At 68.4% G+C, this 51893-nt stretch carries 66 protein-coding genes, 2 tRNA genes and 2 pseudogenes (2 of these 70 running past the window's edge); 31 read left to right on the top strand and 39 right to left on the bottom strand.

All coding sequences use genetic code 11. The features are described 5' to 3' along the window. A protein-coding gene (locus tag LPA46_RS01250) for an NAD(P)/FAD-dependent oxidoreductase (RefSeq protein WP_230891023.1) crosses the window boundary here: on the bottom strand, positions 1-1002 show its 5' portion. The gene continues 132 nt to the left of window position 1, outside the view; only the first 1002 of its 1134 coding nucleotides appear in the window; its start codon is at positions 1000-1002; the stop codon falls past the left edge of the window. Between the two features lie 121 nt (positions 1003-1123). Between LPA46_RS01250 and LPA46_RS01245 the strand changes: the two genes are divergently transcribed. After that, complete coding sequence (locus tag LPA46_RS01245) at positions 1124-1291, top strand: hypothetical protein (RefSeq protein ID WP_230887786.1); 168 nt, start codon at positions 1124-1126, stop codon at positions 1289-1291. A gap of 8 nt (positions 1292-1299) precedes the next feature. Here LPA46_RS01245 and LPA46_RS01240 read toward each other — a convergent pair whose 3' ends face one another. Genes LPA46_RS01240 through LPA46_RS01205 form a run of 8 tightly spaced genes read right to left on the bottom strand, consistent with a single transcriptional unit; the run spans position 1300 to position 7968 of the window. Beyond that, on the bottom strand, positions 1300-1893 hold the full coding sequence (locus LPA46_RS01240; RefSeq protein ID WP_230891022.1) for an NUDIX hydrolase: 594 nt from the start codon (positions 1891-1893) through the stop codon (positions 1300-1302). Positions 1894-1939: 46 nt separating this feature from the next. Continuing rightward, complete coding sequence (locus LPA46_RS01235; RefSeq protein WP_230891021.1) at positions 1940-2380, bottom strand: DUF7109 family protein; 441 nt, start codon at positions 2378-2380, stop codon at positions 1940-1942. Then, positions 2377-3513 (bottom strand): glycosyl transferase family 2, encoded by a 1137-nt coding sequence (locus LPA46_RS01230; protein ID WP_230891020.1) that lies wholly within the window; start codon positions 3511-3513, stop codon positions 2377-2379. The genes LPA46_RS01235 and LPA46_RS01230 overlap by 4 nt, the downstream gene beginning before the upstream one ends. Positions 3514-3539: 26 nt before the next feature. Beyond that, positions 3540-4739, bottom strand: coding sequence for an MFS transporter (locus LPA46_RS01225; RefSeq protein WP_230891019.1), 1200 nt, complete (start codon positions 4737-4739; stop codon positions 3540-3542). Between the two features lie 39 nt (positions 4740-4778). Then, the gene (locus LPA46_RS01220) at positions 4779-5867 is read right to left on the bottom strand and encodes an aldo/keto reductase (protein WP_230891018.1); all 1089 of its coding nucleotides are present in this window, start codon (positions 5865-5867) and stop codon (positions 4779-4781) included. A 20-nt stretch (positions 5868-5887) separates the two neighbouring features. Next, complete coding sequence (locus LPA46_RS01215) at positions 5888-6790, bottom strand: SDR family oxidoreductase (RefSeq protein WP_230891017.1); 903 nt, start codon at positions 6788-6790, stop codon at positions 5888-5890. Then, complete coding sequence (locus tag LPA46_RS01210) at positions 6790-7221, bottom strand: DUF5791 family protein (RefSeq protein WP_230891016.1); 432 nt, start codon at positions 7219-7221, stop codon at positions 6790-6792. The genes LPA46_RS01215 and LPA46_RS01210 overlap by 1 nt, the downstream gene beginning before the upstream one ends. A gap of 51 nt (positions 7222-7272) precedes the next feature. Further along, positions 7273-7968, bottom strand: coding sequence for a DUF7286 family protein (locus tag LPA46_RS01205; protein ID WP_230891015.1), 696 nt, complete (start codon positions 7966-7968; stop codon positions 7273-7275). 2 nt (positions 7969-7970) lie between these two features. Between LPA46_RS01205 and LPA46_RS01200 the strand changes: the two genes are divergently transcribed. Continuing rightward, positions 7971-8120, top strand: coding sequence for a hypothetical protein (locus LPA46_RS01200; protein ID WP_230891014.1), 150 nt, complete (start codon positions 7971-7973; stop codon positions 8118-8120). On the opposite strand, the gene LPA46_RS01195 is transcribed toward LPA46_RS01200, so the two are convergent. Beyond that, entirely contained in the window at positions 8117-8296 is a 180-nt protein-coding gene (locus LPA46_RS01195; RefSeq protein WP_230891013.1) for a hypothetical protein, read from the bottom strand. The two genes, LPA46_RS01200 and LPA46_RS01195, sit on opposite strands and share 4 nt — an antisense overlap. Positions 8297-8379: 83 nt before the next feature. Here LPA46_RS01195 and LPA46_RS01190 point away from each other — a divergent pair, with 83 nt between their 5' ends. Beyond that, positions 8380-8643, top strand: coding sequence for a hypothetical protein (locus LPA46_RS01190; RefSeq protein ID WP_230891012.1), 264 nt, complete (start codon positions 8380-8382; stop codon positions 8641-8643). A 63-nt stretch (positions 8644-8706) separates the two neighbouring features. On the opposite strand, the pseudogene LPA46_RS19065 reads toward LPA46_RS01190, so the two are convergent. Further along, positions 8707-8904, bottom strand: a pseudogene (locus LPA46_RS19065) (hypothetical protein); the annotation flags it as partial. Here LPA46_RS19065 and LPA46_RS01185 point away from each other — a divergent pair. Then, positions 8888-9961 (top strand): tubulin/FtsZ family protein, encoded by a 1074-nt coding sequence (locus LPA46_RS01185; protein ID WP_230891011.1) that lies wholly within the window; start codon positions 8888-8890, stop codon positions 9959-9961. The pseudogene LPA46_RS19065 and the gene LPA46_RS01185 sit on opposite strands and share 17 nt — an antisense overlap. A 36-nt stretch (positions 9962-9997) precedes the next feature. Here LPA46_RS01185 and LPA46_RS01180 read toward each other — a convergent pair whose 3' ends face one another. The 5 genes from LPA46_RS01180 to LPA46_RS01165 form a co-directional block, all read right to left on the bottom strand. Then, positions 9998-10720, bottom strand: coding sequence for a universal stress protein (locus LPA46_RS01180; RefSeq protein ID WP_230891010.1), 723 nt, complete (start codon positions 10718-10720; stop codon positions 9998-10000). A gap of 114 nt (positions 10721-10834) precedes the next feature. Further along, complete coding sequence (locus tag LPA46_RS01175) at positions 10835-12181, bottom strand: alkaline phosphatase family protein (RefSeq protein ID WP_230887799.1); 1347 nt, start codon at positions 12179-12181, stop codon at positions 10835-10837. Between the two features lie 87 nt (positions 12182-12268). Then, positions 12269-13378, bottom strand: a complete 1110-nt coding sequence (locus tag LPA46_RS01170) for a DHH family phosphoesterase (RefSeq protein ID WP_230887800.1) — start codon at positions 13376-13378, stop codon at positions 12269-12271. A gap of 60 nt (positions 13379-13438) precedes the next feature. Continuing rightward, positions 13439-13567, bottom strand: a complete 129-nt coding sequence (locus tag LPA46_RS18740) for a hypothetical protein (protein WP_269073536.1) — start codon at positions 13565-13567, stop codon at positions 13439-13441. A 135-nt stretch (positions 13568-13702) separates the two neighbouring features. Next, a complete protein-coding gene (locus LPA46_RS01165; RefSeq protein WP_230891009.1) occupies positions 13703-14236 on the bottom strand; it encodes an inorganic diphosphatase in 534 nt (177 codons plus the stop codon). 222 nt (positions 14237-14458) lie between these two features. Here LPA46_RS01165 and LPA46_RS01160 point away from each other — a divergent pair, with 222 nt between their 5' ends. After that, a complete protein-coding gene (locus LPA46_RS01160; RefSeq protein WP_059055725.1) occupies positions 14459-14809 on the top strand; it encodes a PadR family transcriptional regulator in 351 nt (116 codons plus the stop codon). A 55-nt stretch (positions 14810-14864) separates the two neighbouring features. On the opposite strand, the gene LPA46_RS01155 is transcribed toward LPA46_RS01160, so the two are convergent. Then, positions 14865-15449 (bottom strand): DUF7108 domain-containing protein, encoded by a 585-nt coding sequence (locus LPA46_RS01155; RefSeq protein ID WP_230887802.1) that lies wholly within the window; start codon positions 15447-15449, stop codon positions 14865-14867. Then, complete coding sequence (gene rnhA / locus LPA46_RS01150) at positions 15442-16038, bottom strand: ribonuclease HI (protein ID WP_230887803.1); 597 nt, start codon at positions 16036-16038, stop codon at positions 15442-15444. The genes LPA46_RS01155 and rnhA overlap by 8 nt, the downstream gene beginning before the upstream one ends. A 179-nt stretch (positions 16039-16217) precedes the next feature. Here rnhA and LPA46_RS01145 point away from each other — a divergent pair, with 179 nt between their 5' ends. The 6 genes from LPA46_RS01145 (at position 16218) to LPA46_RS01120 (ending at position 22058) form a co-directional block, all read left to right on the top strand. Further along, on the top strand, positions 16218-17180 hold the full coding sequence (locus LPA46_RS01145) for a transcription initiation factor IIB (protein ID WP_058981163.1): 963 nt from the start codon (positions 16218-16220) through the stop codon (positions 17178-17180). 103 nt (positions 17181-17283) lie between these two features. Beyond that, entirely contained in the window at positions 17284-17988 is a 705-nt protein-coding gene (locus tag LPA46_RS01140; protein ID WP_230887804.1) for a phosphoglycerol geranylgeranyltransferase, read from the top strand. 82 nt (positions 17989-18070) lie between these two features. Beyond that, on the top strand, positions 18071-19375 hold the full coding sequence (gene aspS, locus LPA46_RS01135) for an aspartate--tRNA(Asn) ligase (protein ID WP_230891008.1): 1305 nt from the start codon (positions 18071-18073) through the stop codon (positions 19373-19375). A 130-nt stretch (positions 19376-19505) separates the two neighbouring features. Further along, the gene (locus tag LPA46_RS01130) at positions 19506-20342 is read left to right on the top strand and encodes a pantoate kinase (RefSeq protein ID WP_230891007.1); all 837 of its coding nucleotides are present in this window, start codon (positions 19506-19508) and stop codon (positions 20340-20342) included. Positions 20343-20453: 111 nt separating this feature from the next. Then, entirely contained in the window at positions 20454-21197 is a 744-nt protein-coding gene (locus LPA46_RS01125) for a 4-phosphopantoate--beta-alanine ligase (protein ID WP_230891006.1), read from the top strand. A 54-nt stretch (positions 21198-21251) separates the two neighbouring features. Beyond that, a complete protein-coding gene (locus LPA46_RS01120; protein WP_230891005.1) occupies positions 21252-22058 on the top strand; it encodes a DUF7551 domain-containing protein in 807 nt (268 codons plus the stop codon). On the opposite strand, the gene LPA46_RS01115 is transcribed toward LPA46_RS01120, so the two are convergent. Genes LPA46_RS01115 through LPA46_RS01105 form a run of 3 tightly spaced genes read right to left on the bottom strand, consistent with a single transcriptional unit; the run spans position 22050 to position 24184 of the window. Continuing rightward, positions 22050-22952, bottom strand: a complete 903-nt coding sequence (locus LPA46_RS01115; protein WP_230891004.1) for a thiamine-phosphate synthase family protein — start codon at positions 22950-22952, stop codon at positions 22050-22052. The two genes, LPA46_RS01120 and LPA46_RS01115, sit on opposite strands and share 9 nt — an antisense overlap. Then, complete coding sequence (gene dcd / locus LPA46_RS01110; protein WP_230887812.1) at positions 22949-23536, bottom strand: dCTP deaminase; 588 nt, start codon at positions 23534-23536, stop codon at positions 22949-22951. The genes LPA46_RS01115 and dcd overlap by 4 nt, the downstream gene beginning before the upstream one ends. Before the next feature lie 33 nt (positions 23537-23569). After that, positions 23570-24184, bottom strand: a complete 615-nt coding sequence (locus LPA46_RS01105) for a Yip1 family protein (RefSeq protein WP_230891003.1) — start codon at positions 24182-24184, stop codon at positions 23570-23572. 85 nt (positions 24185-24269) lie between these two features. Here LPA46_RS01105 and pth2 point away from each other — a divergent pair, with 85 nt between their 5' ends. After that, positions 24270-24608, top strand: a complete 339-nt coding sequence (gene pth2, locus LPA46_RS01100; RefSeq protein WP_230891002.1) for a peptidyl-tRNA hydrolase Pth2 — start codon at positions 24270-24272, stop codon at positions 24606-24608. A gap of 2 nt (positions 24609-24610) precedes the next feature. Continuing rightward, positions 24611-25915 carry a tRNA pseudouridine(13) synthase TruD gene (gene truD / locus LPA46_RS01095; protein WP_230891001.1) on the top strand — a complete coding sequence of 435 codons (1305 nt, stop codon included), beginning with the start codon at positions 24611-24613 and terminating at the stop codon, positions 25913-25915. A 14-nt stretch (positions 25916-25929) separates the two neighbouring features. Here the strand turns inward: truD and LPA46_RS01090 are convergent, their stop codons facing one another. After that, positions 25930-26256: a hypothetical protein gene (locus LPA46_RS01090; RefSeq protein ID WP_230891000.1), complete on the bottom strand. Its 327-nt coding sequence runs from the start codon at positions 26254-26256 to the stop codon at positions 25930-25932. A 110-nt stretch (positions 26257-26366) separates the two neighbouring features. On the opposite strand from LPA46_RS01090, the gene LPA46_RS01085 reads away from it, so the two are divergent. From LPA46_RS01085 to LPA46_RS01060, 6 genes are all read left to right on the top strand, one after another. Next, on the top strand, positions 26367-27089 hold the full coding sequence (locus tag LPA46_RS01085) for a DUF2103 domain-containing protein (protein ID WP_230887817.1): 723 nt from the start codon (positions 26367-26369) through the stop codon (positions 27087-27089). A 126-nt stretch (positions 27090-27215) separates the two neighbouring features. Then, a complete protein-coding gene (locus LPA46_RS01080) occupies positions 27216-27530 on the top strand; it encodes a 50S ribosomal protein L37ae (RefSeq protein WP_230890999.1) in 315 nt (104 codons plus the stop codon). A gap of 2 nt (positions 27531-27532) precedes the next feature. Next, positions 27533-27667, top strand: a complete 135-nt coding sequence (locus LPA46_RS01075) for a DNA-directed RNA polymerase subunit P (protein WP_230887819.1) — start codon at positions 27533-27535, stop codon at positions 27665-27667. Positions 27668-27673: 6 nt separating this feature from the next. Further along, positions 27674-27931, top strand: a complete 258-nt coding sequence (locus tag LPA46_RS01070; protein ID WP_230890998.1) for a KEOPS complex subunit Pcc1 — start codon at positions 27674-27676, stop codon at positions 27929-27931. Between the two features lie 86 nt (positions 27932-28017). Continuing rightward, complete coding sequence (locus LPA46_RS01065; protein ID WP_230887821.1) at positions 28018-28398, top strand: prefoldin subunit beta; 381 nt, start codon at positions 28018-28020, stop codon at positions 28396-28398. A gap of 3 nt (positions 28399-28401) precedes the next feature. Next, entirely contained in the window at positions 28402-28653 is a 252-nt protein-coding gene (locus tag LPA46_RS01060) for a DUF3194 domain-containing protein (protein WP_230887822.1), read from the top strand. A 66-nt stretch (positions 28654-28719) separates the two neighbouring features. Here the strand turns inward: LPA46_RS01060 and LPA46_RS01055 are convergent, their stop codons facing one another. From LPA46_RS01055 to LPA46_RS01040, 4 genes are read right to left on the bottom strand one after another with little or no spacing between them, the layout of a single operon-like run. Continuing rightward, complete coding sequence (locus LPA46_RS01055; RefSeq protein WP_230890997.1) at positions 28720-30585, bottom strand: DUF2070 family protein; 1866 nt, start codon at positions 30583-30585, stop codon at positions 28720-28722. A 4-nt stretch (positions 30586-30589) separates the two neighbouring features. After that, positions 30590-31141: a GMP synthase subunit A gene (locus LPA46_RS01050; RefSeq protein WP_230887824.1), complete on the bottom strand. Its 552-nt coding sequence runs from the start codon at positions 31139-31141 to the stop codon at positions 30590-30592. Positions 31142-31187: 46 nt separating this feature from the next. Further along, positions 31188-31625, bottom strand: coding sequence for a VOC family protein (locus LPA46_RS01045; protein WP_230890996.1), 438 nt, complete (start codon positions 31623-31625; stop codon positions 31188-31190). A 49-nt stretch (positions 31626-31674) separates the two neighbouring features. Then, a complete protein-coding gene (locus LPA46_RS01040; protein ID WP_230890995.1) occupies positions 31675-32190 on the bottom strand; it encodes a DUF7097 family protein in 516 nt (171 codons plus the stop codon). Between the two features lie 59 nt (positions 32191-32249). On the opposite strand from LPA46_RS01040, the gene LPA46_RS01035 reads away from it, so the two are divergent. Together LPA46_RS01035 and LPA46_RS01030 are read left to right on the top strand one after the other, a co-directional pair. Next, the gene (locus LPA46_RS01035; protein ID WP_230890994.1) at positions 32250-32597 is read left to right on the top strand and encodes a DUF192 domain-containing protein; all 348 of its coding nucleotides are present in this window, start codon (positions 32250-32252) and stop codon (positions 32595-32597) included. Positions 32598-32708: 111 nt separating this feature from the next. Next, positions 32709-34244: a 2-isopropylmalate synthase gene (locus tag LPA46_RS01030; protein ID WP_230891625.1), complete on the top strand. Its 1536-nt coding sequence runs from the start codon at positions 32709-32711 to the stop codon at positions 34242-34244. A gap of 339 nt (positions 34245-34583) precedes the next feature. Here LPA46_RS01030 and LPA46_RS01025 read toward each other — a convergent pair. Further along, positions 34584-34668: transfer RNA gene (locus tag LPA46_RS01025), tRNA-Ser, on the bottom strand. Between the two features lie 101 nt (positions 34669-34769). On the opposite strand from LPA46_RS01025, the pseudogene LPA46_RS01020 reads away from it, so the two are divergent. Continuing rightward, positions 34770-35737, top strand: a pseudogene (locus LPA46_RS01020) (AAA family ATPase). Here the strand turns inward: LPA46_RS01020 and LPA46_RS01015 are convergent. The 3 genes from LPA46_RS01015 to LPA46_RS01005 all read right to left on the bottom strand — a co-directional run bounded on the left by LPA46_RS01015 (position 35719) and on the right by LPA46_RS01005 (position 37403). Continuing rightward, positions 35719-36216, bottom strand: coding sequence for a DUF7519 family protein (locus LPA46_RS01015; RefSeq protein ID WP_230890993.1), 498 nt, complete (start codon positions 36214-36216; stop codon positions 35719-35721). The pseudogene LPA46_RS01020 and the gene LPA46_RS01015 overlap by 19 nt on opposite strands. Beyond that, the gene (locus LPA46_RS01010) at positions 36213-36749 is read right to left on the bottom strand and encodes a hypothetical protein (RefSeq protein ID WP_230890992.1); all 537 of its coding nucleotides are present in this window, start codon (positions 36747-36749) and stop codon (positions 36213-36215) included. Before LPA46_RS01010 ends, LPA46_RS01015 begins: the two co-directional genes overlap by 4 nt. A 183-nt stretch (positions 36750-36932) precedes the next feature. Further along, positions 36933-37403, bottom strand: coding sequence for a hypothetical protein (locus tag LPA46_RS01005; RefSeq protein ID WP_230890991.1), 471 nt, complete (start codon positions 37401-37403; stop codon positions 36933-36935). Positions 37404-37584: 181 nt separating this feature from the next. On the opposite strand from LPA46_RS01005, the gene LPA46_RS01000 reads away from it, so the two are divergent. Beyond that, positions 37585-37773, top strand: a complete 189-nt coding sequence (locus LPA46_RS01000) for a hypothetical protein (RefSeq protein ID WP_230887832.1) — start codon at positions 37585-37587, stop codon at positions 37771-37773. A 55-nt stretch (positions 37774-37828) separates the two neighbouring features. Here LPA46_RS01000 and LPA46_RS00995 read toward each other — a convergent pair. Beyond that, positions 37829-37902 (bottom strand) — tRNA-Tyr (locus LPA46_RS00995). Positions 37903-38022: 120 nt separating this feature from the next. Here LPA46_RS00995 and LPA46_RS00990 point away from each other — a divergent pair. From LPA46_RS00990 to ftsZ, 3 genes are all read left to right on the top strand, one after another. Next, positions 38023-38541 (top strand): zinc ribbon domain-containing protein, encoded by a 519-nt coding sequence (locus LPA46_RS00990; protein WP_230891624.1) that lies wholly within the window; start codon positions 38023-38025, stop codon positions 38539-38541. A gap of 175 nt (positions 38542-38716) precedes the next feature. Then, positions 38717-38884: a ribbon-helix-helix domain-containing protein gene (locus tag LPA46_RS00985; protein WP_058981067.1), complete on the top strand. Its 168-nt coding sequence runs from the start codon at positions 38717-38719 to the stop codon at positions 38882-38884. Between the two features lie 2 nt (positions 38885-38886). Further along, on the top strand, positions 38887-40077 hold the full coding sequence (ftsZ, locus tag LPA46_RS00980; RefSeq protein ID WP_230887833.1) for a cell division protein FtsZ: 1191 nt from the start codon (positions 38887-38889) through the stop codon (positions 40075-40077). A 54-nt stretch (positions 40078-40131) separates the two neighbouring features. Here ftsZ and ncsA read toward each other — a convergent pair whose 3' ends face one another. The 3 genes from ncsA to LPA46_RS00965 all read right to left on the bottom strand — a co-directional run bounded on the left by ncsA (position 40132) and on the right by LPA46_RS00965 (position 43186). Next, complete coding sequence (gene ncsA / locus LPA46_RS00975; RefSeq protein WP_230890990.1) at positions 40132-41094, bottom strand: tRNA 2-thiolation protein NcsA; 963 nt, start codon at positions 41092-41094, stop codon at positions 40132-40134. 145 nt (positions 41095-41239) lie between these two features. Further along, positions 41240-41617, bottom strand: coding sequence for a hypothetical protein (locus tag LPA46_RS00970; protein WP_230890989.1), 378 nt, complete (start codon positions 41615-41617; stop codon positions 41240-41242). Between the two features lie 183 nt (positions 41618-41800). Then, the gene (locus LPA46_RS00965; RefSeq protein ID WP_230890988.1) at positions 41801-43186 is read right to left on the bottom strand and encodes an HD domain-containing protein; all 1386 of its coding nucleotides are present in this window, start codon (positions 43184-43186) and stop codon (positions 41801-41803) included. A 133-nt stretch (positions 43187-43319) separates the two neighbouring features. On the opposite strand from LPA46_RS00965, the gene LPA46_RS00960 reads away from it, so the two are divergent. Then, positions 43320-43967, top strand: a complete 648-nt coding sequence (locus tag LPA46_RS00960) for a DUF7095 family protein (RefSeq protein ID WP_230890987.1) — start codon at positions 43320-43322, stop codon at positions 43965-43967. 132 nt (positions 43968-44099) lie between these two features. On the opposite strand, the gene LPA46_RS00955 is transcribed toward LPA46_RS00960, so the two are convergent. From LPA46_RS00955 to LPA46_RS00945, 3 genes are all read right to left on the bottom strand, one after another. Then, positions 44100-45194: an aminopeptidase gene (locus tag LPA46_RS00955; RefSeq protein WP_230890986.1), complete on the bottom strand. Its 1095-nt coding sequence runs from the start codon at positions 45192-45194 to the stop codon at positions 44100-44102. Positions 45195-45261: 67 nt separating this feature from the next. After that, positions 45262-46056, bottom strand: coding sequence for a class I SAM-dependent methyltransferase (locus LPA46_RS00950; RefSeq protein WP_230890985.1), 795 nt, complete (start codon positions 46054-46056; stop codon positions 45262-45264). A gap of 109 nt (positions 46057-46165) precedes the next feature. Next, positions 46166-46996, bottom strand: coding sequence for a deoxyribonuclease IV (locus LPA46_RS00945; protein ID WP_230890984.1), 831 nt, complete (start codon positions 46994-46996; stop codon positions 46166-46168). A 79-nt stretch (positions 46997-47075) separates the two neighbouring features. On the opposite strand from LPA46_RS00945, the gene LPA46_RS00940 reads away from it, so the two are divergent. After that, positions 47076-47609, top strand: coding sequence for a redoxin domain-containing protein (locus LPA46_RS00940; protein WP_230890983.1), 534 nt, complete (start codon positions 47076-47078; stop codon positions 47607-47609). Here LPA46_RS00940 and LPA46_RS00935 read toward each other — a convergent pair. Next, positions 47606-48406 carry a lipoate--protein ligase family protein gene (locus tag LPA46_RS00935; protein WP_230890982.1) on the bottom strand — a complete coding sequence of 267 codons (801 nt, stop codon included), beginning with the start codon at positions 48404-48406 and terminating at the stop codon, positions 47606-47608. The genes LPA46_RS00940 and LPA46_RS00935 overlap by 4 nt on opposite strands. 350 nt (positions 48407-48756) lie before the next feature. On the opposite strand from LPA46_RS00935, the gene LPA46_RS00930 reads away from it, so the two are divergent. The 3 genes from LPA46_RS00930 (at position 48757) to LPA46_RS00920 (ending at position 51750) form a co-directional block, all read left to right on the top strand. Further along, the gene (locus tag LPA46_RS00930) at positions 48757-49659 is read left to right on the top strand and encodes a serine/threonine-protein kinase RIO2 (protein ID WP_230890981.1); all 903 of its coding nucleotides are present in this window, start codon (positions 48757-48759) and stop codon (positions 49657-49659) included. A gap of 377 nt (positions 49660-50036) precedes the next feature. Continuing rightward, complete coding sequence (locus tag LPA46_RS00925) at positions 50037-51008, top strand: restriction endonuclease (RefSeq protein ID WP_230890980.1); 972 nt, start codon at positions 50037-50039, stop codon at positions 51006-51008. A gap of 151 nt (positions 51009-51159) precedes the next feature. Continuing rightward, the gene (locus tag LPA46_RS00920) at positions 51160-51750 is read left to right on the top strand and encodes a 50S ribosomal protein L15e (protein WP_230887846.1); all 591 of its coding nucleotides are present in this window, start codon (positions 51160-51162) and stop codon (positions 51748-51750) included. A 45-nt stretch (positions 51751-51795) separates the two neighbouring features. Here LPA46_RS00920 and LPA46_RS00915 read toward each other — a convergent pair whose 3' ends face one another. After that, positions 51796-51893, bottom strand: the end of a protein-coding gene (locus LPA46_RS00915; RefSeq protein ID WP_230890979.1) for a CNNM domain-containing protein. The gene runs 421 nt beyond the window's last position; 98 of the gene's 519 nt are visible here — the last part of the coding sequence; the start codon falls outside the window, past its right edge; its stop codon occupies positions 51796-51798.

The following is a 51893-nucleotide window of genomic DNA, read 5'->3' as shown; positions in this document are numbered from 1 at the left end:
GAAGCCGTGGCCCTGCCAGCCGGCCGCGACGTAGAGACCGTCGGCGAGTTCGCCGAGCAGCGGGTCGCGGTCCGGAGTGGCGGTACAGAGGCCCGCCCACGCACGGCGAACGTCGGGCTCGTAGCCCGGAATGCGGTCAGCGAGTCGCTCGCGCATCGCGTCGACGAACCAGCCGTCGCCGTCGCGGTCGTACGTCTCGGGGTCGGCTTCGACCTCCTCGGTGCCGTCGCCAGCGAGCACGCCCTCGGGGTGTGGGCGCGCGTAGTAGCCCTCAGTCGCGTCGTAGAGCGTCGGAATTTCCCCCGAAAAGTCGGCGGTGAGCGCCTGCACGCGGTACGGCTTCAGCGGAATCGAGACGCCGGCATCCGAGAGCACGCGGGCGGTGTGCGCACCTGCTGCGACGAGCACGGCGTCGTAGTCAGTCTCGTTCACGCGCGGTGGGTCGAGCGCGACGCTCGCGGCCGTGTGCTCGCGGAGGTCGACGCCTGTCTCGACCGCCAATTTTGCGAGAGTGTCGGCGTACGCGGCGGTGTCCGCGACCCCGGCGTTGTGCGAGATGGCGGCCTCGACCACGTCCTCGGTACGGAGCGCGGGGAATTCCGCAGCGAGGTCGTCTGGGTGTACGCGTTCGACGCGGCGGTCGTTGCGCTGCATCCCGTCGACTTGCTCGCGGATGGCGTCGGCTTTCCGGCCGGGTTCGGTGACGAACCAGAGGTACGGCGTCTCCCGAAACTCGAACTCGCCCGTGCCCGAGAGTGTGCGGAAGCGCTCGATGGCGCGCGCGGCGATGCGCGCGTCCACGTCCTCGGCGTAGGCGTCGTAGAGGATGCCCGCGGCGCGGCCCGTGCTCTCGCCGGCGACCTGGCCGCGCTCGTAGACGGTGACGGATGCGCCGCGCGCTGCGAGGTCGTGGGCGGCGGTCAGGCCGACCGCACCGGCACCGACGACCGCGACGGAGCGGCCCGCGCCGCGGTCGTCGTCGGCGTCGCTGAACTCGTCCATGCCGGCGGATGCACCGCGACCGGCATAACTGCCGCGAACCGGGGAGGCCGGCGCAGTCCGTCAGTTTCACTTTCACCGTGCACGGGTGGGGTTCAAGCGGGTAGCACCGAATTACGGATGTATGGCACTGCAGCACCGACGCCGCTCGCAGTCGACCGCCGATAGCCCCGAGCGCCGCATCGAAGTCTCGGAGATGACCGCCGCGGGCGTCGCCGCCTACGCCGACACCCACGAGGAGGCGTTCCTCGAGCGCCGCGGCGGGAAGACGTTCCTCGTCACCGTCGAGTAAGAGGCGCGTCAGTCGTCCGGGTCGACTTCGACGACTTCGGGCTCGCGGTCGGGTGGCGTCCACCCGCACGCGAGGTCGAGGAACTGCACGAGAATGCGGCCGGTCGCCCCCCAGACGGTGTAGCCGTCGACGTGGAAGAAGTGGACGATGGCTTCGCCGTAGGAGGGGTGGATGCGCTTCTCGACCTCGTAGTTGTCGGGGTCCGTGAGGTCCGCCAGCGAGAGCACGACGACCTCGTCGACCTCGCGCTCGTCGGGGACGAACTCGCGGTCCGGGACGCGCGCGACGAACGGCGTCACGGAGTACCCAGTGACGGTGGCGATGTCGTCGAGTTGCCCCTCGTAGGAGAGTTCTTCGGGCAGCAGGCTGATTTCCTCGTACGCCTCGCGGGCCGCCGTCTCCCGGAGGTCGTCGTCGCTCGGTTCGCGGCCGCCGCCCGGGAAACTCATCTGCCCGGGGTGCTCACCGAGGTGGTCGGCGCGCTTCGTGAACACCAGTGCCGGGCCGTCCTCGCGCTCGACGACGGGAACGAGTACCGCGGCGTCGCGGTCCTCGTCGGTGACCCGTGCCGGCTGGTGGGCGGCGACCCGCGACAGGTCCATACGCGGGGGAAGCACCGCGACACTCTTAACTCACGCGCAGTCCCGCTCACTCGGTCAGCGCGTCGCGTACGTCCGCGAGGTCGACGGGTGCCCACGCTTCCGCGTCGTAGGTCACGTCCACGAGGTAGCGTGCACGCTCGTCGTCGGCGTCAGAGACGTCCGATTCGAGGCGCGCGCGCACCGCGTCCGCGAGCGTTTCGCGGTCGAGGTCCCGGGACTCGACGTCCAGGATGTGCGGGAGGTCGACCGCGTTCTCGGGGAGTTCGGGGAACGCGACCGGGCCCGGGACGAGCACGCGGTCGCCGTCCTCGCGGTCGACGGCCACGAGGTAGTACTCGCGGAGCGCGTCCATCACGGCCTCGTCGGCGGCGTCGGCGTCGAAGTCGTCGCCGCGCTTGAACGCCAGTTCTTCGAGCGCGTCGTGGAGCTCGTCTCGGGTGAGCGCGCCGAAGAGGTCCACGACGCCCGCGAGTTCGTCGCCGTTCACGGCTCCCCGTCGGTCGCGGAGTCGCTTGAATCTCCCGCTGTCGCGGCGGCCTCCTCGGCGTCCGCGGCGGCCGCCGCGGCCACGTCGCCCGCGTCGAGGCTGGTGTCGGTCCACGCGGGCAGCCGCGTGTCCGCGCCGGGCTCGGCGATGGCGTCGGCGTACGTCCGTGTCTGCGCGCGTTCCTGTTCGCCGTCGTAGTCGAGGTCGTTGAACGCGGCGTCCGCGCCGTACGCCCGCACGAACCGGTCGGCCGCGTCGAGGTAGCGGTCGGCGAGCGCGTCGTAGTCCACGGCTACGCCCGCGTCCTCGACGGCGCGGAACAGCGCCGCGCCGACGCCCTCGCTCATCTCCGAGAGCCCCGTCGGGCCGGAGACCGCGCGGTGATCGTGCTCGTAGCGCCCCAAATCTACCTGCGCCGCGCCGTCCGTGCCGGCGAGCCGGAACGCCTCGCCGAGCGTGCCGACTTCCAGCCCCCAGCGCCGCTGGACGCGCAGGCCGCGCGCCATATCCGCGGTCATCGCGCACTCGCCAGCGAGCGCGTACCGGAACGCCCCGAGGAAGTCCAGCACCTCGTGGTCGTGGGCGTCCGCGAGCGCGTCCACGAGCGGCTCGTAGAATAGCCGGAACAGCCGGCCGTACAGCCGGTCGTTCTCGACGCGCGCGTAGTAGCCCTTCGCGAAGTCGAAGCCCTCGGCGAGCGGGAAGAGTAGTTTCCGTACGTCGCGGGCCTCGTACGTGGTCGTGTCGGCGTCGTGGACGACGACGTAGTCGTGGCGCGCGGCGACCCCGAGCGCCAGCCAGACGTCCCGGCCCTTCCCGCGCTCGCCCGCCAATCCCGCGTCGTCGAGCAAGCCTTCGACGCGCGGGCCGTCACACCAGAGCACGGTCAGGGGCACGTCGAATTCGGCGAGCCAGTCGCGGAACTCGGGGACGCGCTCGGCGGGCGCGCGTAGCGGTACGACGACCTCCGCGGGGTCGACGCGTTCGAGTTCGGAGAACACGCGCTCCGGGGCGAGACCGGCGTACTCGCGGTCGGTCATCGGGACGACGACGGCCGCCCGGCCCGTCGGCGCGTCCGGGTCGGCGTCGCCGTAGTCGTGGAGCGTCGCCACGCGCTCCTGCGTGTAGTCCATACCCTCGCTCGGCGCGCCGGCGGGAACTAACTTGCGCCAGCGGGCAGCCGGCCGCCGCGGTAGAGCACCACGAGGACGACGAGGAGCGCGGCGAGCGCGACGCCCGCGACCTGAAAGACGCCGTCGTAGGCGAAGCCGGCGCCCACCAGCGACCCGATGACGACACTCCCCATCGCCTGCACGACCATCATCACGGAACTGTAGCCGGCGTACGCGCTCGCGCGGTCGCTGTCCGGCAGACTGTCGAGGAGGAACGTGTCGATGGCGGGGAAGAGGCTGTGGACGGCGTACCCGAGCACCACGGAGACGGCCGCGACGCCGACGACACCGTCGACGAGCGTCATCGCGAGCAGCGACGCGACGAAGCCGCCGAGCACCGCGAGCATGAGCGGGACGTGGCGGAACCGGTCGGCGAGCCGGCCGGTGTACCAGAACGCTGGCACGCCCGCCGCGAACACCACCGTGAGGAGTGTCTCGGCAGTGCTGCTCGGGATGTTCTTGGTCTCGGTGAGGTACTTGATGTAGAAGTTGAAGAAGCCGTTCCAGACGAGGCCCGCGACGCCGACGATGACGACGCCGAGCACGACGATGCGGTACTGGCGGCGAATCGCACCGAGCAGGTCGCGGTCGGCGGCGCCGGCCTCCGGGAGGTCCGTGCGGCCCGCGAGCACGTAGATGACGACCGTAACGACGACTGCGGCTGCGGACAGCAGGTAGAACGGCGCGCGCCACGAGTAGAACTCGAGGAGGACGCGGCCGACGAGCACGGGCGCGAGCGCGGCCGCCAACTGCGAGGCGGTGCCGTGTACGCCGACGACGCGGCCGACGCGCTCGGGGAACAGTTCGCTGATGAGCGGGTTCGCGGCGACGAAGTACGCGCCCGACGCGAGGCCGACGAGGAACGCCCCGACCATCACGAACTCGATGGAGGGCGCGAACGTCATCCCCGCGGAGGACACTGCCAGCAGCGCGCCCGTCCCGAGGACGACGTGGTGGCGGTCGACGCGCGTCAGCAGCCAGCCGGTCGGCAGCCGCGGGAGCGCGCTCCCCAGCCACGCCAGCGTCGCCACCAGCCCGACGGCGGCGTCGGTCGCGAGGAAGTCCGCTTGCAAGGGCGCGACCAGCGGCGCGAACACGACGCGCCCGAAATTCACGAGGAACACGAGCGCGCACAGCGAGCCGAACAGCCGGACGCGGCGCGCGTCACTGGCGGACGTACTGGACACGGGCGGACTTGGCGGCCCCCGAGGTCAATTCTTGTGGTTCTACTCGAAGACCGCGTCGAAGGCGTCCGCGCCCAGCGGCTCGAACGTGGCGGCAGCGATGTTCTCGCGAACGTGCTCCGGGCTGGTTGTGCCGGCGAGCGCGGACGTGACGCCGGGCGCGCTGCGCGCGAAGTTCAGGCCCTGCTGGGCGAGCGTGTCGCCGTCGAGTCTCTCCTCGACGTCGTCGGGCATCCCCTCCAGGACTTGCCCCTGTGCGAGGCTCGCGGACGTGAACACGTTCAGGCCGGCCTCGTGAGCGTACCACAGCACGCTCTGGTCGCCCTCCGGACCTTCCTGGGATTTGACGGTGAACGCGTCCGCCATGAAGACGTTGAACGGCACCTGAATCGCGCGCAGGTGCGTCGCCGTGTTCCCGACGGTCTTGGCGGCCGACCGCGCCCGCGAGATGATTTCGCCGAGGTCGAGGAAGTGGTCGTGGGTGCGCGGCACGCGGAACGCCTCCCACGTCGCCACGCCGTAGTGCTCGATGTCGCCCGCAGCGACGCGCTCCTCCAGGCGCTCGAACGTCGCCTCCAGTTGGTCGTAGACCGCGCCGGAGAGCCGCGCGTCCAGTTGCGTCTCGGGGTTGTGGACGTAGTAGAGGTCGATCTTGTCCACGCCGAGGTTTCGGAGCGAGCGGTCCAACTGGTCCTCGATGAAGCCGGGCGCGATTGCGTGGCTGCCGTGCGCGAGGTCGTCGGCGTCCAGAATCCCGCTGTCGACGTACTCCTCGGCGACGAACTCCCCCGGATTCTCGGGCCGGGACTCGTCGAACGGCACGAACCCGCCCTTCGTCGCGAGGAACACTTCCTCGCGGTCCACGTCGGCGTCGTCGAGCGCGCGGCCGACGACGCGCTCGCTGCGCTGATGACGGTAGTTGATGGCCGTGTCGACGACGTTGCAGCCGCCCTCGACGGCCGCCCGAATCGTCTCGTAGTAGGCGTCGTCGACGGCGTCAGTCGGCTCGCCGAGGTACGTGCCGAGCCCGACGCTGGAGACCGCGCGGTCGCGCACGCTCCGGAAGTACGTCCGCGCCTTGTCCTCGCTGAAGCGCTCCTTGTACTGGAACGTCCCGTCAGCAGTAGCCATACCGGGTCTTCGCCGCCGCGTTACTTGTACTCCCCGCGACGGAACGCGTCGACGGCCGCACGGTACCCCTCGCGGAACGTCGGATAGGCGAAGTCGTAGCCCAACTCGCGGAGCCGGTCGTTCGAGCAGCGCTTGCTCGTGCGGAGGCGACGCTCGGCCGGCTCGGAGAGGTCGCCCGCCTCCAAGCGCTCCTCGACGGACTGCTTCTCGGGCTGGTCGACGCCAGCCTCGTCGGCGAGCCAGTCCGCGAATTTCCACTTCGAGACCGGTTCGTCGTCCACCGCCAGCAGCACCTCGGCGTCGTGGGCCGCGTCGTCAGTGAGCGCGAACCGCACGACGCCCGCGGCGTCCTCCTGGTGGACCATGTTCAGGTAGCCCTCCGTGACCGGGCCGTCGAGGTATCGGAGCAAGCGGTAGCGGTCCGGGCCGTAGAGGCCGGCGAACCGCACGACGGTCGCGTCCATCCCGAAGTCGGGCGCACGCTCACGGGTGACCCGCTCTGCTTCCACAAGCACCTTCGTCTTCTCGGTGGTCGGGTCGAGCGGCGTCTCCTCGTCCACCCAGTCGCCGTCGTGGTCGCCGTAGACGCCCGTACTCGACGTGTAGACGAACTGGTCGGGAGCATTCTCTCGACTGCCGAAGTGCTCGATTGCCGTCCGCAAGCCCTCGACGTACACTTCGCGAGCGGCGTCCGCGCCGCGGCCGCCCGAACTCGCCGCGAACACCGCGGCGTCCACGTCCGGCACTGCCGCCAGCGAGTCGGCGTCGGTGACGTCCGCCTGCACGGCGTCGAAACCCGCGTCCCGAATCGCCGCGAGCCCCGCGTCGGAGCGTCGGATGCCCACCGGACTGTGGCCGGCGGTTGCGAGTTGGCGGCCGAGTTCGAGCCCGACGTACCCGCAGCCCAGAATCGCGATGTCCATCAGTACGGGTTCTCGCTGGCGACGTGCCGGTAGATGCGGGCGTACTCGTCGAGCGTCATCGGCTGACGGCCCTCGATTTTCTGTTGAATCTCCTTCGGGTCGAAGTCGTCGTCGAGCCCGCTGGCGAGCGACTCCACGTCCATCACGGCGGAACTCATCTGCAACATGAGGTTGTCACGGACCTCGAGCAGGAGACCTTCGGCGTCCGGCCAGTCGTCGCTGACGGCGAAGACGCCCGCGGCCTCCTCGACGGTGAGGTCGACCGAGTCACCGTCGGCGAGCGCCGCGAGTTGTTCCGCGTCGACGCCCGACGCGGCTGCGACGGCGTCGACGCCCTCCGCTTCGACGACGCGCGCCAGCGCCGCCTCGTACTCCGCGCGAACGTCCCCGGCGGTCACTGCCTCGGCGTCCTGGATTTCGTCGGCTAGCACGCTTCCCAGTACGTGCTCGGCGTTCAAGGAGGCTACGCTTGCCGCGACGACTCACCACCCCGCAGACTGTTCGTCCGCGTTCCCGTCCACGTCGCCGACGCCGCGCGGTCCCGCCGGCACGACCACGCCAATCGTCGCGTCGACCTCGAACGACACGCGCTCGTTGCGTCCCACACGCTCCGCGTCGCCGTCACCGTCCACGTCGAACGCCACGGTCGCGTTCTCCCGGACGTAGGCCGTTCCCTCACCGGGTCCGACTGGCGACCCACCGTCCGCGCGAACCGTGAACCGGGCGTATGACCCACGCACGGACACCGACCACGCGTTCGCCGTCGCGTACCAGAATCCCGGAACGGGCGCCAGCGGCAGCCCCGCAGGTACCGCTCCGACGTCCGCCGCGCCGAGGCGCTTCGCCGCTTTCTCCGCTGCTATCGACCCGGCTTCGGAGAGAGCGTTCTCCGCGATTGCGCCCCCGATACGGTGTGCGAGGTTCGCCGTGTCCTGCACGACGCTACTCTCTACGCGAACCGCCTCGCTGTCTGCGACTTTCGCGGAGGCTGCGCGGAGCCGCGTCGCCAACTGGTCGCGCTGCTGTGGCGTCGCGTCGGCGATACGAGCAGCCTCCGTTGCGACCGCTGCCGCCGCCGGCCGGACAGCCGCTGGCGTCGACTCGGAGCGCACTGCCGTCGCGGGTGGCGTCACAGCGGCAGTCCGGGTCGTACGTCCCGAAGCGTTCGAGAAGAGCACGCATGGGACGCGATGGTCGCGTTCCCCGGATAAACCCTCGCAGCGCGAGTATCACGGGCCTGTCCGCGCGCTCGACGTACACCAGCGTCGTCGGGCCGTCGAGGGCCGGGTCGTCGCTGCGCGTCGCGACGCTCACAGGGAGCGTACGCTAGTGTTCGGGGCTGTCCGGGAGTTTCGAGACGAGTCGCGGCGGGCCCTCGCGGACGGCGGGCGTCGCGTCTTCGGGGAGTTCGAGGCGGAGTGTGCGGCGCGAGGCGATGTCGACGGTATCCCCGGGGTCGTTCCGGCGGTAGAGGCTGTCCCACGGCGTCCGCGGCGCGGTCCACACTCGCGCTGACCGCCGCACTGTCCCGCGTTCGGGTCGCGTGGTCGACGGCCGGCTGGGCAGCCGCGAGGAGCGCGAGCGCGAACGTGACGGCGAGCACCACTCGGACGGCACAGCAACGGCCGCATGCGGTCGAGAAGCGAGTCGTCGTCCTCTGTGCGCTCGGCGTCGAGAGCGGGTGTGTTGTCGCTGCTCGATTGGCCGCCGTGCGCAACGTCCCCAGTTTCGTTGGCGTGTGCCCTGTCCCGGGTGGCTCGAGCCGAGCGCGACTGCTGCTCTTCGAGGCGTTCGACGGCTCGCGGGCAGCGTCCGCGCGCCGCTGGACGCGCGCGTACGACGGCCGTCGGTAGCACGAGCGCGTCCAGTCGCTCCGTGAGTTCGGCGAGGTCTGCCTCGACGCTGTCGATTCGGTCGTGGACGGCCGCCGCGTCGGAGAGGTCGCTGACGACGGTGTCGCCGTCGGTCACCGTGCGCTCTACTGCTCGCAGCCGTTCGGCGAGGTCGTCGTCGGACACGCCACGGAGTGGTCGCGCTCTCCCGGTTAAGTATCGGGGCGGCGCAACGTTGATGGCTACCCGTCGAGATGCAGGGAGTATGAAAGCCGCCCTCATCGGCGTCGGCCAGGCCGGCGGAAAGGTCACCGAAGCCCTCCTCGAAGAAGACCGCCGTGCCGGCTACGACGCCGTCCGTGGCGCACTCGCAGTCAACACCGCGAAGGCCGACCTCGAACCGCTCGACATCGACACCGTGCTAGTCGGCCAGGAGCGCGTGAAGGGCCACGGCGTCGGCGCGGACAACGAACTCGGCGCGGAAGTGATGCAGAGCGACCTCGGCGAGGTCGTCGGCGAACTCGACGGCGTCGTCGACGCACAGACGGAAGCCATCTTCGTCGTCGCCGGACTCGGCGGCGGCACCGGCTCCGGCGGCGCGCCCGTGCTCGCGAAGGAACTCCAGCGCGTACACGAAATTCCGGTGTACGCGCTCGGCATCCTCCCGGGCCGCGACGAGGGCGGCATCTACCAGGCTAACGCCGGCCGCTCGCTGAAGACGCTCGTACGGGAGGCCGACTCCACACTGCTCGTGGACAACGACGCGTGGCGGAAGACCGGCGAGAGCGTCACGGAGGCGTTCGACGCCATCAACGAGCGCATCGCGCGCCGCGTCGGCATCCTGCTCGCCGCGGGCGAGAACGTCGAGGGCGTCGGGGAGAGCGTCGTCGACGCCAGCGAGGTCATCAACACGCTCAAGTCCGGGAACATGTCCGCGGTCGGATTCGCGAGCGCGGACGCCGCCCCCGACGCCGGCGAGAACGTCAACGTCATCACGTCGACGGCGCGCAAGTCGCTGCTCACGGGGATGAGCGTCCCCGAAACGACCGAAGCGGGCGCGGCGCTGGTCGTCGTCGCGGGCGAAGCCGACCGCGTCTCCCGGAAGGGCGTCGAGAAGGCGCGCGCGTGGGTCGAAGAAGAGACCCGCAGCATGCAGGTCCGGGGCGGGGACTTCCCGCTGGACTCCGACAAAATCGCCGTGCTCGTGCTGTTGTCGGGCATCGCGCGCTCCGACCGCATCGAGCAGTTCATGGAGCGCGCGAAGGAAGCCAGCGAGTCGGTCGAGGAAGAACAGGTTACCGAAGACTTCCAGAACGACGAACTCGACGACCTGCTCTGAGCGCGGTACTCGCGAACGTAGTCTCCTCGCCGTCCGTCACTCCCGGAGGACGACGACCGGCGTGTCGGTCCGGTCGAGGACCGCCTGCGAGACGGGGCCGAGGAACTTCGCGTCGTCGGGGAGTTCCTCGGTTTCGCCCATGACGACGAGGTTGTGTCGCTGCGCGCGCTCCGCGATTGCGCGGCCGGCGTCGTCGTGGACCTCGACGGTGACGTCGACGGCGTCCGCCGCGAACCCCTGTTCGACGAGGGCTGCCTTCACGGACGCCAGTGTCTCCGTCGCGGCGTCGATTTCGCCGCGGTCGCTGGCGGCGTGGAACAGTTCGAGGGTGAACAGCGAGTCTACGTCCAGTCCGGAGAGGAACGTGACGACCTCGTCCCGCCTGCGGGCGTCCCGGAGGGGGACGAGCACGTTGGCCCACATCGTGACGTGACCGCCGACCAGCACCGCGTCGGCGTCGGTCGACTCGGCGATGCGGTCCTGGAGCGCCGCCGCCTCGGCACCGGGCCGGCCGAAGTGGAGTTGGACCGACGTCGACGCGCCGCCGCGGCTGAACTGCGCGGCCATCTCGTAGAGGACGGCCTGGGCGTCGGTCTCGTGAGCGGCGCGAGCGGTCTCCGGGGAGACGCCCTCCGGGAGTTCCCAGTACCCGAACAGGACGACGTCGAACCCGCTCAGGCCGACGATGTTGCCGTCATCGAGTGGGTAGACGCTCGGGTCCGGGAACACGACCGGCACCAGCAGCGTTTGTGCGGACATCTCGGTAGGTCGGAGTCACCGGACGGGAACCAATAGGCTGTCGGATGTTCCGGAAACATGAGAGGATCGCGACGAGAACGAGCGAATCAGTACGAGAGCGGTCGCGTCAGCCGCTCACACGAGCGTCTCGCCGTCGAACTCGCGGGCGTCGAAGTCGACGTCGAGGAGGTCCAGCAGTGTCGGCGTGATGTCGAAGAGGTCCGTTCCCTCGGGGACGGAGACGTCGGGGGCGTCGGAGAGCAGCGTGGCGTTCTCGAAGGAGTGCATGCCGTTGCGCGGGCCGACGCTGAACACGTCGTCCGCGCCGGAGAAGCCGGCCTTGAGGTCGAAGCCGTGGTTCGGGATGGCGACGAGGTCGGGCGCGATTTCGTCGTGCGCGCCGTCGAAGGCCTCCTCCTTCGGGACGACGCGGTCGACGACCGGCTCGCCGTCCGGACCCTCCAGCGCGAGGAGCTCTTCTTTCAGTTCCGCGCGCACGTCCTCGTAGTCGTCCTCGGGGACGCTTCCGCGGGGCTCGCGGTCTTCGAGGTTGATGTAGAACCGGCCGGGGATGAACGAGTACGCCTTCGTGTCGTCGCTGATGTCTTCGAGGCTGTCGTGGTCCTCGTCCTCGAAGGAGAGCCAGCCCTCGTTCTCGAGCCACTGGTTGAGGTGGACCTCGTAGTCCTCGCTGGTGAACCCGTGGTCGGAGGCGACGACGAGCGACACGTCGTCGTCGAGTTCGTCGCGGATTTCGCCGATGTACTCGTCGACCTTCTCGTAGAACTCGAGGAACTCGTCGCTGTTCTCGCCGTCCTGCTCGTAGTCCTTGAACAGGAAGTGGTTGACGCGGTCGGTCGTCATGAACACGCCGAAGAAGAGGTCCCAGTCGTCCTCCCGGATGTAGTTCAGGAACGCCTCCTGGCGGGCGTCGATGGTCTCGTGGGCGTCCTCGATGAAGTCGGTCTTGTCCTCCTGGTGGCCGAGTTTGGCGTTGGTGTCGATGCGGTAGCCGATGGAGTCGAGGTAGTCACCGACCTCCTCGGGGTGCGACCCCTTCTCGATGCCCGGGGAGAGGAACCCCGAGACCATGCGCTGGACGTTGCGCTGGGGCGGGAACGTGACGGGGACGTTGAGGACGGTGGCGTCCCGGCCGGCGTCGGTCACGCGGTCCCAGACGCGGTCGGCCTGGACGTCCCGGCCCATCGGGACGTACGTGTCGTAGCTGCCGACCTCGCGGTCCTGGAACCCGTAGACGCCGGTCTCGCCGGGGTTGACGCCGGTCGTGAGCGACGGCCAGCACGCGCTGGACTCGGGCGGAACGATACTGTCGATGGCACCGCCGCCACCCGATTCGATGACGTCGTGGAGGTTCGGGAACGTCTCGGGCTCGTCCCGGATTAGGCTGTACGGGACACCGTCGATGCCGATGAACGCGACCCGCGAACCTTCGTCGCCGCGGAGTCGGTCGAACAGACCCATACACGCCGAGTCGCCGCTGACGTACTAAAGGGTTGGTCTTACGGCGGCACCTGGCCGGTGTCCGCGACACCAGCCACGTTTGCCACCTCAGGCCTGTTCGAACGCCGAGAACAGCGCCTTCCGCGTGCTGGCGTCGATGAGTTCGTCGAGCGTCGACTGCTGGTCGGAGCTCACGCGGCTGAACAGCCCGAGCGGGACGCGCGCGGTCGCGGTGTCGGCGTCGCCGCCGAGCGCGTTCGTCTGGTCGAACGCCGACGAGAGGACGTCCATCGCGCTCGTGCGCACGTCGTCGGCGCGACACGCCGTAACGACGGTGTCCTCGTGGACGCCGAACGCGGCCGCCGAGGAGACGCCGTCGAGCCGGAGGAGGGTGTCGGCGGCTTCTTCGAGCGCGCTCGCCGAGGGGACGCTGCCGACGTTCGTGACCGCGAAACTCGCGCGGCGCTCGCGGTTCGCGATGGCGTGCCCGATGACGTCGAACGTCTCGCCGCTCATGCCCGGTGCGCGGAGTGCGTCGATGGTGCCCTGGTCGGCGAACTCCTGGAGGAAGGTCGCGGCGCGGAAGTCCTCGCGGGAGCGCACGCGCCGGAACTCCCGGGTGCCGGCGCGGATGCCGTAGAGGAGCGCCGTGGCGACGTCCTGTTCGGGAGTACGGCCGGCGCGCTCGACGAACCGAGCGACGATGGTGGACGTGGAGCCGGCTTCGTCGCCGGCAATCACGAGCGAGTGGTCGACGGCAGCGGGCCGGTGGCGGATGACGGCGACGACCGGCGGTCGGCCGGCGAACGACGGGACGGTGCCGCCGCCGCCGACGGCGACCGCGCCGTCGTAGTCGTCGACGGAGTCGCCGGCGACGTCCAGCGAGACGTTGAACAGGTTACAGAAGGCCTTCGCGTCGTCGCTGGTGACGTCGTCCTCGGCGAGAATGCGCGCGGTGACGCCCCAATCGTTGCAGAGTTCGCGGAGACCGATGGCGGCCGCGAGCGCGTCGACGCTGGGGTTCTCGGGGACGACGAGCGCGACGGATTCGAGCCCGGCGATGGTGTCGCGGAGCTGCGCGAAGTGCTGGTCGTCCGGCTCGGCGCGGCGGCGTCGGAGCGCCGCAGTGACGGCGTACCCGCCGGCACCGCCTACTGCGACGATACCGGCGACGAGCGCGAGCACGGGCGCGGAGACCGTGCCGACCTCGGGGAGCATTACGCCGAGAGTCCACGTGAATCGTTAAGTATGTTGTCCCGCCGGGTCCGTGGGAGCCGGTCAGTGGGTGGCGTCCGTCGTGCTCGTGGCGGCCGCTCGGTCGTCCTCGTCGTCGCTGTCCGCGGACTGGAAGTTCGTCGGAACGACGGTGACGTGGTGAACGCCGAAGTCGGAGTGACTGGCAGCCATTACACTCACTCGTACGGCTCACCCCCAGAAATAATTACCCATGCGCATAACACATCGGCGCAGCGGCGCGTGATTCCTCGTGGTTATGGCCGCCGCTGGTCGGCGCGAATAACGTGAGAATCGGAGGTCGCGGCGTTACGCGAAGTTCTCGTCGTAGAGGTCCTGCGCGTGCTCGATGGCGTCCTTGGCCGCCTGCGCGTCCTCGAAGCCGAGCGTCTCGACCTCCTTGCCGGCTTCCAGGTTCTTGTACGTCTCGAAGAACTCCTCGATTTCGTCGAGTTGCTGCTGGGGGATGTCCTCGAGGTCGTCGATGTGGTCGTAGCGGGGGTCCTCGTCGGGCACCGCGATGACCTTGTCGTCCTTCTCGCCGTCGTCGTCCATCCGCATCAGCGCGACCGGGCGCGCCTCGATGACGCAGCCGGGGAACGTCTGGTCCTCGACGAGCACGAGCACGTCGAAGGGGTCCTCGTCGTCGTAGTACGACTGCGGGAGGAAGCCGTAGTCCGAGGGGTAGTGGACGTTGCTGTGGAGCACGCGGTCCAGCACCACGCCCGGGATGTCCTTGTCGTACTCGTACTTGTTGCGCTCGCCTTTCAGGCACTCGACGACCGCGTAAATCACGTCGGGTGCGTCCGGTCCAGTCTCGAGGTCTTCCCAGAGGTTCGCCATGGCGCACGGTGTTTGTCGGGCGGAAATAGGCTTTTCCATCCCGGTACGAAGAGGTGTGGTATGGTAAAGCATGCCTCGAACGTACGGTCGTTCAGGGTCGATGGACCCCCCGAAAACGGCTGCTTTTCAACGTTTTCACCGAAGAAAATTGCGCGAATCACTCGTTAGGCCGGAAAATGCCACCTCGCAGAAGTTAAATAGCCAGATGCCTTTCGGTCAGCTATGTCAGAGGCACAACCTGCTGCACGTACGGACGTGCGCGACCTGACTGCGTTCCAGAAGAACATCCTCACCGTACTCGCCGAGGAGGCGCGCTACGGTCTCGCCATCAAGCGCGAACTCGAAGACTACTACGGTCAGGAAGTCAACCACGGCCGACTCTACCCGAACCTCGACGACCTCGTCAACAAGGGGCTCGTCGAGAAGTCGGAACTCGACAAGCGAACGAACCAGTACGAGCTCACCGACGACGGCTTCGACGCCGTCCTCGACGACCTCGAGTGGACGCTCTCGAAGTTCCTCACCGACGAGGACCGCAAGGAGCAGGTCCGCGACATCGTCGCCGAGAACTAACGGTTCTCCAGCGCTACAACTTTTCACACTCGACGGCCCGTAGCGGCAGCGCCGCCTACTGTTCGGGCGCAGCGTCGGACGCAGACGCCGAATCGTCGCGCTCGTCGTCGGCTGCGACCTCGAAAATCAGCGCCAGGGACTCCTCGACGCGTTCCTGCTGTTCGTCGGTCGGCCACGCGTTCCGCGGGAAGTACTCCGCGAGGAACTCCTCGCGCTCGCGGTCGTCGGCCGTGTCCATCGAGCGCGCGTAGTAGTTGTTCATGAATTCGGCGAACGCCGCGGCGTTGTCGCCGTGGACGTCGCCGTGGCGCTCGCGCACGCGCTCGACGAGTTGCTCGTTGCGCGCGGCTGCCTCCTCGTAGTCGCCCTGTTCGCCGGGGCCGGACAGCGACACCTCGGCCGCGCGGTCGGTGTCCTCGACGTCGTCCAACTGGACGCGGCCGTCGTCGCCGAGCCACTCGCCGGGGTAACAGACGAGCGTGTCGTCGCGCTCGCGCAGGCGCGGAACGAACCCGTGTTCGGCGAGCAGGCTCTCGCGGCGGTCGCGGTACGCTTCGGCCGCGGCGTCGTCGACCGCGTCGCGGGCGAGGCGAGTGAGGCGTTCGGCTTCGTCGACTACGTCGTCGGGGAGGTCAGTCATCGTCGAGGGCTTCGTTGGCTAGCTCGTCGGCGCGGTCGTTTACCTCTCTCGGAATGTGGGTCAGCGACCACTCCTCGAACCGTTCGAGGAGTTCACGGGCGCGGACGCGCTTCTCACGGAGTTCGGGGTCGTTGGTGTCCCACGCGCCCTTGACCTGTTTCTCGACGAGCTGTGAGTCCCCGCGAATCTCGATTTCGTCGAAGCCGAAGTCGGCGGCGGCTTCCAGCACGGCGAGCAGCGCCTCGTACTCGGCCTGGTTGTTGGTCGCACGGCCGATGCGTTCACTACCCTCCGCGACGATGCCGTCACCGGAGACCAACACCCAGCCGACGGCGGCGGGACCAGGGTTGCCGCGGCTCGCGCCGTCGAAGTACGCGTGGACGCGGCCGCCGCGGTCCGGTTCGACGACGGCGGTGATGTCCGTGGGGTTGCTGCCTTGGACGACGAGTTTGTCGTCGTAGGCGACGGCGTGGGCGTCCCCGAGGTCGGCGTGCCAGCGCTCGTACTCGGAGTTCCCCTCGCTGAACGACGCGCCCGCTGCGTCGAGTCGTTCGCGCGCGTCGTCGACGTCACACTCTACGACGGGCATTAAGGCGAAGTCACCCCGCCTCCCGTATATGGGTTACTATCCCGGAACGCGCGTTCGAGCGGGTCTCGGCGGCGTTAGAGTGGGTTTCACGGCGTTTCGTGCCGGGCTTGTGTCGCCTGTGAGAGGTTCCAAACCGCCAACGGATTTAAACGTTTGCGAAACGCTAATATAAAAATGCGATGACACGGTCCACTCGCCAGCGGGAGCGAGAAACGGCGACAGAGCAGGAGGAGTCCGAGGAGGGCGTACGGGAGTGCCCGGAGTGCGGCTCTGACAACCTCGTGAAGAGCTCGGACCGCGCGGAGCTGGTCTGCAACGACTGTGGTCTGGTCGTCGAGGAGGAGCAGATCGACCCCGGTCCGGAATGGCGCGCGTTCAACCACCAGGAACGACAGGAGAAGTCGCGGGTCGGTGCCCCCACCACGCAGACGATGCACGACAAGGGCCTGACCACGACCATCGACTGGAAAGACAAGGACGCCTACGGGCGTTCCATCTCGTCGAAGAAGCGCTCGCAGATGCACCGCCTGCGGAAGTGGCAGGAGCGCATCCGCACGAAGGACGCCGGCGAGCGCAACCTCCAGTTCGCGCTGTCGGAAATCGACCGCATGGCCTCCGCGCTCGGCGTGCCGCGCTCGGTGCGCGAGGTCGCGTCGGTCATCTACCGCCGCGCGCTCAAAGAGGACCTCATCCGCGGCCGCTCCATCGAGGGCGTCGCGACGAGCGCGCTGTACGCGGCCTGTCGGAAGGAGGGCATCCCCCGGAGTCTCGAAGAAATTTCGGAGGTATCCCGGGTCGAGCGCAAGGAAATCGGTCGCACGTATCGCTACATCTCCCAGGAGCTCGGACTGGAGATGAAGCCCGTCGACCCGAAGAAGTACGTGCCCCGGTTCTGCTCGGAACTCGAACTCTCCGAGGAAGTCCAGGCGAAAGCCAACGAGATTATCGAGACGACTGCCGAGAAGGGACTGCTCTCGGGCAAGTCCCCGACCGGCTACGCGGCGGCCGCAATCTACGCCGCGTCCCTGCTCTGCAACGAGAAGAAGACCCAGCGCGAGGTCGCGGACGTCGCGCAGGTGACGGAAGTCACCATCCGGAACCGCTACCAGGAGCAGATCGAGGCGATGGGCATCCACAGCTAGGCTGTCCCGCCTCCGGTTCCGTTCTCACCCTCTCCAGCAGCGCCGCTGCCGGCAGTCCACCCGCATCGAAGGGGTTTTGCCCCGGCCATTTTAATGGGGGCACATGACTACCCCGTGGGACGACTGGGACCACGTGCTCAAGGTGGACCCGGACAAGTCGCTGGCCGACGGCGACACGTTCGACGACGTCTGCCAGACGGGCACCGACGCCATCGAAATCGGCGGCACGATGGACGTGACGACCGAGAAGATGCGGCGGGTCATCGACGCCTGCCGGAAACACGACGTACCGCTCTACCAGGAACCGTCCAATCCCGCAGTGGTCGTCGAGGACGACGCCCTCGACGGCTACCTCGTACCGGTCGTGTTGAACGCCGGCGACCCGTTCTGGATTACGGGCGCGCACAAGGAGTGGGTCCGCATCGGCGACCTCGACTGGGAGCGCACCGCTACCGAGGCGTACGTCGTGTTGAACGACGAGGCGAGCGTCGCCGAGTACACGGACGCCGACTGCGACCTCGACGCCGACGAAGTGGCCGCGTACGCGGAGGTCGCCGAGAAGATGCTCGGCCAGGACATCGTCTACGTCGAGTACTCCGGCATGCTCGGCGACCCCGACGTCGTCGGCGCCGCCCGCGACGCGCTCGACGACGCGACGCTATTCTACGGCGGCGGCATCCGCGACTACGACGCCGCCTACGAGATGGGCGAACGCGCGGACACCATCGTCGTCGGCGACCTGCTCCACGACGAAGGCGTGGACGCCGTCACGGAGACGGTGCGCGGCGTCAACGACGCCCACGAGTAACGACGCTCGTCCCCCGACGCGGCCGGGTTCGGCCACGCCGGAAATGACGGCGTTTAAGGCCGGTCCACGTGAATCGGGTGGTATGAAGGACCGAACGTTCACAGCGGACGCCGAACCCGGCGACCACGCGACGGTCGCGGGCTGGGTGCACGAAGTCCGCGACCTCGGCGGCATCGCGTTCCTCATCCTCCGCGACAAGACCGGCAAGATTCAGGTCAAATTCGAGAAGGACGAGATGGACGACGAGCTCGTGGAGACGGGCATCAACGTCCAGCGCGAGTCCGTCGTTCAGGTTACCGGCGACGTCGAGGAGGAAGAGCGCGCGCCGACGGGCGTCGAGGTCACGCCCGACTCCATCGAAGTGATGGCGGAAGCCGACCCCCAGCTCCCGCTGGACCCCTCCGGCAAGGTCGACGCCGACCTCTCGACGCGCCTCGACAACCGCACGCTGGACGCCCGCAAGCCCGAGACGAAGGCCATCTTCGAGATTCGCGCGGAAGTGCTGCGCGCGGTCCGGGAGTACTTCCGGAGCGTCGGCTCGACGGAGATTAATACGCCGAAAATCGTCGCCACCGGCACGGAGGGCGGCACGGAGCTGTTCCCCGTGACGTACTTCGGCCAGGAGGCGTTCATGAACCAGAGCCCGCAGCTGTTCAAGCAACTGATGGTGGGCTCCGGGCTCGAACGCGTCTTCGAGGTCGGCCCCATCTTCCGCGCGGAAGAGCACAACACCCCGCGCCACCTCAACGAGGCGACGATGATCGACTTCGAGTCTGCGTTCATCAACCACGAAGAGGCGATGGACGTCTGCGAGGGCACGCTGCAGGCGGCCTACTCCGCGGTCGAGGAGAACTGCCAGGAGGAACTCGAAGCGCTCGGCCTCGCCGAGGAGTTCGAGGCGCCCTCCGGTGACTTCCCGCGGCTCACCTACGAGGAAGCCATCGAACGCATCAACGCCACCGGCGAACTCGACGAGCAGCTCGTCTGGGGCGACGACCTCCCCACGGAGGGCGAAAAGGCGCTCGGCGACGACGTCGGCGGGCACTACTTCGTCACCGACTGGCCCAGCGAAATCAAGCCGTTCTACATCCAGGACTACGACGACGACCCCGAACTCTCGAAGGGCTTCGACCTGATGCACCCGCGCATGGAACTGGTGTCGGGCGGCCAGCGTGAGCACCGCTACGACGCGCTCGTCGAGGGCTTCAAGCAGCAGGGCCTCGACCCCGACCAGTTCGAGTACTACACGAAGATGTTCAAGTACGGCATGCCGCCCCACGCCGGGTGGGCGTACGGCGTCGAACGCCTCGTCATGACGATGCTCGACCTCGACAACATCCGGGAGGCCGTGCTGTTCCCGCGGGATCGCCAACGTCTGAGTCCGTAGGACGAAGACTTGGGAGCCAGCGAGACGCCACGCGTCTCACGAAAACACTACTTTTTCGGCTGAACAGTCGACTGACCGAGCCGTTCCGATACTGCAACACTTAATCCGCGCGACCCCCGACTCCGAGAGGATGAGCGACGGCGACGCGGCGACGGCGTTCGCGCCCGGCCACGTGACGGGATTCTTCAGCGTGGAGCGCACCGAGAGCCCCGAACGCACGGGGTCCCGTGGTGCGGGTATCACGCTCTCGGAAGGCGTGACGACGCGCGTCGAACCCAGCGACGAGACGCGGGTGCGCTTGAACGGCCGCGAGATTGCCGTCGAGAGCGTGACGCGCGTGCTGGACGCGCTCGACGCGACGGCGACGGTGTCCGCGGAGACGTCGCTGCCGCTGGGCGCGGGGTTCGGCGTCTCCGGCGCGATGGCGCTCGGCACGGCGCTCGCCGCGAACAGCGCCTTCGACGCCGGGCTGTCCGAGAACGACCTCGTGACGGTCGCGCACGCTGCGGAAGTCGAAGCCGGAACTGGACTCGGGGACGTAGTGGCGCAAGCCCGGGGCGGCGTCCCGATTCGCGTGGAACCCGGCGCACCCGCGCACGGCCGCCTCGACGGCGTGCCGGACGCGGGCCGCGTCGAGTACGTCTCCTTCGGCGGGCTCTCGACGAGCGACGTCATCGGTGGCGACACGGCGACGCTGTCGGCGGCGGGCGAAGACGCGCTCGCGTCCCTCCGCGAGCACCCGACGCTCCCGCGGTTCATGGCGCTTTCGCGGGAATTCTCTCGTGAGGCAGGCTTGCTCGACGGGGAGGTCGAAGCGGCCGTCGACGCCGTCGCGGACGCCGGCGGCGAGGCCGCGATGGCGATGCTCGGCCGGACGGTGTTCGCGCTCGGCACGGGGTTGTCGGACGCGGGCTACGACCCCGAGGTGTGTCGCGTGCATCCGGCGGGCGCGACGCTGGACACTTAGCGTGGCGCGCCAGCGGCGCGCCACGTTACAGTGAGCGGTGAACGTAATGAGCTGCGGGCAGCGGCCACCCGCAAGCGGACGATTTTTGCGCGACGGGGCGCCAGAGACAGTATGGCCGAGATTCCCGCCGACCACCCGCGCCACGACTCGCTGGTGACCCGCCACCGCATCGAGGCGGGGGTCGAGAAGGGCATCACGTCGAAGCAGGGGCTGGTCGCGCAGGGCCGCGGGGAGGCGTTCGACTACCTGCTCGGCGAGGAGACGATTCCGTCCGCGGACGACGCCGAGCGCGCGGCTGCCGCGTACCTCCTGCTCGCCGAGCATCCGGTGCTGTCGGTGAACGGGAACGTCGCGGCGCTCGTGCCGGGCGAGGTCGTCGCGCTCGCGGAGGTCGTCGGCGCCGACGTCGAGGTGAACCTGTTCAACCGCACCGAAGAGCGGATGGAAGCCATCGCCGAACACCTCCGCGAGCACGGCGCACAGGACGTGAAGGGGCTAACGGCGGACGCCCGGATTCCGGGACTCGAACATGAGCGCGCGAAGGTGGACCGCGACGGCATCTACGACGCCGACGTGGTGCTCGTCCCCCTCGAGGACGGCGACCGAGCGGAGGCGCTGGCGGCGATGGGCAAGACCGAACTCGTTATCGACCTGAATCCGATGTCGCGGTCCGCACAGAGCGCCGCCGTCCCTATCGTGGACAACATCATCCGCGCGCTGCCGTCGATTACCGAGCACGCCCGCGCGCTCCGCGACGCCTCCCGCGAAGAACTGGAAGAAATCGTCGCGGAGTTCGACCGCGAGGCGGCGTTGGAGGCGGCAGAGCGACGTATTCGGGACGGCGACCTCGACTGAGCGCTCGGTCGGTCCCGACACCTTTTTGATTCTTTAGGCCAGCCTAAAACGCATGTGCGAGCGACCGACTCCAGACGACGCTGGGAGGGGAGCGTGATGGGCGACGACCTCCGGACGATGCGCGAGCGACTCGACGGCCTCGCCAACGAGGACGGCCGCTTCTACGTCGCCTGCGCGCGCACCGGCGAGCGGCCGTTCCCGGTCGGCGGCCTGCGGTTCGCGGACCGCGAGACGGCCGCCGACGCCGTCGAGTTGGCCCGCGCGTACCGCGGGACGCTGGAGCGCTACGACCCGCGAGCGCCCCACTACGACCTCGTCGTCCACGAACAGACCGAACCCGTGCCGCCGGCGGACGCGCCGTCGCTGCCGGACGCGTGCCACGACGTCACCGGCGCGGTGTTCGAGGCGCTGAGCGGGGCCGGCCACCGCGACGCCGAGCGCACGGTTCTGGACGCGTACTTCGCCGCCGCGGAAGCCACCACCGACCCCGACGACCTCTGCGTCGTCCTGCTGCGGTGCACGGCGCGCACGCTCGACGAGGAACTCACCGCCCAGGAGCAGGCGGACGTCCTCGCGGACGCCGCGCGCCGGGCCGACATCGCCGAGGACGCGACCAGCGTCGGCGACGCGCTGGCGACGGTCGCGGGCGCGGATCTCGCTGACGCGCTCGCGGAGACGGCGCACGGCTGGCGGTTCGACCCGACGGTCCGGGTCGTCGACGCCGCCGTCACGCTCCCCGCAGCCATCGCCGTGCTGGCGGTGCAACCGGACGCAGAACCAGTCTTCGACCGCGCCGGCGAGGGTGTCCGCGCGCGACTCGACGGCGGACCCACGGGATTGGCGACCGCTCCCTTACAGTAGTTCGCGCGCCATCTCGGCGGCCGCCGGCGCGCTGTCCGCGAGCAAGTAGACGATTGGTTCGACGCCGAAGCCGCCGGTCTGGTAGAGCACGTCCGCCTCCGGGTGGTCCGCGACGACGGGTCGGAGCGCCTCCGAGGACGCTTCGCCTTCTGGGTCGAACTCGACGGTCTCGTAGCCGAGGTCCTCCAGTTCGTCGACGATAGCCGGGTCGTAGTGGACGTTCAGGCACGCGCGAGCGTCGCTGCCCGCGTCGCGCGCGGCGAGCAGGATGGACGCGACGTGGACGCTGACGCCGAACTCGGGGTCGGCGGGAATCTCCGTGCGCCCCATCACGTCCAGAATCCGGCCGGGGACGCCCGCCACGTCCTCGACGCCGTCGGCGTCGGGCGTGCACTCCACGAGGTTCGAGCCGACCGCGGGGATGAGCGTCGCGAACCCGCTGGCGTGTTCGAGGATGCGGACGCCGCGGCGCACCGAGGAGAGCACGCGCTCGCGGACGCGCACCTCGCTCTCGGGGTCGTGGACGCGGAAGTCCCCCTCGTACTCCGCGAGTTCGGGCATCGCGTCCTCGTGGAGTTCCGCGACGACATCGCCGCGTGCGGACAGCCGCCGAATCAGGACTTCCGCTTCGACGAGTGCCTGCACCTGTGACATGTCGCCGCTCGCGAGCCCCTCGCCGACGCGCTCGACCGTCTCGCGGACGCGCTCGTCGTCGGCGACCGCGTCGTTGACCGTGACCTCGCCGTGGGCGTACTTCGAGACCGCGGACTGGCTGACACCGAGCAGTTCCGCGACCTCGTGCTGAGTGAGCCCGCGCTCGCGGAGGTCCGCGGCGAGCAGCGAGCGGAACGTCGGGAGGAACTCCTCGACGACGACCTCCTCGAGGAACTTCATTGGTCGCCACCGAATTCGCGGTCGCCGCGGATGCGGCTGGCCTGCGGGCCGTCCTGGTCCTGATACTTCGAGCCGCGCTCCTCGCCGTACGGCCGCTCGGCGGGGCTGGAGAGTTTCGTGAACACGAGCTGGCTGATGCGCATGTCCGGCGTGAGCGCGACCGGGACCTTCCCGAGGTTCGAGAGCTCGAGCGTGACTTTCCCCTCGAAGCCGGGGTCGATGAAGCCCGCTGTAGCGTGCACGACCACGGCGAGTCGACCGAGCGACGACCGACCTTCGACTTGCGCGACGAGGTCCGGCGGCACCTCCACGCGCTCTTTCGTGGTGCCGAGCACGAAGTCGCCGGGGTGGAGGATGAACTCGTCGCCGTCCTCGACGACGGTCTCGGTGACGTAGTCCTCGACTTCCTCTTCTCTGTTGGGGTGGATGCAGGGGACGTTCGCGCGCTCGAACTCCAGGAAGCGCCGGCCGAGTCGGACGTCGACGCTCGCGGGCTGGACCTGGAGGTCGATGTCGTCGAGCGGTTCGACGACGAGGTCGCCCTCCTGCAGCCGCGAGAGGATGTCCCGGTCGGAGAGTATCATACTGGGTCGTGAACCCCGGAGCGCCTAAAGGTTTCAGAACAGGCTGAGCAGCCAGCCGCCGTACGCGACGACGACCGCGACCACGAGCGCGCTGCCCTCGTCGGCGTCGAATTCGACGTACAGCCCCTCGGTGTAGATGTACGTCTGCCAGCCGGCGACGACGAACGTGAACGCGCCGCGGAGGAGGCCGGTCGAGCGGAACGTCCACCGGAACTGCCGGGCGAACGTTTCTGGGGTGTCGAAGGAAGCGGACTGGAGCACGAACGCGAGCACGGCGAACGCGAACACCGTGTTGAGAATCGACGGAACGGTCCCCCAGCCGGCGACCGCGAGCGTCTCGCGGAACGTCCCTTCGTGGCCGATGACAGCGCGCGCGAGCAGGTGGAGGACGCCCGCGACGATGACCCAGCCGACGAAGAACAGGACGACGATGCCGACGATTTCCGCGGAGAGCAGACTCCACACCTCGCTGGCGGCGTCGCCGTGGCCGGCCCGTCGGACGCGACGCACGAACAGCGCGGCGAACCCGTAGAGGGCGGCTGCGAGCACGAGCGCGGCGACGCCGACCGCAGCGACGGCTGGCCGAAGGTCGAAGCCGCGTTCCTCGAAGTACCGGCGCGGTCTGGAGAGCGGAGTGCGCGGGGCCATGTCCCGGCCTGCCGGCGGAATCGGCAAATGTCTGTCGGCGTCACGAGTAGCCAACACTTTGCCCGCGCCGCCCCTACGCCGTTGCATGAAGCAGGTCATCGCCGCCCGAACGGACATCGGGATGGGGAAGGGGAAGCTCGCGGCGCAGGTCGCGCACGCCTCCCTGAAAGCCTACGAGTACGCCGACGAGCGGGCCCAGCGCCAGTGGAAACAGCAGGGCCAGACGAAGGTCGTCGTGAAGGCCAGCAGCGAGCGCGAACTCTACCAGATTGCGGAGGAAGCGAAAGCCAAGGGGCTGCCGTCCGCGGTCATCGAGGACGCCGGCCGCACCCAGTTGGAGCCGGGGACGCCGACGGCGGTCGCGGTCGGTCCGGCTGCCGACGCCGACGTGGACGAAATCACCGGCGACCTCTCGCTGTTCTGACGATGCGGGACGCCCACGAATTGGAACGCGCGGTCGGCATGTGGTACTACGCCAGCGACAGCGACGGCACCGGCGGCCGCCTCCGCGAGTCGCCGTCGGACTTCCGCGTCACCGAAATCGAGGACTTCGACACGCAGCCCGTCGACGCCGACCAGGCGGACTACCCGTGGCTCGTGTTGCGCGTGACACTGACGTCGTGGGACACCAACGACTTCGCCCGCGAATTCGCGAACCGCCTCGGGATGAGCCGCGAGCGCGTGACGTGGGCGGGGACGAAGGACCGCCACGCCGTCACCACCCAGTTGTTCGCCGTCCGCGACATCGAGCCCGAGGACGTGCCCGAGATTTCGGACGCGGGCATCGACGTCGTGGGTCGGGCAGGACGTGGCCTCCAGTTCGGCGACCTCGCGGGCAACGAGTTCCGCGTCGTCGTCCGCGACCCCGACGACCCCGAGCAGGCCGACGCGGTCACTGCGGACCTCGCGGCGTTCGGCGGCGGTGAGCCCGGCGTTCCGAACTTCTTCGGCCAGCAGCGCTTCGGCAGCAAGCGCCCCATCACGCACGAGGTCGGGCTCGCCATCCTCCGCGACGATTGGGAGGGCGCGGCGATGGCGTACCTCGGCGCGCCCAGCGAGTACGAGCCGAAGGACAGCCAGCGCGCCCGCCGGTTCGTCGAGGACACCCGCGACTGGGAGGCCGCCTTAGAGGAGTTCCCGAACCGGCTGCGCTACGAGCGCACGATGCTGCACGAATTGGCGGACGGCGGGAGTTTCCGGGATGCCGTCGAGACGTTCCCGTCGAACCTCCAGCGGCTGTTCGTCCACGCCGCCCAGTCGTACGCGTTCAACCGCATGCTCTCCGAGCGCATGGAGCGCGGGCTGCCGTTCCACGAGCCCGTCGAGGGTGACGTCGTCTGGTTCGCGGAGTCGGACGCGCCCGAGGGCGTCGCCCGCCCGGATTCGAGCCGCCAGCAGCGCGTCACCGCCGACCGCGTGGACGTGATGGCGCGCCACTGCTCGCGCGGCCGGGCGTTCGTCACCGCGCCGCTCGTCGGCACCGACACCGAACTCGCCGAGGGTGAACCCGGCGAAATCGAGCGTGCGATCCTCGGCGAACTCGACCTCGAACCGGGGGACTTCGACCTCCCGGGCGAGTTCGACTCCGCGGGGACGCGGCGCGCAGTCCTGCTCCGGCCCGACCTCGATGTCGAACGCGACCCCCTGACCTTCGACTTCGCGCTCCCCTCCGGGAGCTACGCGACGGTCGTCCTGCGCGAGTACTTGAAGACGGACCCGACGGACCTCTGACGGGCGACCCCGTATCAGACGGCCGCGTTCGCACTGCCGTCGGCCGCGAGCACGACGGCGGCGACGACCAGGAGGCCGGCGACAGGGAAGACGTACACCCAGAGTGCGGCCTGCCAGAAGCCCAGGAGAAACAGGGCGCACGCGCCGCCGGCAGCGACGAGCGTCCGCCCCGAGACCACACCAGCAGCACCCGCGATTGCGCTCGCGCCGAGCGCCGCGAACAGCGCCAACCGTGCCGGGCTGTACCCAGGCTGACCGAGATACCAGCCTAGTACGCCGAGGAACGCGGCGACCACGAGGACGGTCAGCCCGCGCACGGCGGCCATTGTGGAGGGCGTCATCACGCCGAAGCGTACTGCCGGCTCGCGGAAAGTACCACCGGCGACGCGACAGTACGGCCGCGACCGCGCGAAACACCGGGCTTTTGCGCGCCGGCACCGTTCTCCGGGACATGGACTGTCGGCGGTGTGGCACGCCCCTGCGCAAGCCGGGCGACTACTGCCTGGTCTGTGACACCGCCAACTGCGACGCCGTCGTCGCCGCCTGCGACCGCGACCACGCGACCCTGACGTTCCTCGACGACGAGGAAGTCGTCGGGCAGACCGACATCGCCACCGTCCCCGAGGAGGGCGGCGAGACCGGCGTCGTCGAACTCCGGAACTTCGCCGGCCGCATCGCCGACGAAATCCGGCGCAAGCGCCCCGAGGACGTCTTCGTCGCGGGCGACCACGACGTGATTCGCGCGGTGCGCGCGGACCTCCACTACGAGGTCTACCGCGTCCCCCGCGAGAACCCCGTCGAGTCGGTGGTCGAACGCCGCGGCGACCGCTCGCTCGACGTCGTCGACGAACCCGCCCGCGAGAAAATCGGCGGCCGCCACTCCACGCTCATCGGCAACCGCGACGGCCAACGCGCGATTCGCACCGTCGCCGACCACCCGAACGTGAAGAAGGTCATCCCGGGCCCCATCGACGCCGGCGGCTCCGGCTCCCGGACGGGCGTCCGCGCGAAGGTCACGCGCGCCGACGACAACGGCAACCTCCGCCTCCTGGTGCGGGACGGCTCCAGCGTCCAGGAAAACCGCGTTGTGACGACCGCGATGAACCGCGACACCGGCGAACGCGTCCGCGCGGACCTCAACGACGCGCTCGCCGAAGAAGAACTACGGGACTGAAGTCGCGCGACGGCCGGCCACGCTGCTCACGGCTCGCGGTGCTCGCCGTTCGCATTAACGTGGCCTCCCGCCGGTCGGACACGCAACGTAGCGTTTATGTGCGCCCCGACGGTAGAAGCGTTCACTATGGCTAAGAAGGGCTCCACGGGGAGCGCCGGCCGATTCGGCGCGCGCTACGGCCGCGTCTCTCGGCGTCGCGTCTCCGAAATCGAGGACGAGATGAACGAGAAACACGCCTGCCCGGACTGCGGTTCCGAGGCCGTCTCCCGACAGGGGACCGGCATCTGGCAGTGCTCGAAGTGTGACTACAAGTACGCCGGCGGCGCGTACAAGCCCGAGACGCCGGGCGGACGCACCGTCAGCCGCTCCATCCGCGCGGCGCTCGGCGAGGGCGAAGCGGACGTCGAAGCCGAGGCCGACGTCGAAGCCGTCGAGGAGTAAGCATGGCGTACAAGTGCTCCCGCTGTAAGCGCGACGTCGAACTCGACGAGTACGGCGGGGTTCGGTGCCCGTACTGTGGGCACCGCGTCCTCCTCAAAGAGCGGAGCCGCGACATCAAGGAAGTCGAAGTCCGATAACGGCCGGTGGACCACTCCACGGAACTGGTTTTCGAGTACGGTTCTCCCGCGGTCGCTCGCACCGTCGAGCGTAGCGTCGCGGTCGAAGCCGGCGACATCGAAGGCGACCGTAGCGAGGCGGCCGTCCGGCGCGAGGACGCGACCGTCACGGTGACCGTCGATGCAGCGGACCTGACCGCGCTGCGCGCCGGGAACAACACGTGGCTGACGCTCGTTGAGGTCGCCGAGCACGTGGCGGACGCTGCCGGCGGCGAGCGGCGCTGAGTCACCCGGAGTCCGGTTCCTGAAGCGCGTCGGCCTCGCGGCACGTAATACGGGGGTTTTTCTGTCGGGCGCGCCTCCCCAGACGTATGCAGGGCAATCTGCCGCCGGAAGCACAGGAGAAGCTCGAGCAGCTACAGGACCTTCAGGAGAAAGCGCAGACGGTCGCGGCCCAGAAGCAGCAGGCCGAGACCCAGCTCACCGAGGCCCAGACCGCCCTCGACGCCCTCGACGACATCGAGGAGGACGCGACGATGTACCGCGAGGTCGGCGAACTCCTCGTGGAGACGGACTACGACGACGCCGCCGACGACCTCGAGGAGAAGGTCGACAACCTCGAAGTCCGCGTCGAGACCCTCTCGAAGCAGGAGGAGCGCGTGCAGGAGCAGTTCGAGGAACTCCAGGAGGAGCTCCAGGAGATGCTCGGCGGTGCCGGCGGCGGCGGTCCGATGGGCGGCCCGAGCGCGTAACTGATGACTGACGAGGAGCCGTCCGACGAGGAAGTCGTCGAGACCGCGGCCGAGGCCGCCGAAGGCCTCGTGTTCTCGCGGCTCGCGACCGGTGACGTCGACGACCTCGACATCACCGTCACGTTCGAGGATGGCGTACTCGACGTGGACGTCTACGTCCACGCGCCGGACGCCGACGCCGACGTCGACCAGGTCGCGGAGGACGCCGCGCTCGCTGCGCGCGCTGCCGTCGACGACCTGTTCGCGGACGAGTAACCGTTCTCGCTCGTTCGTTCTACTGTCCGATGCGTAGCGCCAGCCGTCGCGATTGCGCGACGGTGGCTACGTCAGGAAGAAGATGAGGATACTGATGGCGACGGTGGCGAGCACGGCGAGCGCGACAATCACGCCACCCATCGCGATGACGGCGTTGGCGTGGCTGGCGAGCGTCTCCGTGCGGTCGTTGCCGAACACGGTGACCTCGGCGCGCTCGCTGGCCATGCCGGCTGCGACGGGTTCGAGGTCGGCGACGGCCTCGGCGGTGAGGTCCGTGACGAGGTCGACGAGTTCGCCCCAGTCGATGCTCGCGCCGACCTGGTTCGTGGACTCGACGGTGTTGACGATGTGGGTGTCCGTGGTCATGATTTCCGCGTGGTCGACGCCGTCGAGCGCGTCGATGAGTTCCTCGCGGAGCCCGGGTTCCATGTTGTTCCCGTCGACGAGCACGTACGCCGTGCGGTCGCCGCCCGTGTCGAGGACGGCGACGCGGACGCCGAGCGGGCCGATGCCGTCCTCGGGCCGCCACGTCGTGCGGTCCCACGCGACGCCGAGTTCGAGGCTGTCCTCGTCGGCGTCCCGGAGGCTGCGCGCGGTCTCGCCGGCGGCCTGAATCATGTCGAACGAGCGCTTGCTCCCGGGATAGACGTGTCCGAGGTCGTCGCCGCCGAGCCCGTTGTTGCAGTTGTGGGCGTCCGCCAGCAGGACGTCGTCCATGCCCTCGACGCGGGCCTCGGCGGTCGCGGAGAGGCCGACCGCGAACTCGACGTCGTCGGCGAATTCGGGGGAGAACGTGGAGACGAGGAGCGCGTCGTCGCCGAACGCCTGCCCGAGGAGCTTCGCTTCGCCCTCCTGGACGCGGACTGCGGGGGTCGCACGGTCGCAGTAGTCGATGGACGCGTGGGCGCTCTCGGCGGCGTCGATGAGCGTGTCGACTTCGCGCTCGGTGACGAGGTTGAAGTCGTGGCCGGCGGTGGCGTGGGGAGGGAACGCCAGCCCGGTCGCTGACTCGGCGACGCGCTGTGGGAGGTTCCCGCCGCCGATTTCCCCCATCGGCCCGGGGTGAATCATCGGCAACACGAACCGCGCTTTCTCCTCGCCGTCGTCGGTGTTCCGGAACGCCAGCACCGTCACGGGGACGACCGCTTCCTCGCCAATCTGCTCGAAGAAGTCCTCCAGTTCGCGGGTGCCCTCGGCGATGTGACCGATGAATCCGCTGACGAAGTCGAGGACGCTGACGCCGAGGCTGCGCTTCCACGGGCGGTCGATGGCGAGGACGAGCCCGTAGGCGGCGACGCCGTACAGCGCGGTCAGCAACACCAGCAGCACGAAGTCCCGGGGCGAGAACGCGTACTGAATCTCCGGCGGTGCCTCGGCGGGTCGGGAGAGGTAGGCGTTCACGAGGCGCCCGCCCGTGGTGAGGTAGTTCATCGTGCCGCTGTAGACGAACAACAGCAGGCCCGCAGTCAGCGTCTGGATGCTCGCGGGAATCGCGGCGACCAGCGGTGAGTCCCGGGAGACCGCCAGCACCACGAGGAACCGAATCGCGAACACGAGCCCGAGCGCCGCGACGAGCGCGTCGAAGACGAAGTTCTGCCCGAACCGGCCGGTAATCGTGGCAACGACGCCCGCGGCCACGAGCACGACGACGACCACGACCTCGCAGGCGAACGCCAAAAGCGACGACCGGCTGTACGTGAGTTGGCCGCCGAAGTAGCGGTCGACCGGGGTGGTCGCGAGGCTCGCGACGACCGTCGGTACGCCGATGAAGAACACGCCCTGCCAGGCGTCCTCGAGCACGTACTGGCTGTCGAAGGCCGCGATGCCGGCCAGCGCCGCGATGACCAGCGAGAGCGCGACGCTCGTGTACCACTGGGGCGCGCGGAAGATGTACTTCGAGAGGCCCGCGAGTTCGCCCTGGGTCTCCGTCATGGGCCTACTCGCAGACGTCGACGAAGTTCTCGAAGACCGCTTCGCCCTCCTCGGTGTGCGCGACCTCGGGGTGCCACTGGACGCCGTAGAGGTCGCGGTCGGTGTCCGAGATTGCTTCGACGTCGCAGATGTCGCTACGGGCGGTGCGCGTGAACCCTTCGGGGACGTCGACGACTTCGTCGGCGTGGCTCGCCCAGACGCGGGTCTCGGGCGCGAGCGACCCGACGAGGGGGTCGTCTTCGTCGAGAATCTCGACGTCGACGTCGGCGTAGCCGCCGTAGTCGCCGGACTCGACGGAGCCACCGAGTTCCGTGGCGATGAGCTGCATGCCGAGACAGATGCCGAAGACCGGGATGTCGAGGTCGAGGTAGTCGGGGCAGTTCCCGACGTCGTCCATGTCGGGGCCGCCGGAGAGCACGAGGCCGTCGGCGTCGATGTCCGCCGGCGGCGTCGTGTTGTCGACGGTCTCGGTCTCCACCCCGTCCATGTCCCGGAGCACCCGGTGCTCCAGGTGGGTGAACTGACCGTGGTTGTCGACGACGAGGATGCGTGTCATTAGGGCGGGCTACACGATTCGCGACTAAAAACCCACTCGTTCGGAGTTACAGCGCCGACGGGTCGAAGCGCCGGTTCTCCCGGTCCCACGCCGAGCGGTCGCGTTCTTCGCGCGTGTCGACGTACGCTTCGAGGCCGTTGCCCGCGGGGTCCGAGAAGTACAGCGCCTTGCTGATGCCGTGGTCGACGGGCGTGGAGGGGACGCCGCGCTCGCAGAGTTCGTCGTAGACGCTCCCCAGGTTCTCCTCGGAGTCGACTTCGATTGCGGCGTGGTAGAGGCCGACGCCGCGGCCGGCGTCCGGGGCGTCCGCGCCGACGGCTTGCAGCGCGACGTCGTGGTGGTGCTCGCCCCACGAGAGGAACGCGAACCGTCCCTCAGTCTCCGTGATTTCGAGGTCGAAGACGTCCTCGTAGAACGCGACGGCGCGCTCGAGGTCGCGGACCTTGAGGTGGACGTGGCCGAGGTGGAACGGCGTGTCGTTCATACCGCACGTTTGGCGCGCGGACAGTTAGCCGTCGGGGTCGAACCGGCGGCTACTCGTCGCCGTAGCGGTCGGCCGCGGTGTCGAAGGAGAGTTCGGACTGCTCCTCGCTGCGCCGACCCTCCGCGGCTGCGATGGCCTCGGGGTCGGGGCTGACGTCGTCGTCGATGCGTGCCCACGAGTCGTGGACTTTGGCGTGACACCACCGGCAGAGGAAGACGGTGATTTCGTGGCCGACGTCCTCGCTGTCGTCGTACGCGAGGTGGTGTTCTTCGAGGAGCGGGCGCTCGTCGTCGTGGGCCTGCCGGCGCTCTTCGAGCCCGCAACGCGCGCACTCGCGGTCGCGCTGGCGGCACCGGTAGTGGGGACAGTCATCCCACTCCCAGTCGCCGTCCGCGACCGGACACCGGAAGTCGTCCGCGCGGCGTTCGGCGGCGAACTCCGGGTCGTGCTGGCCGTGCTCGAACGCATATCGGCACTTCCCGTCGTCGGTCGCGTAGTCGCAGACGCCGGCGTGGTCGTAGGGGTCGTCGACCCCGACGGCAGTCCCGGTCGGCGTCTTCTTCACGCCCCGGCGTAGCGACCGGACGGGGTAACGCTTTTCGCTGCCCGCCGCCGACTCCGGGTGTGTACCTCCGCCACGAGCGCGACGGCGAAGCGCGGACGCTCGCGACCGACGTCGACGTCGCCGACTCGCTGTTCGCGCAGACCCGCGGGCTGATGTTCCGGTGGTCGATTCCCGACGACTACGCGCTCGTCTTCGACTTCGACGGCGCCGCCAGCCGCGACGTCCACATGCTATTCGTGCCGTTCGACCTCGACGCTGTCTGGGTGGAGGACGAGGAAGTCCAGCGCGTCGAACGCCTCTCCGCGTGGACGGGCCGCGGCGAGGCGCGCTGCGACACGCTCGTCGAACTTCCGGCGGGCGCGGCCGACGACGTCCGCGTCGGCGACCGTGTCTACCTCGCGAACTGACAGGCAACATCTGTCAGACCCCACACCTTCAAACGTGTGTGGCACGCTACGACATACACACCATGTCGGACCACACCGGCACGGAGGATAGAGTAAGTCGCCTCACGGCGGCTGGCCGAGAAATTCTCCGGCACTAGTTTCCCTGCCGCTCTCGACGGCGGCGCACCCGACGTACAGTTCCTCGACACCACGCTGCGCGACGGCGAACAAGCCCCGGGCATCTCGTTGTCCGCCGACCAGAAGGCGACCATCGCGCGCAAACTCGACGACACCGGCGTCTCCGTCGTCGAAGCCGGCAGCGCGTGCACGAGCGCCGGCGAGCGCGAGACGATTCGCCGCGTCACCGGCCTCGACCTGGACGCGACGGTCACGAGCTTCTGTCGCGGCATCCAGCGCGACGTCGACCTCGCGCTCGACTGCGACGTCGACGGCGTGAACCTCGTCGTCCCCGCCAGCGACCGCCACGTCGAAGAGAAGGTCGGCACCAGCCGCGAGAGCGTCCTCGACACGACCCGCGAACTCGTGGAGTACGCGACCGACCACGGCCTCTGGGTCGAAGTCATCGGCGAGGACGGCTCCCGGGCCGACGACGAATTCCTCGCGGAGCTCGCCGAGACGACGGCGGACGCCGGCGCGGACCGGTTCTGCGTCGCGGACACCGTCGGCCACGCCAGCCCCGAGCGCGTCTACGAACTCGTGGACGCGGTCGCCGACTACGGCCCGGTGAGCGTCCACACCCACGACGACCTCGGGCTCGCCGTGACGAACGCGCTCGCGGGCGTTTCCGCAGGTGCAGACCTCGTCCACGCCACCGTCAACGGCGTCGGCGAACGCGCCGGCAACGTCGCGCTCGAAGAGGTCGCGGTCGCGCTCTGGCACTGCTACGGCATCGAACCGCTGGACACCGAGCGCCTCTACGACCTCGCGTCCACCGTCGCGGAGGCCACGGGCGTCCCGCTCCCGCCGAACAAGGCCGTCTCCGGCGAGAACGCGTTCGCCCACGAGTCCGGCATCCACACCGACGGCACGCTCAAGGACGACCGCATGTACGAGCCGTACTCCCCGGAGGCGGTCGGCCGCGAGCGCCGCCTCGTCCTCGGGAAGCACGCCGGCCGCGCGGGCGTCCGTGCCGCCCTCGCCGAACACGACGTCGAAGTCAGCGACGACGAACTCGCGGAGGTCGTCGAGCGCGTGAACGAACTCGGCGAGCGCGGCAAGCGCGTCACGGACGCCGACCTGCTCGCCGTCGCCGAGGACATCCAGGGCGGCGACCGCGACCGCCGCGTCGAAGTCCTGGACCTCACCGCGGCCAGCGGCGGCGGCACCCCCACCGCGTCCGTCCGCCTGCGCGTGGACGACGAGGAGCACAGCGCCGCCGGCACCGGCAGCGGCCCCGTCGACGCCGCCATCGCCGCCGTCCGCCACGCACTCGGCGACGTCACCTTCCACCTCGAAGAGTACCACGTCGACGCCATCACCGGCGGGACGGACGCCGTCGTCACCGTCCACGTCACCGTCTCCCGCGGCGACCGCACTGTCACCGTCGACGCCAGCGACAGCGACATCACCGCCGCCAGCGTCAACGCCGTCGTCGAAGCCCTCGACCGCCTCCTCCCCGAGAAGGAGGCGACGACGACCGCGGACTGACGCGGTACTTCACTGATTTTCGCAGCCGGCACGTAGCCGACTTCGCTCATACGGGGCGGGACTGAAAGGGGCGGCGCAGTCGCCGAACCCCGGCGTTCGGAAGACGCATCGCGTCTTCCGCAGCCCATCAGAACGCGCAGCGTTCTGAGGACGACGCAAGCACCGCAGCGAAGCGAGGAGCGCAGCGAGCCGCGGGAGTCTCGTGAGTGTAGCGAACGAGACCACGGGAGACGAGCACTGCGAGTCTCCCGACGGGCGAGCGCGCCGGGGCTTTCGAGGAAGCACTAAACTCGACTAAAGCAGAGTCGCGTCGCTGCTCGGTGTAGCGTCGAAGAGAAGCGCCGAGGAGGAGATTTGAACTCCTGAGTCCGTGAGGACAGTTGCTCTCGAAGCAACCGCCTTGGCCAGGCTAGGCTACCTCGGCTCGTTCGGAGGAACGCCGTTGTCGGATTTAGGGATTACGGTTGGCGGAAGCGAGGTCGTGTCAACCGATACCACTAAACGCGACGGACTGAACGAACGCCTATGGACGTCACTGCTGCGAGTGACGAGTGCGACGCCGTCCTGAGCGAGGTCGAGCGCGCGGTCGTCACCGACCGCGAGTTCCTCGAAACGGTCCTCGTCGGGTTCCTGGCCGACGGCCACGTCCTCCTCGAAGACGTTCCGGGCACCGGGAAGACACTGACCGCGCGCAGCGTCGCGACCGCGCTCGGATTGGAGTTCAGCCGCATCCAATTCACGCCGGACTTGCTGCCGGCGGACGTGCTGGGGACGCACGTGTTCAACGAGAAGTCCCGGGAGTTCGAGTTCCAGCCCGGCCCCATCTTCGCGAACGTGCTGCTGGCGGACGAAATCAACCGCGCACCGCCGAAGACACAGGCCGCGCTCCTCGAGGCGATGGAGGAGGGGCAGGCGACCATCGACGGAGAGACGATGGAACTACCCGAACCGTTCTTCGTCATCGCGACCCAGAACCCCGTCGAGCAGGAGGGGACGTTCCCGCTCCCGAGGCGCAGATGGACCGGTTCGTCGCGAAGGCGGGCATCGGCTACCCGGACGAGGCTGGTGAACTGGAATTGCTCCGACGGCGCGCGGGACGGTCCTCGCGTAGTCCGACCGTCGAGTCGGTCCTCGACGCCGAGCGCGTGCAGGCGGTGCGGGCGGTCGCCGAGGACGTGCGCGTGGACGACGACCTCCTCCAGTACGTCGTCTCCGTGGCGCGGGAGACGCGCGAGGACCGCCGCGTCGAGGTGGGCGTGAGCCCGCGCGGCACTCAGCGGCTCTTCGAGACGGCGCGAGCGCGCGCGGTGCTCCGCGGGCGCGAGTACGTCGTTCCCGAGGACGTGAAGCGGCTGGCTCCGAACGTGCTCGCGCACCGGCTCGTGTTGACGCCGGACGCGGCCGTCGAGAACACGGACAAGCGCGAGGTCGTCGACGACGTGCTCGACTCGGTGCCGGTTCCGACCATCGAGACTCAGTCGCCGAGCACGTAGGCGAGGAAGACGGCCGCGAACAGCAGCGCAATCAGGCCGGTCACGGGGAGGCTCGTCGGGCCGAACTGGTAGATGCCGAACCCGAGAGCAGCGGCCAGCGACGCGACTGCGACGCTCCCGGCGGTGTGGACGGCGACGGACTGCGCGACGGTCGCGTCCGCGCCGACGTCGACGCCGAGCATGACGGCGTGTTCGCCGCTGTCGTAGGCGACGAGTGCGGCGACGCCCGCAATCAGCGCGAGCGCGGTCGGGAGACCAGTGGCGGCGGCGACGGCGACGCCGAGGAAGGCGAGCGTGCCGCCGAGCGTGACGTACGACCGGGTCACGCTTCGGGCGCCGAAGACGACCGCCGCGGCTCCGGGGCCGGCGAGCACGAGGCCGGCCGTCGAGCCCACCGCGACCGGGAGCACGACGAGCGCGGCGGCGATGGTCGCGGGAACGACCGCGAGCGTGGGCGGGCGCGCGTCGAACTCGCTCACTGCGACCACCCCCGGCGGGCGGTGGCGACGGCGACCGGGAACGAGTCCTCGGTCGGCCAGTCGACGACGCGGACGCCAGCGCGGCGTAGCGATCGAATTCGGGTGGCGCGCTCGATGCGCGCGACCTGCTGTCCGAGCGTGTCAGAGCCGGTGACGTCCGGCGACACCACCGTCACCGGGTTGCCGCGGGCCTCGAGGCGGCGGAACGCGGGCGCGATGCCGTCCCGCCAGTACGCGACGAGGCCGAGAGCGAGGGCGAACCCGAGGATTGCGAAGCCAGCGGCCGGCGTCGCGAGCACGGGTACGCACACCGGTTCGAGGCGGAACATTTCCTCGCCGTCGGCGGGTTCCGGGTTGTCGAGCCCGTCGCCACCGTCGCCGGACTGGGCGGCGGTGCCACTGGAGTCGGGTCCAGAGCCACCGATGCCGCTGCCGCCGGCTGGCTGCTGGGGGTTCGCGAGCGTCGCGGCCGCCAGCGAGACCGCGAGCACGCAGAGGAGGGCTACCAGGAGGGCGCGTCGGTTGCGGACCACTGCCGGCGTTTACGATGTTGACAGTATAGGTCTTGCGAGCAGTTCACTCACCCCACCAGGTTCGATACTATTCGTGAAGTTTTAAATTAAGTAACGAACCAATCACTCGTAATGCCCGTGCTCGCCGACTACGCCGACCCGTCGCCGGTTCCGCCGGACGACCCGGACGCGACGGCGAACGCCTCAACCATCCTCGTCCCCCGGGCGGAGCGCGGCGGCAAACGCCTCGCTGTCATCGGGCAGCGACGCGAACTCCTCGTCGGCGGCACGGCGGCGCTCGTGAACGTCCTCGTCCGGCCGGCCGAGCGCGCGCTCGCGGCACGCCTCGTAGAGGTCCGATACCGAGCGCCGATAGGAGGTGATGTGCCGGGCGCGCTCGACGGCGGCACGGACGGACCCCTCACAGGACGATGCACACGCGACGTCGGCGTCGAGCGCCGTCGTCCCGATAGCGACGATGGCCGCGTCGGTGGTCGAACGAACCGTATTCACGACGGCAGCGGGGTCGGCAACCGTGGCTGCATCCACGACGACGACGTCGGGGTCGTCGCGAGCGACGACGTCGCGGACTGCCGCAGCGTCGACGGTCACCACATCGTCCGGCAGCACGTCCGCGAGTGACAGCCGGATCCCGTCCGCGACTAGATGTGTCACGTACGGTGTTTCCGCGTTGTCCGGCAAAATATTTTCGGGGACACTGTCGAAAATTCCACCTCGATTCTGTGTGAATTTCCCAACCGGAGCAGTCGGAGGAGTAGCTGTCACTGAGGGTGATTCTGCAGCGGCTGAGAACACGACGCCGCACTTATGTGTTTGCTGTGAAACGTCCGCGTGTATGCGACACGAAGCGTGTGTCATCTGTGGGGGCTGGGCAGTCTTCCTCACCACGTTCGCCCTGACAGCCCTCGTCACGCCAGTGCGGAGCGTGTTCGTCCCATCGCTCCTCAGTGTCGCGTCGGTCCTCCTCGCGACGCCGGTCATCCACACGGGCCTGCGTGCACGCGAGGCAGCGAGTGCGAACTGATAGCGCGACTACGTCTAGTGTCGCGTAAACGGCCACGAATCGACCGGAAAGAAAGTCCGCCCTCCCCGATTTGAACGGGGGGCAAGTCGATCTACAGTCGACTGCTCTACCAGTCTGAGCTAAGGGCGGATGCATTCTTGCCTACGCCGTGGTTCGGATTTAAGGGTTACCATTCGGAAACGGACGACGCGCGTCAGACGCATGAGGTGGGTTGAAGTCCCCGGCGGTGGTACGTACTACCGAACGGGCATGTCGAAGATTACCTTCCGCGCGGACGACGACCTCGTGGACGCCGTCGACGACCTCGACGAGTCCAAGAGCGAGGTCATGCGCGCGGCGCTGCGGGCGTACCTCGACGGCGACGCGTCCGACGCGGACGACAGCATCGACGACGTCGTCGCGGAGCGCGTCGACGAACTCGTCGAGCGGCGACTCGCCCCACGAACCCGCGAGCGCGACGTAAACGTACGAATTACGGTCGATACCGCCGAGGGGCTGCGCGCGGAGCCACGGCGCGACGACCAGCGTGCGCCGCGCCGCGAACCGGCACGCGGCGAGAGTCGCGGGCGGGCAGCGGACCGCAGCCACGAGCAGAGCTGCGCGCAGTGTGGCGAGTCGCTGTCCGACGACCACGTGTTCTGTCCGAACTGTGGGGAGAAGGCGACCCACCGCGTGTTCTGCGAGTGCGGCGACGAGGTGCGAGCGGACTGGTCGTTCTGTCCGCACTGCGGGCGGCGGACCGCGTCGGCGGACGCGCTCGACCGGTAAGACGCTTGTTTACATCCGCCGTTAATTATATACGTTGTGACGCTGTGGGTAGTGGTACGTAAGACGGTTGTCTTACACAGAATCGCACGACAGCGCGGGATTATGACCTGCCAAACGATTCTGTAAGACACGGACGGAACCAAACGCCGTCTTACCACAACGGGGATACCAAAATATGGAGCGTGTGACACTCCGCATTCCGAAACAGCAGATCGACGAGGTCGAACAGATGGTCGAACGGGGTAAGTTCCCGAATCGCAGCGAGGCGATTCGGTCGGCGGTCCGTGAGATGATAGACGAACAAACCGAACAGACCAGCACGAACAGCTGGGCGAAGGTGTAACGATGCAGGACATCGTTCAGGACGCCCTCGACAACGCCGAAGCCGAACAGCGCGAGATGGACGCCAGCGGCGACGGCGACGAATTCGGCGACCCGCGAATCGTCATCGTGGGCGCGGGCGGCGCGGGCAACAACACCGTCAACCGGCTGTACAACATCGGTGTCGAAGGCGCGGACACGGTCGCCATCAACACCGACAAACAGCACCTCAAGATGATCGAGGCCGACACGAAGATTCTCGTCGGGAAGTCCCTGACGAACGGCCTCGGCGCGGGTGGCGACCCCTCGATGGGCGAGCGCGCCACCGAGATGGCCCAGGGCACAATCAAAGAGGTGCTCGGCGACGCGGACCTCGTGTTCGTGACCGCCGGCATGGGTGGCGGTACCGGTACGGGCGCCGCACCAGTCGTCTCGAAAATCGCCAAAGAACAGGGCGCAATCGTCGTCGGCATGGTGTCGACGCCGTTCAACGTCGAGCGCGCTCGGACGGTCAAGGCCGAAGAGGGCCTGGAGAAGCTCCGCGAAGAAGCGGACTCCATCATCGTCCTCGACAACAACCGGCTGCTCGACTACGTGCCCAACCTCCCAATCGGGAAGGCGTTCTCCGTGATGGACCAGATCATCGCAGAGACCGTCAAGGGCATCAGCGAGACGATTACCCAGCCGAGTCTCATCAACCTGGACTACGCCGACATGACCGCCATCATGAACCAGGGCGGCGTCGCGGTGATGCTCGTCGGCGAGACCCAGGACAAGAACAAGACCAACGAAGTGGTCAAGGACGCGATGAACCACCCGCTGCTGGACGTCGACTACCGCGGCGCGAGCGGCGGTCTCGTCCACATCACGGGTGGCCCCGACCTCACGCTGAAAGAGGCCGAGGGCATCGCGGACAACATCACCGAGCGGCTGGACGCGAGCGCGAACGTCATCTGGGGCGCGCGCATCCAGGAGAACTACAAGGGGAAGGTCCGCGTCATGGCCATCATGACCGGCGTGCAGTCCGCGCAGGTGCTCGGACCGAGCACGCAGAAGCAGGCGGACAAGTCCCGCCAGGAGCTCAAGGACGTCGACGCCGACGCGAAGCAGCGCGCCGTCGACGAGGGTGCCGGCACGACCAACGAGTTCGGCGCTCACTCCGACGGCGGCACGGAAGAGGTCGAGAAGAACAACGGCCTCGACGTCATCCGGTAACCTTCCGGTTCTTTTGCGGTCGTCAGTGAACCCGAAGCCGCGGGTGTCGCACGCTTACACTGCGTTCACGGCGTCGACCAGCGCGCACTTCCGGCACTGGTCGCGCGTCGTCGGCGCGCCACACTCCTCGCACTCGCCCACGTCCTCGTCCTCGTCGCTGTACTGGTCGGCCGCGAGCCCCGCGAGCTCCTCGTAGCCAGCCATAATCGAGTGTCGCGTGCCCGGATGGTTCTCCTCTAACTTCAGCAGTAGGTCCTGAATCTCGCCGCGGAACGCCTCGCTGGAGTGTGGACACTCCGCCATGTGAACGGGCAGGTCCCGGAGTTGCGCGTACAGCGCGACCTCCTTCTCCGGGACGTCGCGGAGCGGCTTCGCGCGCGGAATCATGTCCTCCTTGGGCGTGCGCTCGTCGAACGGGCCGAGGCTGGCGTCGAAGTGTTTGGCGACCTGCTCGACGTTCCCCTCGAAGATGTTCATCAGCGCGGTCTCGGCCTCGTCGTCGAGGTTGTGCCCGGTGAGGAGTTTGTCCGCGTCGTACTCCTCGGCGTACTTCGCGAGGAGGTCGCGACGGAACACCCCGCAGTACGCGCAGGGTGCCATGTCCAGCGGGTCGTCGTCGACGACGTCGTCCATCTCGACGTCGAACTCGTCGGCGTACGTGACGACCTCGTGGCGGATGTCGCGGTCCGCGGTGAGTTCCTCGCAGGCCGCGAGGCTCTCGTCGCGGTAGCCCTCGATGCCCTCGTGGATGGTGAGCGCGACCATCTCGATGCGTGGGTCCTCCGCGAACGTCTCCGAGAGGATGTCCGTGAGGACGACGCTGTCCTTCCCCCCGGAGAGTCCGACGACCCACGTTTCGGGGTCTTCGGGCGTCGCGTCGTCGGGCAGCATGTCGTCCTCGCGGATGCGCCGCCGCACCCGGCGTTCGACGCTCTCGAAGAGGTGACCCTCGCAGAGGTGCGCGCCGGAGTACGCCGCGTGCATCACGGCCTCGCGGTCGCACTTGGTGCAATCCATTACGTACACGTTGGCAGCGCCGGCGTTTCACCGTTACGTCTCGACGAACCACCGCGACTCGTAAACCTCATTTCGGGATAACAAATCGGCGGCTGCGCGAGAATCTCGGGCACAGAATCGGTCGCGAAAAAGCGCGAGCGGTGAGTCAGCCCGCGAATTCGGAACTCGCGGCGCGGTCGGCGGCGTCGCGAGCGTCGTGGACGTCGTAGAGCACGTCGGCGGGGTCAACGTCGCCACGCCGGAGCGCTTTGAGCAACGCCGAGCGCTCGTCGGTGTCGAGTTCGTCGATGGTGTCGACGCGTCGCGCTACGTCCTCGACGGCCATGTCCGTCGGCTCGAAGCGCTCGCCGTCCGGCTTCAGTTCCTCGGCGGCCCCCACAGCGTCGAGCGTGTTCAACTCGCGCTCTGCGACGCCGATAGAGACGGCCGCGCGGGTCGCGATTTCGTCCGTCGGCGGTGCGTCGTCGGTCTCGTCGGCGAGTTCGCGGAGCGCTGCGAGCACGCGGAAAGTCTGGTCGCCCATGTGTAGATGCGGTGGTGGATGGCGCTTGACCGTTGTGGCCAGCGCGGCAGTCCGCTGGACTGCCGCGTTAGGCGAACGGTGAACGCAGTGAACCGTGAGCAAAGCGACCCGCGATCGGCCGTCGACCTACGACGTCACTACGAGCAGCCCAATCAATCGGGGAAATTCAGAGAACAGCCGCCGTTACGCCTGGTCGTACTTCTCGGCGTGGAACCAGTCGACGAGCGTGCCTGTGGCTTCCTTCTCGACGCCGTGGGGGACGTAGACGAACGGGATGGGGCGGTCGAACGCGCGCTCGCCGTAGAGCCCCCAGTCACCGACCGAGCGGGTGGTGCCGCCGTACGCGATGGGAATGTCTTCGAGGTCCTGTGGCTCGTACTCGGGCACGTAGGACTGTTCGACCCAGACCTCGTGGTCGGGGACGCCGAGTTCGGCGGCGAGGTCGGTTTCGAGGCGGTCAGCGTGGGCGACGAGCCAGTCGCTGAACGCGTCGAGGTCGGCGTCCACGCGGTCGGCGTACGCGATGCGGTGTTTCCAGCAGGTCTCGGGGAAGCGGCGCGCGCGGAAGCGGTCGTAGAGCGCTGCGAGCGTGGAGTCGGGGTGCTCGCTGGCGGCGACGCGCAGGCGCTCCATGAGCGTGTTGTCGTCGATTTCGTCGTCGAGGATGCGGTCGGCGGTGACCGGTGGTTCCTCGGCGAGCGCGGCGAGTTCGTCGAGGAGTTCGCTGAGGAGCACGTGGGCGTAGACGGACTTGTGGTGCTGGGTCACCCACATGTACACCGCGATGCGGCCTTCGAGGTAGTTGCCGATGGTCGAGAGCGCCTTGTCCGAGAGCGCGAGCCCCTCCTCCGGATGGGCCGTGTAGGAACCGACCATGCGGTCAGTGTCGAAACTGAGCACGTCCGCACCCGTCATCTGGTTGTCCCGCGTGATGTAGTCGAGGCGGTCGACGTCGATGGGCGAGTGCAGAATCTGGGCGGCGACGCCGTGCTGCCAGCGGCCGCCGCGCTCGTACTCGAGGCTGTAGCCGAGGATGTGCGCGCAGACGTCGTGGGGGTCGACGCCCATCTCGTGGAGGCCGTCGGCGAACTCCTCGAGCACGATGAGACAGCCCAGGAGTTCGTGCGCGGACGCCTCCCGAATCGGCGCGTCGCCGACGCCAGCGTCGTCGAACGCCTCGCGGAGCCCGCGGTCGGCGAGCCGATCCTGGAGGTCGTCGGTGTCGATGAAGCGCTCGCCTAGATGCGAGAACGGCGGGTGGCCGACGTCGTGGAGGAGCGCCGCGCATTCGAGCGTGCGCTGGATGTCGTCGAGTTCTTCGGTGGTGGCGTCGCGGTAGAAGTACGACTGCTCGCGGAGGTTCTCGAAGACGGTGCGCGCGAGGTGATAGACGCCCAGCGAGTGCTCGAAGCGCGTGTGGTTCGCGCCCGGGTAGACGAGGTAGGTCGCCGAGAGCTGACGGACGTGGCGGAGGCGCTGGAACGCGCGGTTGTCGAGGACGTTGTCGACGAGCGGCTGGTCGAGTTCGACGTAGCCGTGGACGGGGTCTTTGATTTGCGTGGCTGGCATGGTGAATCGTCGGTCCGAGCGGACCGACCCGAATTACCCGCTCTAGGAGCTCGGCGGGGGTCGGTCTTTCGATTCGCGGCGTCGGTGGGCGCGTGCGGAACCGTTTTCGGCGTTCGCGGGCTACGAGCAGTCGATGGACAGAGCTGCCGCCGTCGACCGGGTGGAGGAGCTCGTCGACACCGTCGCGAGCGAGGAGATGCCGGTCCCCGTGCGCGAAATATGGGTGTACGGCGACGTCGCGCTCGGCCTCGACCCCGTCGAGCGCCTGGACGTCTACCTCACGAAGGACATCCTCATGCGCGGCGACGACGCCGACCGCGCCGGGGAGTTCGAGCGCGAGTACGGCGTGAAGGGCGTCGGGAAGACCGTGCGCGCCTCGTGGGCCGACGACCACCCCGAGTACCTGCGCGCGAACGAAAGCGGCCACGTCGCGCCCGAGCGATGTCTCGCCGCACACCTCCTCGACGACGACGAGCCGATTCACCTCGAAGTGTGCAACGCGGGCTTCGAGGACAACGTCACTCAGCGCCTCGAGGGCGCGCGAGCGACCGAGACCTACGAGAACGTCCTCGACCCGCGCGGCGTCTGCCTGTGGGCCGACAGCGAGCGCAGCGACGACGCCTTCCAGAAGCTCCGCGACGGCGAACTCGTCTTCCCCACGCTCGCGGGTGCACTGGAGATGCTCGGTGCCGACGAGGACGAAGCCGAAGTCGCCGCCGACGCCGTCGAAACCCGCCGGGAGCGGGCCGAGGGCGCGACCGTTCGCGGCGACGTAGTTTGAAGTGCGAAGCCGGGACCAACCCGGCGCGTGACCTGACGACTCGCCGGCTGGGGGAGGCGGGAACGCGGCGGTCCCAGCCGGACGCGATGCCGCCTGTCAGCCCCAGACGCGAAGCGAAACTGCAGTCGGCGATTACTGGTCCTCGAAGCCGTCCTCAAACCGAAACGTCCCGTCGCGCTGGACGACTTCGCCGTCGACCTCGATGTACGAGTCCTCGCTCATGTCCACGATCAGGTCCACGTGCGTCGCGGATTCGTTGAACGGCTGGTCGTCGGGGACACACTCCGCGATGGCGCCGCCGACGGCCATGTGGACGGTGTCGCCCATTTTCTCGTCGAAGAGCATGTTGTAGGTGAACCGGTCGATGTCCCGGTTCATCCCGATGCCCAACTCGCCGAGGCGACGCGACCCCTCGTCCGTTTCGAGGATGCCTTCGAGCGCGGCTTCGTTCTGTCCCGCAGCGAAGTCGACGACCTCGCCGTCCTCGAACCGTAGCCACGCGTCCGTGATTTCCTTGCCCTGCCGGATGAGCGGCTTGTCGAACAGCACCTCGCCGTCGACGCTGTTCGGCACCGGGCACGTGAACACCTCGCCCGCGGGCATGTTCTTCGTTCCCCAGTCGTTGGCCGCGTCCATCCCCGCGACGCTCATCGTGACGTCGGTCGTGTCGCCGGAGACGATGCGGACTTCGTCGGCGGGGTCGAGAATCTCGACCATCTGGGCCTGGAACTCGCGCTGTTCGTCCCAGTCCTTGTTGATTGCGTCGTAGACGAAGTCCTCGTAGGCTTCCGTGCTCATCTCGGCCTTCTGCGCGCCCGCGTCCGTCGGGTGCTGGGTGATGACCCAGCGCTTGCCCAGTCGCTCTTCGAGAATCGGGCCGTTCGCGCGGCTCGCGGCCTGCGACTTCTCCGGGGGCACGTCGCTGGTCTCGAAGGCGTTCCCGTTACCCCCAATCAGGAAGACGACGTCCGTCTCCTCCATCGCGGCGAGGTCGTGGGCTTTCGTCTCGTAGTCGTCGACGTCCATTGCTCGGTTGTACGCGCGCGCCGCGCGAGCGTGTCCCCACTGCGTGGTCGGTCGCGCGCCGACCTCGCCGAGTTTCTCGTACAGCGCGACGACGAGGTCCTCGGCCTCCTTCGACGCGCGCAACAGCACCATGTCCCCGGGCTGGACGTCGGTGCAGTCCTCGACGAGAATCTCGGCGTGGCGGCGGGCTCTGTCGTCCATACGTCGAAATCGACCCGGACGCGAATAAACTCCGGAGAAGCGGAAAACCACCGCAGTTCGTCGGAGATTACTCGGGAACGCGACCGACGGTCACGTAGAACGGCACGGTTTCGACGCGCTCGTAGTCGTTCTCGCGCATCTGCGCGACGACCTCGCGGCCCATCTCGCGCCACTCCGTGCGTAGCGCGTCGTAGGCGTCCGAGGAGAGTCCGCCTGCGGCGAGCGTCGGTTGCTGTTCGGCGAGTCGTTCCCCGGTCGCCTTCCGCGCAGCGGCTTCGAGCGCGGCTTCGCCGTACGGCGGCTGGATGGCCTGCACGTGCTCGTACTGCGTCGTCGAGATGTCGACGAGTCCTGCTTCCTCGAAGCAGTCCGCGGCGTCCGCGCCCAGCGAGACGTTCGTCTCTACGCCCTCGATGTACGCATCGCGGGCGCGCGCCGCGAGCGGCGGCTCGCTCGCGACCGTCGACTCTACGGTGACGGCGGCGTTGTTCGGTTCGACGGCCGCCACGAGGTCCGCGGACACGCGCGAGAACTCCCGGACGGCGGCGACGGGGTCCGGGAGGTTGATGAGCAACGCCTGGCACGCGACGAGGTCGCAGACGTCGTCGCGGAGCGGCAGCCGCGTCGCGTCCCCGACGAGGCGCTCGTCGGCGTCGACGTGCCGGAGGAGGTCGGTGTCCGCGTCGAGCGCGAGCACGTCGGCGTCGGACTCCTCGCGGAACACGCCCGTGAGTTCCCCCGTGCCGCAGCCGACGTCGAGAATCCGCTCGCGGCTGGACAACTCCAGCGCGTCCAACGCCTCGCGCTCGGCCCACATCCCGCGGCGCGTCTCCTCGAGGTAGTCGGCGCTGAATCGGCGCACACCTCCACTGAAAACCGGGGTCGGCAAAAGCGGCGGGGTCCGAACGCTGGCTGTCTACTCGCCTCGCAGTTCACGGCTCCCGTCGGTCGCCGTTCACGTTCCCGAGAATCTACGATTCTCGCAGCTCCCGCACCTTCTGGATGTTCCACTCGAAGCCGCGCCCGTCCTCGTGCGGCGTCTCCAGCACGAGCGGTACCTCGGTGATGGCGTCGTGGTTGACGAACGCGTCCATCCCCGCCTCGCCGATGAGCCCTTCGCCGATGTGCGCGTGTTCGTCCTTGTTCGTGCCGCAGTCGTGTTTCGAGTCGTTGAGGTGGACGCAGTGGAGGTGTTCGAAGCCGACGACGTCGTCGAACTCCGCGAGCGTCTCCGCGACGGCATCGGCCGTCGAGAGGTCGTAGCCTGCGGCGAACGCGTGCGCGGTGTCGACGCAGACGCCGAGGTCGTGGGCCGACTCGTCGAGAACGTACGCGAGGTGGTCGAAGTCGCCGCCGAGCTTCGTGCCCGAGCCCGCGTCGCTCTCCACGAGCACGGTGACGCCGTCAGGTACGTCGAGCTCGTCGAGCGCGCTGACGGCGTTGTCCAGGCCCTGCTGGACGCCCGCGCCGGTGTGCGCGCCGAGGTGGACGTTGACGTAGTCGATGCCGAGCTTGTCGGCGGCGTCGACCTCCTTCTGCATGCTGTCGACGGACTTCTCGCGGAGGTCGTCTTTGGGCGTGCAGAGGTTCACGAGGTACGACGAGTGGATGACCCACGGGCCGTCGAGGTGTTCGTCGGTTCCCTCCCGGAACGCGGCGGCTTCGTCGTCGCCGACGTTCGGGTCCTGCCAGACTTGCGGCGAGTGCGTGAAAATCTGTCCGCAGTTCCCGCCGACGTCCAGTTCGTTCTCGACGGCGTTGTCGACGCCGCCCGCGATAGAGACGTGTGCACCTACTCGCATACGCTGTCGTTCGCCGCGGGGGGCAAAGAGGCTTCGAACCGTCGCAACACCTTTGCCGGCCGAGCGCGCTCGTGACGGTATGACCTCGGGGGACGCGCTCGACGTAGGTGACGAGGTGCCCGACGTGGCGGCACCGCTGGTCCATCCCGACGACAGCGTCGAGGAGACGCCCCTGTCGGAGCTCTACGCAGACCGGCCGGTACTCGTCGTCTTCTACACGAACGACTTCAGCCCCGACTGCGTGAGCGAGTGGTGTTCGTTCCGCGACTACGGCTGGTTCACGTCCACCGAGGACGTGCGCGTCGTCGGCTCGAGCAAGTCCCGCGTGCCGACCCACCGGCGGTTCATCGACTACCTCGACATCGACTTCCCGCTGTACGCCGACACCGACCTCGACGTCGCGGACGCGTTCGGCGTCACGTACCGCGCGCTGAAGCTGTTGCCGCGGGCGAAGCGCTCGGTGTTCCTCGTGGACACCGACGGCGTCGTCCAGTACCGCTGGATTGGCGAGCACCCACTCGACCCGACGCGCGACCAGCCGCCGCTGGGCGAGATTCGGGAAGCCGTCGAGGAACACGTCGGCGGCGAGCCGGAGACCTTCGGCTTCAACTAAGCAGTCCGCTCGCGCGTCCAGTCGTCGGTCGCGTACTTCTCCTCGGCGAGTTCGCGCGCCGCTTCGACTTCGTCGTCGGTCCACTCGCCGACGCGTGCGCCACACCACTCCGTGAGTGCGTCCTCCAGCGCTGCAACGGCGTCGTCGCGGCTGATTCCGGCTTCCTCGTGGATGCTCGTCACGCGCTCGCGGAACCGCTCGGCGTCGATGCCTGGGTCGGCGAACACGCCGAGGTGGGCGTCGGGTGCCAGGGCGAACGACAGCGACCCGTGCTGGATGACCGCGTCCCGGGTGCGGTACTGGGCGTTCCCGCTGATTTTCCGGCCGTCGACCGCGATGTCGTGCGCGGGGTGGAGCGCACGCAAGTAGCACGCGGGCTCGTGAATCGCGGGATGTTTCTCGGGGACGAAGTCGGCGTCGACGCCCATCGCGTGGAACGCCGACAGAATCGGCTCGCAGAGCACCTCGTAGCAGTCCATCAAGTCACCGGGGAGTTCGTCGGCGGGCGCGACGATGCTGTAGGAGATGTCCGCATATTCGTCGTGGTAGATGCCGCCGCCGCCGGTCTGCCGGCGCGTCACGGAGATTCCCTCGCGCTCGGCGAAGTCCCAGTCGACGGAGTCCGCGTCCTGCCGGTACCCCATCGAGAGCGTCGACGGCGACCACTGGTACGCGCGGACCGTTCGCGGGCCGCCGTTTGCGGCGGTCTCCGCAGCGACCTCCTCTAGTGCCATCTGCATCGGCCCGTCGCGGGCCTCCTCCGGAATCAGCCGCCACTCGCGGTCGGCCAGCGTCATACCACGCGGTTCGCGGCCACCGGCAAAAAGCCGTGCGTCTGCGGTTCCGCTCGGCTGCGTCCACCGAGCGCGCCGAGCGGCGCGGCAATCTGTGGCCGGACTAGAGGCGCGAACGACCGCAACATCCTGTTTCTATATCGTGACATGAGATTTATCGGGTGTGTGGGCCGATTTTCGTAGAATAGAGAATATCGGGCAGAAACGGCCACAGCGTCGCCGAATCACTGGTTTCTATCAAAATCCAGGCGGGACCGGCCACGCTACCACGTCGATTGCTCCTGCGGCGCGGATTTCACGTCGTCGCCGCGCGCCGCGTAGCTTTTACCCGCCGGTCCGCTAGATTCGCGTGAATGGTTCGGAACGTCGCCGCCGAGATGGCGGACCTCGACCCGGAGGACTTCCACCTGCTCTCCGGGGTCGAACACGGAATGCGGTTCTCCGAGTGGGTCAGCCGCGAGAAGCTCCCGGAGTTCTCCCGACTGACACAGGAGGAGGTCGACTACCGGCTGGACCGCATGCTCGACCTGGAGTTCCTCGAACGGAAGACCATCCAGTACGAGGGCGTCCAGCTCACGTTCGCGGGCTACGACGCGCTCGCGTTGCACGCGTTCGCCGAACGCGACACTGTCGAGGGCTTCGGCTCGCCGCTCGGCGTCGGTAAGGAGAGCGACGTCTACGAGGTGCAGTCGTTCCGCCCGATGGCGCTGAAGTTCCACCGCGAGGGCTACACCCAGTTCCGGGAGGTCCACCGCGGCCGCGACTACACCAGCGACAAGGAGCACACGTCCTGGCAGTACACCGCGCGGAAGGCGGCCGAACGCGAATACGACGCGCTGGAGACGCTGTACCCGGACGTGAACGTCCCGCGGCCGGTCGACCAGAACCGCCACGCCATCGTGATGGAGCGCATCGACGGCGTGGAACTCTCGCGCGCGGAACTGGAACCCGAGCAGGCCAGCGGCGTCCTCGACCTGGTGCTCCGGGAGATGGCGACTGCCTACGACGCGGGTTACGTGCACGCGGACATCAGCGAGTACAACGTCTTCGTCAGCGAGGACGGCGTGACGCTGTTCGACTGGCCGCAAGCCACCCCGAGCGACCACAAGAACGCCCGCGAGCTGCTGGCCCGTGACATCGGGAACATCGTCGGCTACTTCCAGCAGAAGTACCCCAGCGACGTCCCGGACGTCGACGAGTCGGCGATTGCAGACTCAGTCGCGAGCGGTTCGTTCGGCTCAGTCACCGAGTTCTAACGGCTTAGCATTTCTCGCGCATATATTCCGTAGCGGCTGCACTCTCGTGTTCAGTCCAATAAATTCTATTCTACGATATAGAATATGCGTGGTTCGTTCCGACGGTCGCTGAAGCAACGCTGGACGTGAAGCGGCACTCCGGCCCAGACGTGTTCGGTATCTAACCCGACACCCTACTGTATTTATACGACGGCGCGAAAGTGAAGGCCGAACTGCAATCGGTCATGCACACACCCGATTCATCCCCGTCGTCGCCGCGCTGCTGTTGGCGGCGCGCCGCGGACCCGACCGTTTATGAGGGGGCGCCGTGGTGATTACGATACACCTGGGGACTGCATGACGGGACAGAGTACGCGTCCGACCGGGAGGGCCGCGTGATGTTCGACGAGATGGCGGCGTCGGAGTTCCCGCACTTCCTCGCTACGTTCTGGGAGGAGAAGGGATGGTCGACGTCGGTCACGGAGAACGACGACGGCACGTACCTCGTCGGCGGCGACAAGGACAACGGCAAGCGTGGGCTCATCGGCGTCCGGCCGGACACCGACACGGAAATCGGCGCCTCCGAGGTCGAGGACTTCGCGGCGTTCTGCGACAAGAAGGGCGTCGACGTGCGCGTGATGGCGACCCGCGGCCGGTTCACGACCGGCGCGCGGAGCGCCGCGGACGCGGGCAACGTCCACCTCCTCGACCCGAACGAGCTCGCGTCGTCGGTCCGCGAGGAAGGCGCCGAGGGCCTCGTCGAACAGTACACCGGGAGCGACGACGGGTCGCTGCTCGACAACGTGCCGAGCCCGCCGGGCGGCGTGCCCAGCGGCATCCCAGTCGTTCCAATAGTAGTGGCAGTGGTGGTGATTCTGGCGGCCGTGTTCGCTGGCGGGACCGTCCTGAGCTTCGTGCCGTTCGTCGGCGGCGGTGGCGGTGGCGACGCGGGCCCGTCGTTCACGGCGTTCTCGATGGCGGCCGGGGAGAACACCACAGCGACCGCGGAGTGGGACGCCCGCGTACAGGACGAAATCCAGACCGCGAACAACACCTACCAGCCGAACGACGGGGAGACGTTCGTCGTCGTCCAGTTGAACGTGACCGCGGGTGACTCGCAGGTCGTGGTGCGGAACCCGAACTTCGCGCTGTCGGTGAACGGGACGAACTACGGCCACCAGCGCTTCGAGAACGCCAGCCAGCAGTTCCGCCAGAAACTGTCGGCAGTGACGGCCGCACCCGGCGAGTCCGGGCGCATGCTCGTCGTGTTCTCGGTGCCCGAGGACTTCGACGGCGCGACGCTCGTCGAACGGCCGGACGGCCCCGGGCTGCGCTTCGAGCGCGCCGACCTGACCTTCGACGTCGAGTGACCGCGGGGATTCGAAGTTCTTAACCCCCGCCACGACGAAACTCGGGTAACTCGCTGGCGAGCGGGCTCCAGCGGGCTCCTGACTGGAGTCAGGACGGAATGTGATTCTCGGGCGACCGAGAGTTGAACCACCCAACGCCCGCGGACAACACATGACACGAAGCTTCTACTCCCACATCAAGGAAGCCTGGCGGGACCCCGACGACGGGAAGCTCGCCGAGCTCCAGTGGCAGCGCAAGCAGGACTGGCGCAAACAGGGCGCCATCGTCCGCGTCGACCACCCGACCCGCCTCGACAAGGCCCGCGAACTCGGCTACAAGGCCAAGCAGGGCGTCGTCGTGGCGCGCGTCAGCGTCCGGAAGGGTACGGCCCGGAAGTCCCGGTTCAAGGCTGGGCGCCGCACGAAGCGGCAGGGCGTCAACCGCATCGGTCGCGCGAAGAACCTCCAGAGCATCGCCGAGGAGCGTGCGTCGAAGAAGTACGTCAACCTCCGCGTGCTGAACTCCTACTGGGTCGGCGAGGACGGCTCGCAGAAGTGGTTCGAAGTGATTCTCCTGGACCCCGAGCACGGCGCAATCGAGAACGACGACGACCTCAACTGGATCTGCGACGAGAGCCAGCAGGGTCGCGTCTTCCACGGGAAGACGAGCGCCGGGCAGCGCGCCCGCGGCCTCCAGAACCGTGGCAAGGGCACCGAGCACCTGCGCCCGAGCACGAACGCCGGCAAGCGCCGGAAGTCGTAACACCCCACCTTTTCCGTTCTTTCTCGCCGCCCAGCGGCGGCGCCGTCAGTCCTCCTCGAGGAGTTCCTGCTCGATGTCCGGGCTGCCACCGGTCGCGCCGGCGAGCCGGCGCGTAAGTACGTCGAAGAACGTGACCAGCGGCC

It is taken from the genome of Halobacterium sp. KA-6 (assembly GCF_021029015.1).
In the GTDB taxonomy this organism is placed as follows: Archaea; Halobacteriota; Halobacteria; order Halobacteriales; family Halobacteriaceae; genus Halobacterium.
The sequence above is the reverse complement of the archived record's forward strand: the minus strand, read 5'-3'. Positions and strand labels throughout refer to the sequence as shown.

Excerpts from the sequence above, each read along its gene's own strand:
- LPA46_RS01245 (WP_230887786.1), top strand. The coding sequence starts at position 1,124 with ATGGCACTGCAGCACCGACGCCGCTCGCAGTCGACCGCCGATAGCCCC.
- LPA46_RS01240 (WP_230891022.1), bottom strand. The coding sequence starts at position 1,893 with ATGGACCTGTCGCGGGTCGCCGCCCACCAGCCGGCACGGGTCACCGAC.
- LPA46_RS01230 (WP_230891020.1), bottom strand. The coding sequence starts at position 3,513 with ATGGACTACACGCAGGAGCGCGTGGCGACGCTCCACGACTACGGCGAC.
- LPA46_RS01220 (WP_230891018.1), bottom strand. The coding sequence starts at position 5,867 with ATGGCTACTGCTGACGGGACGTTCCAGTACAAGGAGCGCTTCAGCGAG.
- LPA46_RS01215 (WP_230891017.1), bottom strand. The coding sequence starts at position 6,790 with ATGGACATCGCGATTCTGGGCTGCGGGTACGTCGGGCTCGAACTCGGC.
- LPA46_RS01200 (WP_230891014.1), top strand. The coding sequence starts at position 7,971 with ATGGGACGCGATGGTCGCGTTCCCCGGATAAACCCTCGCAGCGCGAGT.
- LPA46_RS01185 (WP_230891011.1), top strand. The coding sequence starts at position 8,888 with ATGAAAGCCGCCCTCATCGGCGTCGGCCAGGCCGGCGGAAAGGTCACC.
- LPA46_RS01180 (WP_230891010.1), bottom strand. The coding sequence starts at position 10,720 with ATGTCCGCACAAACGCTGCTGGTGCCGGTCGTGTTCCCGGACCCGAGC.
- LPA46_RS01175 (WP_230887799.1), bottom strand. The coding sequence starts at position 12,181 with ATGGGTCTGTTCGACCGACTCCGCGGCGACGAAGGTTCGCGGGTCGCG.
- LPA46_RS01170 (WP_230887800.1), bottom strand. The coding sequence starts at position 13,378 with ATGCTCCCCGAGGTCGGCACGGTCTCCGCGCCCGTGCTCGCGCTCGTC.
- LPA46_RS18740 (WP_269073536.1), bottom strand. The coding sequence starts at position 13,567 with ATGGCTGCCAGTCACTCCGACTTCGGCGTTCACCACGTCACCGTCGTT.
- LPA46_RS01165 (WP_230891009.1), bottom strand. The coding sequence starts at position 14,236 with ATGGCGAACCTCTGGGAAGACCTCGAGACTGGACCGGACGCACCCGAC.
- LPA46_RS01160 (WP_059055725.1), top strand. The coding sequence starts at position 14,459 with ATGTCAGAGGCACAACCTGCTGCACGTACGGACGTGCGCGACCTGACT.
- LPA46_RS01155 (WP_230887802.1), bottom strand. The coding sequence starts at position 15,449 with ATGACTGACCTCCCCGACGACGTAGTCGACGAAGCCGAACGCCTCACT.
- rnhA (WP_230887803.1), bottom strand. The coding sequence starts at position 16,038 with ATGCCCGTCGTAGAGTGTGACGTCGACGACGCGCGCGAACGACTCGAC.
- LPA46_RS01145 (WP_058981163.1), top strand. The coding sequence starts at position 16,218 with ATGACACGGTCCACTCGCCAGCGGGAGCGAGAAACGGCGACAGAGCAG.
- LPA46_RS01140 (WP_230887804.1), top strand. The coding sequence starts at position 17,284 with ATGACTACCCCGTGGGACGACTGGGACCACGTGCTCAAGGTGGACCCG.
- aspS (WP_230891008.1), top strand. The coding sequence starts at position 18,071 with ATGAAGGACCGAACGTTCACAGCGGACGCCGAACCCGGCGACCACGCG.
- LPA46_RS01130 (WP_230891007.1), top strand. The coding sequence starts at position 19,506 with ATGAGCGACGGCGACGCGGCGACGGCGTTCGCGCCCGGCCACGTGACG.
- LPA46_RS01125 (WP_230891006.1), top strand. The coding sequence starts at position 20,454 with ATGGCCGAGATTCCCGCCGACCACCCGCGCCACGACTCGCTGGTGACC.
- LPA46_RS01115 (WP_230891004.1), bottom strand. The coding sequence starts at position 22,952 with ATGAAGTTCCTCGAGGAGGTCGTCGTCGAGGAGTTCCTCCCGACGTTC.
- dcd (WP_230887812.1), bottom strand. The coding sequence starts at position 23,536 with ATGATACTCTCCGACCGGGACATCCTCTCGCGGCTGCAGGAGGGCGAC.
- LPA46_RS01105 (WP_230891003.1), bottom strand. The coding sequence starts at position 24,184 with ATGGCCCCGCGCACTCCGCTCTCCAGACCGCGCCGGTACTTCGAGGAA.
- pth2 (WP_230891002.1), top strand. The coding sequence starts at position 24,270 with ATGAAGCAGGTCATCGCCGCCCGAACGGACATCGGGATGGGGAAGGGG.
- truD (WP_230891001.1), top strand. The coding sequence starts at position 24,611 with ATGCGGGACGCCCACGAATTGGAACGCGCGGTCGGCATGTGGTACTAC.
- LPA46_RS01090 (WP_230891000.1), bottom strand. The coding sequence starts at position 26,256 with ATGACGCCCTCCACAATGGCCGCCGTGCGCGGGCTGACCGTCCTCGTG.
- LPA46_RS01085 (WP_230887817.1), top strand. The coding sequence starts at position 26,367 with ATGGACTGTCGGCGGTGTGGCACGCCCCTGCGCAAGCCGGGCGACTAC.
- LPA46_RS01080 (WP_230890999.1), top strand. The coding sequence starts at position 27,216 with ATGGCTAAGAAGGGCTCCACGGGGAGCGCCGGCCGATTCGGCGCGCGC.
- LPA46_RS01075 (WP_230887819.1), top strand. The coding sequence starts at position 27,533 with ATGGCGTACAAGTGCTCCCGCTGTAAGCGCGACGTCGAACTCGACGAG.
- LPA46_RS01065 (WP_230887821.1), top strand. The coding sequence starts at position 28,018 with ATGCAGGGCAATCTGCCGCCGGAAGCACAGGAGAAGCTCGAGCAGCTA.
- LPA46_RS01060 (WP_230887822.1), top strand. The coding sequence starts at position 28,402 with ATGACTGACGAGGAGCCGTCCGACGAGGAAGTCGTCGAGACCGCGGCC.
- LPA46_RS01055 (WP_230890997.1), bottom strand. The coding sequence starts at position 30,585 with ATGACGGAGACCCAGGGCGAACTCGCGGGCCTCTCGAAGTACATCTTC.
- LPA46_RS01050 (WP_230887824.1), bottom strand. The coding sequence starts at position 31,141 with ATGACACGCATCCTCGTCGTCGACAACCACGGTCAGTTCACCCACCTG.
- LPA46_RS01045 (WP_230890996.1), bottom strand. The coding sequence starts at position 31,625 with ATGAACGACACGCCGTTCCACCTCGGCCACGTCCACCTCAAGGTCCGC.
- LPA46_RS01000 (WP_230887832.1), top strand. The coding sequence starts at position 37,585 with ATGCGACACGAAGCGTGTGTCATCTGTGGGGGCTGGGCAGTCTTCCTC.
- LPA46_RS00990 (WP_230891624.1), top strand. The coding sequence starts at position 38,023 with ATGTCGAAGATTACCTTCCGCGCGGACGACGACCTCGTGGACGCCGTC.
- LPA46_RS00985 (WP_058981067.1), top strand. The coding sequence starts at position 38,717 with ATGGAGCGTGTGACACTCCGCATTCCGAAACAGCAGATCGACGAGGTC.
- ftsZ (WP_230887833.1), top strand. The coding sequence starts at position 38,887 with ATGCAGGACATCGTTCAGGACGCCCTCGACAACGCCGAAGCCGAACAG.
- ncsA (WP_230890990.1), bottom strand. The coding sequence starts at position 41,094 with ATGGATTGCACCAAGTGCGACCGCGAGGCCGTGATGCACGCGGCGTAC.
- LPA46_RS00970 (WP_230890989.1), bottom strand. The coding sequence starts at position 41,617 with ATGGGCGACCAGACTTTCCGCGTGCTCGCAGCGCTCCGCGAACTCGCC.
- LPA46_RS00965 (WP_230890988.1), bottom strand. The coding sequence starts at position 43,186 with ATGCCAGCCACGCAAATCAAAGACCCCGTCCACGGCTACGTCGAACTC.
- LPA46_RS00960 (WP_230890987.1), top strand. The coding sequence starts at position 43,320 with ATGGACAGAGCTGCCGCCGTCGACCGGGTGGAGGAGCTCGTCGACACC.
- LPA46_RS00955 (WP_230890986.1), bottom strand. The coding sequence starts at position 45,194 with ATGGACGACAGAGCCCGCCGCCACGCCGAGATTCTCGTCGAGGACTGC.
- LPA46_RS00945 (WP_230890984.1), bottom strand. The coding sequence starts at position 46,996 with ATGCGAGTAGGTGCACACGTCTCTATCGCGGGCGGCGTCGACAACGCC.
- LPA46_RS00940 (WP_230890983.1), top strand. The coding sequence starts at position 47,076 with ATGACCTCGGGGGACGCGCTCGACGTAGGTGACGAGGTGCCCGACGTG.
- LPA46_RS00935 (WP_230890982.1), bottom strand. The coding sequence starts at position 48,406 with ATGACGCTGGCCGACCGCGAGTGGCGGCTGATTCCGGAGGAGGCCCGC.
- LPA46_RS00930 (WP_230890981.1), top strand. The coding sequence starts at position 48,757 with ATGGTTCGGAACGTCGCCGCCGAGATGGCGGACCTCGACCCGGAGGAC.
- LPA46_RS00925 (WP_230890980.1), top strand. The coding sequence starts at position 50,037 with ATGTTCGACGAGATGGCGGCGTCGGAGTTCCCGCACTTCCTCGCTACG.
- LPA46_RS00920 (WP_230887846.1), top strand. The coding sequence starts at position 51,160 with ATGACACGAAGCTTCTACTCCCACATCAAGGAAGCCTGGCGGGACCCC.